The sequence below is a fragment of the Streptoalloteichus hindustanus genome, assembly GCF_900129375.1.
GTDB classification, from domain to species: domain Bacteria; phylum Actinomycetota; class Actinomycetes; order Mycobacteriales; family Pseudonocardiaceae; genus Streptoalloteichus; species Streptoalloteichus hindustanus.
In genome coordinates, this window is sequence record NZ_FQVN01000001.1 from 797,385 (window position 1) to 854,299 (window position 56,915).

At 72.7% G+C, this 56,915-nt stretch carries 50 protein-coding genes and 1 tRNA gene (2 of these 51 cut by a window edge); 28 read left to right on the top strand and 23 right to left on the bottom strand.

Annotated elements, in window-relative coordinates:
• Positions 1 to 711, top strand: the 3' portion of a protein-coding gene (locus BUE43_RS03795) for an HAD family hydrolase (protein ID WP_083959362.1). 108 nt of this gene lie to the left of the window's left edge; the window shows 711 of its 819 coding nt (coding positions 109-819); its start codon lies off the left edge, out of view; the stop codon is at positions 709 to 711.
• A 108-nt stretch (positions 712 to 819) separates the two neighbouring features.
• On the opposite strand, the gene BUE43_RS03800 is transcribed toward BUE43_RS03795, so the two are convergent.
• The 4 genes from BUE43_RS03800 to BUE43_RS03815 form a co-directional block, all read right to left on the bottom strand.
• On the bottom strand, positions 820 to 1,647 hold the full coding sequence (locus tag BUE43_RS03800; RefSeq protein WP_083959272.1) for a MerR family transcriptional regulator: 828 nt from the start codon (positions 1,645 to 1,647) through the stop codon (positions 820 to 822).
• Positions 1,631 to 2,890, bottom strand: a complete 1,260-nt coding sequence (locus BUE43_RS03805; RefSeq protein WP_083959273.1) for an MFS transporter — start codon at positions 2,888 to 2,890, stop codon at positions 1,631 to 1,633. Before BUE43_RS03805 ends, BUE43_RS03800 begins: the two co-directional genes overlap by 17 nt.
• 167 nt (positions 2,891 to 3,057) lie before the next feature.
• Complete coding sequence (locus BUE43_RS03810; protein WP_073479865.1) at positions 3,058 to 4,191, bottom strand: N-acetylmuramoyl-L-alanine amidase; 1,134 nt, start codon at positions 4,189 to 4,191, stop codon at positions 3,058 to 3,060.
• A gap of 183 nt (positions 4,192 to 4,374) precedes the next feature.
• Positions 4,375 to 5,091: an acyl-ACP--UDP-N-acetylglucosamine O-acyltransferase family protein gene (locus tag BUE43_RS03815; RefSeq protein WP_073479866.1), complete on the bottom strand. Its 717-nt coding sequence runs from the start codon at positions 5,089 to 5,091 to the stop codon at positions 4,375 to 4,377.
• Between the two features lie 159 nt (positions 5,092 to 5,250).
• Between BUE43_RS03815 and BUE43_RS03820 the strand changes: the two genes are divergently transcribed.
• Positions 5,251 to 7,287 (top strand): N,N-dimethylformamidase beta subunit family domain-containing protein, encoded by a 2,037-nt coding sequence (locus tag BUE43_RS03820; RefSeq protein WP_083959274.1) that lies wholly within the window; start codon positions 5,251 to 5,253, stop codon positions 7,285 to 7,287.
• A gap of 205 nt (positions 7,288 to 7,492) precedes the next feature.
• Entirely contained in the window at positions 7,493 to 8,524 is a 1,032-nt protein-coding gene (locus BUE43_RS03825; protein ID WP_073479868.1) for a glycosyltransferase family 2 protein, read from the top strand.
• Between the two features lie 406 nt (positions 8,525 to 8,930).
• Here BUE43_RS03825 and BUE43_RS03830 read toward each other — a convergent pair whose 3' ends face one another.
• The gene (locus tag BUE43_RS03830) at positions 8,931 to 9,938 is read right to left on the bottom strand and encodes a lysylphosphatidylglycerol synthase domain-containing protein (protein ID WP_083959275.1); all 1,008 of its coding nucleotides are present in this window, start codon (positions 9,936 to 9,938) and stop codon (positions 8,931 to 8,933) included.
• A gap of 334 nt (positions 9,939 to 10,272) precedes the next feature.
• Here BUE43_RS03830 and BUE43_RS03835 point away from each other — a divergent pair, with 334 nt between their 5' ends.
• Entirely contained in the window at positions 10,273 to 11,370 is a 1,098-nt protein-coding gene (locus BUE43_RS03835; RefSeq protein WP_073479869.1) for a DegT/DnrJ/EryC1/StrS family aminotransferase, read from the top strand.
• Positions 11,367 to 12,368, top strand: coding sequence for a Gfo/Idh/MocA family protein (locus BUE43_RS03840; RefSeq protein ID WP_073479870.1), 1,002 nt, complete (start codon positions 11,367 to 11,369; stop codon positions 12,366 to 12,368). The genes BUE43_RS03835 and BUE43_RS03840 overlap by 4 nt, the downstream gene beginning before the upstream one ends.
• A 101-nt stretch (positions 12,369 to 12,469) precedes the next feature.
• Here BUE43_RS03840 and BUE43_RS03845 read toward each other — a convergent pair whose 3' ends face one another.
• The 6 genes from BUE43_RS03845 to BUE43_RS03870 form a co-directional block, all read right to left on the bottom strand.
• Positions 12,470 to 13,276: a polysaccharide deacetylase WbmS family protein gene (locus BUE43_RS03845; RefSeq protein ID WP_073479871.1), complete on the bottom strand. Its 807-nt coding sequence runs from the start codon at positions 13,274 to 13,276 to the stop codon at positions 12,470 to 12,472.
• Between the two features lie 38 nt (positions 13,277 to 13,314).
• The gene (locus BUE43_RS03850) at positions 13,315 to 13,971 is read right to left on the bottom strand and encodes an HAD family hydrolase (RefSeq protein ID WP_073479872.1); all 657 of its coding nucleotides are present in this window, start codon (positions 13,969 to 13,971) and stop codon (positions 13,315 to 13,317) included.
• Entirely contained in the window at positions 13,968 to 15,029 is a 1,062-nt protein-coding gene (locus tag BUE43_RS03855) for an ATP-grasp domain-containing protein (RefSeq protein ID WP_073479873.1), read from the bottom strand. The genes BUE43_RS03850 and BUE43_RS03855 overlap by 4 nt, the downstream gene beginning before the upstream one ends.
• Positions 15,030 to 15,262: 233 nt before the next feature.
• Positions 15,263 to 15,754, bottom strand: coding sequence for an acyltransferase (locus BUE43_RS35755; protein WP_083959276.1), 492 nt, complete (start codon positions 15,752 to 15,754; stop codon positions 15,263 to 15,265).
• Positions 15,751 to 16,686: an NAD-dependent epimerase/dehydratase family protein gene (locus BUE43_RS03865; protein WP_073479874.1), complete on the bottom strand. Its 936-nt coding sequence runs from the start codon at positions 16,684 to 16,686 to the stop codon at positions 15,751 to 15,753. Before BUE43_RS03865 ends, BUE43_RS35755 begins: the two co-directional genes overlap by 4 nt.
• A 56-nt stretch (positions 16,687 to 16,742) precedes the next feature.
• Complete coding sequence (locus BUE43_RS03870; protein WP_073479875.1) at positions 16,743 to 17,888, bottom strand: DegT/DnrJ/EryC1/StrS family aminotransferase; 1,146 nt, start codon at positions 17,886 to 17,888, stop codon at positions 16,743 to 16,745.
• Positions 17,889 to 18,023: 135 nt separating this feature from the next.
• Here BUE43_RS03870 and lhgO point away from each other — a divergent pair, with 135 nt between their 5' ends.
• The 3 genes from lhgO (at position 18,024) to BUE43_RS03885 (ending at position 22,061) form a co-directional block, all read left to right on the top strand.
• Complete coding sequence (lhgO, locus tag BUE43_RS03875) at positions 18,024 to 19,211, top strand: L-2-hydroxyglutarate oxidase (RefSeq protein WP_073479876.1); 1,188 nt, start codon at positions 18,024 to 18,026, stop codon at positions 19,209 to 19,211.
• A gap of 319 nt (positions 19,212 to 19,530) precedes the next feature.
• On the top strand, positions 19,531 to 21,156 hold the full coding sequence (locus BUE43_RS03880) for a glycosyltransferase (RefSeq protein ID WP_234995512.1): 1,626 nt from the start codon (positions 19,531 to 19,533) through the stop codon (positions 21,154 to 21,156).
• Positions 21,153 to 22,061: a glycosyltransferase family 2 protein gene (locus tag BUE43_RS03885; protein WP_234995513.1), complete on the top strand. Its 909-nt coding sequence runs from the start codon at positions 21,153 to 21,155 to the stop codon at positions 22,059 to 22,061. Before BUE43_RS03880 ends, BUE43_RS03885 begins: the two co-directional genes overlap by 4 nt.
• Positions 22,062 to 22,732: 671 nt before the next feature.
• Here the strand turns inward: BUE43_RS03885 and BUE43_RS03890 are convergent.
• Positions 22,733 to 24,700, bottom strand: a complete 1,968-nt coding sequence (locus BUE43_RS03890; RefSeq protein WP_073479878.1) for a PIG-L family deacetylase — start codon at positions 24,698 to 24,700, stop codon at positions 22,733 to 22,735.
• Between the two features lie 231 nt (positions 24,701 to 24,931).
• Here BUE43_RS03890 and BUE43_RS03895 point away from each other — a divergent pair, with 231 nt between their 5' ends.
• The 5 genes from BUE43_RS03895 to BUE43_RS03915 all read left to right on the top strand — a co-directional run bounded on the left by BUE43_RS03895 (position 24,932) and on the right by BUE43_RS03915 (position 32,771).
• On the top strand, positions 24,932 to 26,242 hold the full coding sequence (locus BUE43_RS03895; RefSeq protein WP_143173924.1) for a glycosyltransferase family 2 protein: 1,311 nt from the start codon (positions 24,932 to 24,934) through the stop codon (positions 26,240 to 26,242).
• The gene (locus BUE43_RS32550) at positions 26,239 to 26,820 is read left to right on the top strand and encodes a GtrA family protein (protein ID WP_234995514.1); all 582 of its coding nucleotides are present in this window, start codon (positions 26,239 to 26,241) and stop codon (positions 26,818 to 26,820) included. Before BUE43_RS03895 ends, BUE43_RS32550 begins: the two co-directional genes overlap by 4 nt.
• Entirely contained in the window at positions 26,817 to 29,090 is a 2,274-nt protein-coding gene (locus tag BUE43_RS03905; protein ID WP_143173925.1) for a glycosyltransferase family protein, read from the top strand. Before BUE43_RS32550 ends, BUE43_RS03905 begins: the two co-directional genes overlap by 4 nt.
• Positions 29,087 to 30,301 (top strand): UDP-galactopyranose mutase, encoded by a 1,215-nt coding sequence (gene glf / locus BUE43_RS03910; RefSeq protein WP_200797349.1) that lies wholly within the window; start codon positions 29,087 to 29,089, stop codon positions 30,299 to 30,301. Before BUE43_RS03905 ends, glf begins: the two co-directional genes overlap by 4 nt.
• A gap of 193 nt (positions 30,302 to 30,494) precedes the next feature.
• Positions 30,495 to 32,771: a glycosyltransferase family protein gene (locus tag BUE43_RS03915; RefSeq protein ID WP_073479880.1), complete on the top strand. Its 2,277-nt coding sequence runs from the start codon at positions 30,495 to 30,497 to the stop codon at positions 32,769 to 32,771.
• 110 nt (positions 32,772 to 32,881) lie between these two features.
• Here BUE43_RS03915 and BUE43_RS03920 read toward each other — a convergent pair whose 3' ends face one another.
• The 6 genes from BUE43_RS03920 to BUE43_RS03945 form a co-directional block, all read right to left on the bottom strand.
• Complete coding sequence (locus BUE43_RS03920) at positions 32,882 to 33,127, bottom strand: hypothetical protein (protein WP_073479881.1); 246 nt, start codon at positions 33,125 to 33,127, stop codon at positions 32,882 to 32,884.
• A 214-nt stretch (positions 33,128 to 33,341) separates the two neighbouring features.
• Positions 33,342 to 34,271 carry a galactofuranosyltransferase GlfT1 gene (gene glfT1 / locus BUE43_RS03925; protein WP_073479882.1) on the bottom strand — a complete coding sequence of 310 codons (930 nt, stop codon included), beginning with the start codon at positions 34,269 to 34,271 and terminating at the stop codon, positions 33,342 to 33,344.
• Positions 34,268 to 35,068 (bottom strand): galactan export ABC transporter ATP-binding subunit Wzt/RfbE, encoded by an 801-nt coding sequence (gene wzt / locus BUE43_RS03930; protein ID WP_073479883.1) that lies wholly within the window; start codon positions 35,066 to 35,068, stop codon positions 34,268 to 34,270. Before wzt ends, glfT1 begins: the two co-directional genes overlap by 4 nt.
• 16 nt (positions 35,069 to 35,084) lie before the next feature.
• Positions 35,085 to 35,951, bottom strand: coding sequence for a galactan export ABC transporter permease subunit Wzm/RfbD (gene wzm, locus BUE43_RS03935; protein ID WP_073479884.1), 867 nt, complete (start codon positions 35,949 to 35,951; stop codon positions 35,085 to 35,087).
• A gap of 47 nt (positions 35,952 to 35,998) precedes the next feature.
• Positions 35,999 to 36,859, bottom strand: a complete 861-nt coding sequence (locus tag BUE43_RS03940; RefSeq protein WP_073479885.1) for a TylF/MycF/NovP-related O-methyltransferase — start codon at positions 36,857 to 36,859, stop codon at positions 35,999 to 36,001.
• Between the two features lie 579 nt (positions 36,860 to 37,438).
• A complete protein-coding gene (locus tag BUE43_RS03945; RefSeq protein ID WP_073479886.1) occupies positions 37,439 to 37,996 on the bottom strand; it encodes a bacterial proteasome activator family protein in 558 nt (185 codons plus the stop codon).
• Positions 37,997 to 38,113: 117 nt separating this feature from the next.
• Here BUE43_RS03945 and BUE43_RS03950 point away from each other — a divergent pair, with 117 nt between their 5' ends.
• Positions 38,114 to 39,313, top strand: coding sequence for a cysteine desulfurase-like protein (locus BUE43_RS03950; RefSeq protein ID WP_073479887.1), 1,200 nt, complete (start codon positions 38,114 to 38,116; stop codon positions 39,311 to 39,313).
• 117 nt (positions 39,314 to 39,430) lie between these two features.
• The gene (locus tag BUE43_RS03955; RefSeq protein WP_073479888.1) at positions 39,431 to 40,093 is read left to right on the top strand and encodes a class I SAM-dependent methyltransferase; all 663 of its coding nucleotides are present in this window, start codon (positions 39,431 to 39,433) and stop codon (positions 40,091 to 40,093) included.
• Between the two features lie 218 nt (positions 40,094 to 40,311).
• On the opposite strand, the gene BUE43_RS03960 is transcribed toward BUE43_RS03955, so the two are convergent.
• Positions 40,312 to 41,301 carry an NAD(P)H-quinone oxidoreductase gene (locus BUE43_RS03960; protein ID WP_073479889.1) on the bottom strand — a complete coding sequence of 330 codons (990 nt, stop codon included), beginning with the start codon at positions 41,299 to 41,301 and terminating at the stop codon, positions 40,312 to 40,314.
• 63 nt (positions 41,302 to 41,364) lie between these two features.
• Here BUE43_RS03960 and BUE43_RS03965 point away from each other — a divergent pair, with 63 nt between their 5' ends.
• Both BUE43_RS03965 and BUE43_RS03970 read left to right on the top strand, forming a co-directional pair.
• On the top strand, positions 41,365 to 42,051 hold the full coding sequence (locus tag BUE43_RS03965; protein WP_073479890.1) for a GNAT family N-acetyltransferase: 687 nt from the start codon (positions 41,365 to 41,367) through the stop codon (positions 42,049 to 42,051).
• Positions 42,052 to 42,142: 91 nt separating this feature from the next.
• The gene (locus tag BUE43_RS03970; RefSeq protein WP_073479891.1) at positions 42,143 to 43,675 is read left to right on the top strand and encodes a M28 family metallopeptidase; all 1,533 of its coding nucleotides are present in this window, start codon (positions 42,143 to 42,145) and stop codon (positions 43,673 to 43,675) included.
• 180 nt (positions 43,676 to 43,855) lie between these two features.
• Here the strand turns inward: BUE43_RS03970 and ypfJ are convergent, their stop codons facing one another.
• On the bottom strand, positions 43,856 to 44,779 hold the full coding sequence (gene ypfJ, locus BUE43_RS03975; protein ID WP_073479892.1) for a KPN_02809 family neutral zinc metallopeptidase: 924 nt from the start codon (positions 44,777 to 44,779) through the stop codon (positions 43,856 to 43,858).
• Positions 44,780 to 45,053: 274 nt separating this feature from the next.
• On the opposite strand from ypfJ, the gene BUE43_RS03980 reads away from it, so the two are divergent.
• Positions 45,054 to 46,229 (top strand): alpha-hydroxy-acid oxidizing protein, encoded by a 1,176-nt coding sequence (locus BUE43_RS03980; protein WP_073479893.1) that lies wholly within the window; start codon positions 45,054 to 45,056, stop codon positions 46,227 to 46,229.
• Between the two features lie 361 nt (positions 46,230 to 46,590).
• Positions 46,591 to 47,748, top strand: a complete 1,158-nt coding sequence (locus tag BUE43_RS03985; RefSeq protein ID WP_083959365.1) for an endonuclease/exonuclease/phosphatase family protein — start codon at positions 46,591 to 46,593, stop codon at positions 47,746 to 47,748.
• Here BUE43_RS03985 and BUE43_RS03990 read toward each other — a convergent pair.
• Positions 47,632 to 48,633, bottom strand: coding sequence for an EamA family transporter (locus BUE43_RS03990; protein ID WP_073479895.1), 1,002 nt, complete (start codon positions 48,631 to 48,633; stop codon positions 47,632 to 47,634). The genes BUE43_RS03985 and BUE43_RS03990 overlap by 117 nt on opposite strands.
• Before the next feature lie 93 nt (positions 48,634 to 48,726).
• Here BUE43_RS03990 and BUE43_RS03995 point away from each other — a divergent pair, with 93 nt between their 5' ends.
• From BUE43_RS03995 to BUE43_RS04010, 5 genes are all read left to right on the top strand, one after another.
• Positions 48,727 to 49,314: a MarR family winged helix-turn-helix transcriptional regulator gene (locus BUE43_RS03995; RefSeq protein ID WP_083959278.1), complete on the top strand. Its 588-nt coding sequence runs from the start codon at positions 48,727 to 48,729 to the stop codon at positions 49,312 to 49,314.
• Positions 49,315 to 49,451: 137 nt separating this feature from the next.
• A complete protein-coding gene (locus BUE43_RS04000) occupies positions 49,452 to 49,883 on the top strand; it encodes a MarR family winged helix-turn-helix transcriptional regulator (protein WP_073479896.1) in 432 nt (143 codons plus the stop codon).
• A 32-nt stretch (positions 49,884 to 49,915) separates the two neighbouring features.
• Positions 49,916 to 50,000 (top strand) — tRNA-Ser (locus BUE43_RS04005).
• Positions 50,001 to 50,236: 236 nt separating this feature from the next.
• Positions 50,237 to 50,362 carry a hypothetical protein gene (locus tag BUE43_RS35565; protein WP_268844406.1) on the top strand — a complete coding sequence of 42 codons (126 nt, stop codon included), beginning with the start codon at positions 50,237 to 50,239 and terminating at the stop codon, positions 50,360 to 50,362.
• A gap of 271 nt (positions 50,363 to 50,633) precedes the next feature.
• Positions 50,634 to 51,479 (top strand): putative protein N(5)-glutamine methyltransferase, encoded by an 846-nt coding sequence (locus BUE43_RS04010; protein WP_073479897.1) that lies wholly within the window; start codon positions 50,634 to 50,636, stop codon positions 51,477 to 51,479.
• Positions 51,480 to 51,611: 132 nt separating this feature from the next.
• Here BUE43_RS04010 and BUE43_RS04015 read toward each other — a convergent pair whose 3' ends face one another.
• The gene (locus tag BUE43_RS04015) at positions 51,612 to 52,817 is read right to left on the bottom strand and encodes a beta-ketoacyl-[acyl-carrier-protein] synthase family protein (protein ID WP_073479898.1); all 1,206 of its coding nucleotides are present in this window, start codon (positions 52,815 to 52,817) and stop codon (positions 51,612 to 51,614) included.
• Positions 52,818 to 53,102: 285 nt separating this feature from the next.
• Between BUE43_RS04015 and BUE43_RS04020 the strand changes: the two genes are divergently transcribed.
• Both BUE43_RS04020 and BUE43_RS04025 read left to right on the top strand, forming a co-directional pair.
• Complete coding sequence (locus BUE43_RS04020; RefSeq protein WP_073479899.1) at positions 53,103 to 53,363, top strand: hypothetical protein; 261 nt, start codon at positions 53,103 to 53,105, stop codon at positions 53,361 to 53,363.
• A complete protein-coding gene (locus BUE43_RS04025) occupies positions 53,360 to 53,827 on the top strand; it encodes a PIN domain-containing protein (RefSeq protein ID WP_083959279.1) in 468 nt (155 codons plus the stop codon). Before BUE43_RS04020 ends, BUE43_RS04025 begins: the two co-directional genes overlap by 4 nt.
• Positions 53,828 to 53,834: 7 nt before the next feature.
• Here BUE43_RS04025 and hisC read toward each other — a convergent pair whose 3' ends face one another.
• Positions 53,835 to 54,887, bottom strand: coding sequence for a histidinol-phosphate transaminase (gene hisC / locus BUE43_RS04030; protein WP_073479900.1), 1,053 nt, complete (start codon positions 54,885 to 54,887; stop codon positions 53,835 to 53,837).
• Positions 54,888 to 55,009: 122 nt separating this feature from the next.
• Between hisC and BUE43_RS04035 the strand changes: the two genes are divergently transcribed.
• Positions 55,010 to 55,714 (top strand): dienelactone hydrolase family protein, encoded by a 705-nt coding sequence (locus BUE43_RS04035; RefSeq protein ID WP_073479901.1) that lies wholly within the window; start codon positions 55,010 to 55,012, stop codon positions 55,712 to 55,714.
• Positions 55,715 to 55,888: 174 nt separating this feature from the next.
• On the top strand, positions 55,889 to 56,915 hold the 5' portion of the coding sequence (locus BUE43_RS04040) for an acetoacetate--CoA ligase (protein ID WP_073479902.1). It continues 998 nt past the right edge of the window; only the first 1,027 of its 2,025 coding nucleotides appear in the window; it begins with the start codon at positions 55,889 to 55,891; the stop codon falls past the right edge of the window.

Consider the following 56,915-nt stretch of genomic DNA (forward strand, 5'->3'; position numbering starts at 1 on the left):
CCCTTCGTGCTGGTCACCGGCCGGCCGCCGCGCTGGGTGGCGCCGGTCGTGGACGCGCTGGGCGTGGCCGGCCTCGCGGTGTGCGCCAACGGCGCGGTGCTCTACGACGCGGCCGAGCGCCGTGTCCTCCACGCGGAGGTGTTGGACCCGGTGCTGTTGCACGACGCCGCCTCGGCGCTGGACCGCGCGCTGCCCGGTTGCGCGGTCGCGGTGGAGCGGGTGAGCCACGGTCACGGCGAGTTCCTCGCCGAGAACCGCTACCGGCACTTCCTCGCCGAGCCCGACTACGAGCACGCGTGGCCGGACGCCGACTCCACCGAGGCGCAGCGGGCCGAGGTCCTCGGCCACCCGGCGATCAAGCTGCTCGTCCGGCACCGGGAGATGAGCAGCGCGGCGATGGCGGCCACGGCCGGGGAGGTGCTCGGCGGGGCGGTGGACATCACCTACTCGACGGGCGCGGGCCTGTTGGAGCTGTCCGCGCCCGGCGTCACGAAGGCCACCGGGCTGGCGGCGGTCGCCGAGCGACTCGACGTCGACCGGGCCGGGGTGGTGGCCTTCGGCGACATGCCCAACGACCTGCCGATGTTGCGGTGGGTGGGGCACGGGGTGGCGATGGCCAACGCGCACCCGGAGGTGCTCGCCGTCGCCGACGAGGTCGCCGCGCCCAACTCGGAGGACGGCGTCGCGCAGGTGCTGGAGCGCTGGTTCTGACCTCACCCGCCCGCCCGCGGTGGGCGGCCCCACCACGCCGGGTCGACTGACCCGGGACAGGACCGCGTTCCGGGACGAGACGGCCACGGGAACCGCGGGTGGTCGTGGTCAGGGGAGAAGGTCGCTCATCAGGTGGTTCAGGTCCCGCCAGATGTCCGCGGACCCGGGGAGCCGCGCGGACAGCAGCTCCCCGGTGATCGCGAGCACGCGGCGCTGGCTCGGGTTGAGGCCGCTGATCCAGTCCGTCAGCAGGGCGGTCTCGACGCCGGGCGGCGCATCGTCCCCCGCACGGTTCTCCGCCCTGACCTGGTCGATCTCCTCTCCGAGCTGGTCGTGGACGAAGTCGGCGAAGTCCGCGCCGAGGCGGCGGACCTCCGGGTCGTCCGGGTGGCGGCGGGCCAGCTCGACCATGCGGCGGCCCAGCTCGGCGCTCACCGCCAGCATCGGCCCGTCGGCCACCTGCCGGTACCAGTCCAGCAGCGCGGCGCCCACCTGCTCGTCGATCGCGAGCGCCAGCAACAGGGTCTCCTTCTCCTGCCGCAGGTGGTCCTGGTCGACCCCGAGGGCGGCCAGCCGGCCGAACACCTCGGCGAACCCGGGCGGCAGCTCCGGGTCGGTCGGCCGCCGCCGCAGCTCGGCCAGCCGTCGGCGGCGCTCGGCGATGTCGCGCTGCCGGTCGGCCAGCTCGGCGTCCAGCGCCGCCAACGCCTCGTCCAGCGAGCCGGGCTCGTCCAGCAGCTCGCGCACCCGCTCCAGCGGCAGGCCCACGTCGCGCAGCCGGCGGATGCGGATCAGCCGGACCAGGGCGTGCGCGCCGTAGCGGCGGTAGCCGGAGTGGTCGCGCGGCGGCTCCGCCAGCAGCCCCGTGGCGTGGTAGTGCCGGACCGCCCGCACGGTCGTGCCGGCGCGTCTGGCCAGCTCACCGATGGTCAGCAATCCCGACCTCCACCGCTTCCGACTGCTCGCCCGCCCCGGGCTCCGGCCGCTGGCGGAGCTGGCGCCGCAGGCCCGGCCAGCACACCGTCCCGACCGTGATCACGACCAGGGCCACCGCGATCAGTCTGCCGGTGTCGCGCACGCCCCAGTGCTCCAGGAGCAGCCCGGCGCCGAGCAGACCGAGGGGCATCGAGGCCAGCACGCCCGCGTTCTGCAACCCCATCACGCGGCCCCGCGCCTCGTCCGGCACCCGCTCGACCGACAACACCGACAGCAACGGCTGCATCGGCCCGGCCGCGGCGCCCGTGACGAAGCCGGCCGCCAGCATCCACCAGAAGCCCGGCAGCGCCGTCAGCCAGACCAGGCCGGCCAGGGTGAGCAGGTTGCAGCCGAGGAACCACCCCCACCGCGAGATCCGCTGGCCGACGGCGGCGTACAGGCCGTTGCCGAGCAGGCTGCCCAGCGTGATCGCGGTGACCACGACGCCGAACCGCTCCGGTTCGCCGACGGCCGTGAGGTGCACCGGGATCACCAAACCCTGGAACGGCCCCATGACCAGCACGAACAACAGGGAGAGCACGGTCAGCCCGCCGATCACCGAGTCCCGGCGGAGCACCGCGAACCCCTCCCGCAGCTCCCCGAGCACCCCCTGTCGCGCGGTGGCGGCCGGCTCCCCGGACAGGTCCCCGGGTTGGGCGAGGGTGAGCAGCGCCGCGAGCGCGGAGCAGCCGGCGGTCACCCACAGCACGCTCGCCTCGTCCACCAGCGTCACCAGCAGCGCACCCGCGCCGGGCCCGATGACGAGCACGAGCGCCGACAGCGCCTCCTTCAGGCCGGCCAGTCGCTCCAACGGCATCCCGGCCCGTGCGGCCACGGCGGGGAACAACGTCTCCCGCGCCGTCATCCCCGGGACGTCGAACAACGCGCCCACCAGCCCGAGCACCACGAACCAGCCCAGGTTCAGGCCGAACACGGCGTCCACCACCGGCAGCGCGGCCACCGACGCGGCCGAGGCGACGTCAGCGCCGATCGACAGCCGGCGCCGGTCGACCCGGTCGGCCACGACCCCGCCCAGCAGCGCGGCGAGCAGGGAGGGCAGCGCCGTCACGGCGGCGACGGTGCCGGCCGCCGTGGCATCACCTGTTCGAGCGAGTACGAGGAGTGGGGTCACCACCCCGGCGACCATGTTGCCGAGCAGCGAGAACGCGTCCGCTGCCAGATAGGGGACGACGGAGAGCTTCACACGAACGAGGGAACAGGGTTGACCCTGCGTCAGGGTCAAGCCGGGGCGTCCCACCGGGCTGAGCGGCGCTCCAGGGTCAGGTCGTCGTCGGTGGTGTTCCCACCGGAGTCCTCACAGCGGAGTCCTCACAGCGGAGTTCTCGCAGTGGAGTTCTCGCAGTGGAGTTCTCACTGCGACATCAGTTCGGCCACGCGCTGCCGCAGCCAGGGGAGTCGCGCGTACGCGGCGTCTCCCGGGCACTCGGTCACGCTGACGTCGCGGTGCGCGAACAGCGTCGGGAGCTGGACCTGCTGGCCCTGCGGGTACCTGTTGCTGGCGCCACCGCCCGAGACGAGGGTGGCGGAGCCCGCCGGGTCGATGCCGTGCACCCGGAACTTCCACGCCAGCCAGGTCGCGGCGGCCTCCACGACCGCGTCCGTCGGCTGGTCCGCGCTGTGGTGCCCGAGCATCGAGACGCTCGTCGTCCCGCTGTTGAAGCCGATCGCGTGCGCGCCGATCACCGGGCGGTCCATCCCGCCGTGCCGACCCTCGAACGTCTGGCCGTACCGGTCGACCAGCACGTGGTAGCCGATGTCGCACCACCCCAAGGTCCTGGCGTGGTACGCGTAGATCCCCCGCATGAGCTGTGCGGACTGCCCGGCCGTGTAGTCGTTGGGCCCCGCCGTGTGGTGCAGGGTGGCGGCCGACACGGCGTCGGCGTACGAGGGCTCCGCGCAGCGCAGGCCCTCGTCGGCGCCCCAGTCCGCGCGGGTCAGCACCCGCAGGATGCCGCGCCCGTCGGACTCGGGCGTGGGGGCGTGGCCGGGGTCGACCAGCGCGACCGACAGGGCGGTGGCGCGGGAGCGCACCTGCACCCGGTCCTGGAACCCGGTCCACAACGGCTCGCTGAACCACCTGGTCCGGCCGCCGCGCCGCTCGACGTGGAGCACCTCCGCGTGCGTCCACGGCGTCCACCCGCCGTCCCGGCCGGCGCGCACCTCGACCTCCCCGTCCGGCTCGCCGAAGCCGACCACGCCGACCACGGCGAACTCCCCGCCGTCGCCGGTCTCCCGCACGGCGTCCGGGTCGAGGTCATTCGGGTCGAGGTCGGGCGGGTCGGGCACGGGCACCGAGCGGACCGAGGTCTCCGTGCCGGGCGCGGCCCCGGACGACGACTCGGGCGGTGACCAGGGCGGAGGTCCGGGCAGTGCCTCGGACAGCGCCCCGGCGGGCGCGGGCGAGGCGGGTCTTCCGGTCAGGGGCGTGGTGACGAGCAGCGACAGGACCAGGACGAGACAGCTGACGGGCGTGGCGTGACGCATCGCCCACCTCCCGGACACGACGATGTGCCGTGGTGCGTGGGAATCCTTCTGGTGCTCGCGCGATCGGGTGTTGCATCTGGTGCCGGTGGGAACAGTGTGCGCGCCGTCAGCCCATCTCGCAGCCCGAACGGGTGCAGCGGTGCCGTTCGCGTCGTCCACCCTGCGCGGGGCGGAGCGAGCGGGTCAGACCGCGGCGGCCGCCGAGACCAGCGGCCGGGCCGGTTCCGCGGCCGCCCACCAGGCGAAGGCGTCGGCGAGCTCGGCCGGGATCTCCCCGGGAACCCGCCGCTCGGCGTAGGCCGCCGCCAGCACGTTCACCGCGTCCTCGCCCACGCCGGAACGGGTCATGCCGACCGAGTTCACGCCGTGCAGCCGCGCCGGGCTGCCGAACGCCTTGGAGAAAGGCGGGATGTCCCTGGTCACCGCGCTGCCCATGCCCACCATCGAGCCCTGGCCGATCACCCGGCGCTGGTGCACCACCGCGTTCATCCCGACGTTCACGCCGTCGCCGACCAGCACGTGCCCGCCCAGGCTCACCGCGGCCGACAACGTCACCCGGTCGCCGACCTGGCCGTCGTGCGCCACGTACACCCGGTTCAGCAGCCAGCAGTCGGCGCCGACCCTGGTCGGCCGGTAGCTGCCCTGGTGGATCGTGCTCAGCTCGCGGATCACCGTGCGCGGCCCGATCTCCACACCCGCGTGCGCCAGCTCGCCGTCCCACGCCCGGTTGTGCGGCTCGCTGGAGATCTCCGGCGGGGTGCCGATCACGCAGCCCGGCCCGATCCAGCAGCCGTCCGCGATCCGGCACGGGCCGAGGACCACCGCGTTCGGGCCGATCACCACGCGCTCGCCCAGCTCGACGCCGTCACCGACTACCGCCGTCGGGTGTACCTGAGCCAACGCCGCCCCCGTCCTCGCCCGCCGTCCGGCGCGAGTCTACGAGCGACCCCGCCATCCCCCGGACGGGGTGGGTCCGGCCCGCCGGCCCGCCACCCGAACGGCGCTGTCCGTCCCGTCGTCGCCCTGCCAGGGTCGGGGCTGGGCGAGGGAGGCGACACCATGCCAGTGGACCCGGAACAGACCCAGGTGCGGATGGTGCCCGGCGGCGACGGCGTCATCTACAGCGTCCGCTCCGACGGCAGCCTCCTCTGGTACCGGCACCGCGACTGGCTCAACGGGACCTTCGACTGGGCCAACAACGGCAACGGCGTCGCGATCGACGACGGGGGCTGGAACGAGTTCCGGACCGTGCTCGCCGCCGCCGACGGCCAGCTCTTCGGCCTGCGCGGCGACGGCACGTTGCGCTGGTTCCGGCACACCGCCGACAAGGCGACCGGGCAGGGCACGTGGCACCCGCGCAGCGGCAGCGTCATCGGCGCGGGGTTCGACCGCTACCCCCGCGTCTTCGGCGGGTGGAACGGGGTCCTCTACGCGATCGACCCCGACGGGCGGCTCTTCTGGTACCGCTACCTCGCCGGCGACGGGAGCGACGGCGCGGGCGCGTGGGCCAACGGGGGAGCGGGCGCCCGGATCAGCGACGGGAACTGGAAGCCGATCATCGGCTACGCGGCGGACCCGCAGGGCGTCATCTACGGCGTGCAGCGCGGGGCCGTGCTGCTGTGGTGGCGGTACCTGACCGGCGACGGCACCAACGGGCCCGGCGCGTGGGCCAACAACGGCAAGGCGGTGCAGATCGGCACCGGGTGGCAACGCGAGCAGACCCGGGAGTGGTTCAGCAACGACAACGGCTCCTTCTACGCCGTCTTCGTCGACCGCGACGCGCCCGCGAAGAACAACCGGGACCACGAGCTGTACTGGTTCCGCCTCACCAACTGGCTCGACCCCACGGCGGGCGCGCGCTGGGTGGACGACAACGGCCGCCGGGTCGGCACCGGCTGGACGCTGGAGCGGAGCGCGGCGCTCCAGGGCTACCCCTCCACGCGGTCGGTCCGGCAGGGCGCCCGCATCTCCTTCCCCGTCTCGACGAACTTCCCGCACTACACCGCCACCGTGCGCCGCATGACCGGGCCGGGCCTCGACGGCCCCGTGGTCTGGGGACCGCGAACCCTCACCGGGCGGTTCCAGTTCCTGCGGTCCGGCTACCGGGCGACCGGCTGCGGCTGGGAACCCGACTTCGCGCTCGACGTGCCGACGGACTGGCGGTCCGGCTTCTACAACGCCACGCTCACCGGTCCCGGAGAGCTGCGCCACCACATCCCGTTCGCGGTCCGCCCCGCCGAACCCACCGCCCCGCTGGCGTTCCTGTTACCCCTGCTGACCCACAACGCCTACGACCACTGGGGCGGGCACAACCAGTACAGCTGGGACGAGGGACCGTGGACCCGCCAGCTCACCCTGCTGCGGCCGTCCGCGCTCGTGCACGTCGACCCGCCGGGCCGGATCGACGACCACTACTTCAGCGACCTGCTGCTCGTCCGGTGGCTGGAGCGGCACGGCATCGCGTACGACTGCTACCAGGACGCCGACCTGCACACCTCCGGCGACTGGCTCGACGCCTACCGCGCCGTGCTGCTCGGCTCGCACCCCGAGTACTGGACCGAGACCATGCGCGCCCGCGTCCTCGACTTCATGGCGCGGGGCGGCCGCGTCGTCTGCGTCGGCGGCAACAGCTTCTACGAGCGCGTCAACCTCACCGAGGACGGCACCGCCGTCATCCACCGCGCCCGCGACGGCGCCCGCTCGCTGTTCCGCGAGGAGGGCCTGCCCGAGTACCAGGTCCTGGGCACGTGGTGGGACGGCTACACCTACATGACCTTCGCGCCGTACCGCGTGGTCAGCGACCACCCCTTCCTCGCCGGCACGGGACTGCGCGTGGGCGACCTGTTCGGCGCGGACGGCCACAACATGGGCGCCAGCGGGTGGGAGACCGACGCCGCCCCGGACAACCAGCCGGGGGTGCGGGTGATCGCCGAGGGCACCCAGGGCGACGGCGGCGCGGACATGGTCCTCGCGGACCGGGGCGCCGGCGGCTGGGCGTTCACGGTCTCGTCGCTGACCTACGCCGGCGTCCTGGACACCGACGCCGCCGCCTCGAAGATCCTGCTCAACGCCGTCACCGCCGCCGTCACCCGCTAGCGGGGGCCGTCACCCCTCCGTGTCGGGCCGGACGCTCCGCGTCGCGGGCCGGCCGGTAGTCTGCGCGTGGTCCGGGCGTCGCCGCCGGCCGTCACCCCCTCCTCGCCAGGACGGGTGACCGACGAGCTCGACCTCCGGCGCGCCCGGCCGCCCCCGAGGAACAGGACCGATCGGTCGGGGATCGCCCCGAGCGAGGAGACAGCCCATGAGCCTGGCAGGGACCGAGACGAACGGGACCGCGCCGCAGCGGCGGAAGCTGGTGTCGATCGTCGTGCCGGCCTTCAACGAGGCCGGCAACGCGGCGGGTCTCGTCGACTTCTACCGCCAGATCCGCGCCACCCACCAGGAGTTCGACTTCGAGCTGGTCCTCGTCGACGACGGCTCGACCGACGGCACGGCCGACCTGGTGGTCCAGGCCCTGCGGCCGGAGGACCAGGCCAGGGTGTGCTCGTTCTCCCGCAACTTCGGCTCGCACGAGGCGCTCACCGCCGGCTTCCGGCTGTGCCGGGGCGACTGCGCCCTGACCCTCAGCGCCGACCTGCAGGAGTCGCTGGAGACGGTCGGCCGGTTCCTCGACGAGTGGCGCGCCGGCAACGAGGTCGTCTGGGGCATCCGGCGCACCCGCGCGGTGCCCAAGGGCGTCGGGAACATGTTCTCGCAGCTGTTCTCCCAGCTCTTCCACCGGCTCTCGGAGATCCCGACGTACCCCAAGGAGGGGCCGTCGCAGATCCTGCTCGACCGGATCGTGCTGGACGCGCTCAACCGGATGGAGGAGCGCAACCGGAACATCTTCGGCATCATCGCCTGGATCGGATTCCGGCAGAGCCGCGTCGAGTTCGAGCAGCTCCCCCGCCCGTCGGGCAAGAGCAAGTGGACGAACAAGAAGAAGCTCAAACTGGTCGTCGACTCGTTCGTCGGGTTCGCCTACTCGCCGCTGCGGATGCCGGCGTGGGTGGGCACGGGTGTGGCCGCCGTGGGCGTGCTGTCCACCCTGACGACGCTGGTCGCCTCGCTGGTCACCTGGAGCACCCCGGTCGGCTGGGCCCTCGTCGCCTCGCTGGTGACCACCTTCGGCGGCCTCAACCTCATGGTGCTGGGCATCATGGGCGAGTACCTGTGGCGCGCCGGCGACGACGCCCGCCGCCGCCCCACCTACGTCGTGCGGTCGGTCCGGGAGATCAGCCCGAGCGGCAGCTCGCTCGACGAGCGGCACGCCGTCGAGGCCAGCCGCTCCTGACGTCTCGCGGTCCGCACGGGCGCCGGCGCGGCCTTCCCGCCGCCGGCGCCCGTACGGCCTCCTCCCGCGCCGCTGACCTCGCCGCGGCCTCTGCCGTTCCACCCGTCCGGTACGCCCGTCGCCCCCTCAGGACGTCAGTCCCCTCCGCGATACTGGAAATCGGGGGGACCCCCTGGGTAACGGTGTTTTGGACGGATTCGCCCCCTTACATGGCCGAATCCGCGGGCTGGTGGCGAAATCAGGGCAGTCCTAAGGGTTCGCGGGCGCGGGACGACACCCCCGGCCGGAGCCAACGCCCGCCCTCACCCCGTGCCGTCGAGGACCCGTCCGCCGCAGACGCAAGGCCGGGCACAAGAAGAAGGCCGCCGCCCCACGCGGGACGACGGCCTTCCCGGCGAGTCGGGAATCACGGCACCGGCGGCAGCTCCGCCGCCTGGGGCTCGCGGTCGGCCCGCCATCGGGCCAACAGCGCCGCCGCGCCGGCGGTGACGATGTCGGCCAGCATGAACATCACCCGGGACGCCGCGGCGAACGCCATCGCCTGACCCGTCGGCATCGCCGTGCCCAGCGCGGCCACCAACACCACCTCGCGCACCCCGGCGCCCGAGGGCAGGACGAACGCGAACAGACCGATGGTCAGGCCCAGCGACATCGCGCCGGTGGAGAGCACCAGCCCGGACAGGCCGGGCTCGCCGATCGCGTTGGCCAGCAGCCACAGGTGCAGGCCGTAGCAGAAGTAGGCGGCCAGCACCCAGCCGAGCGCCTTGCCGATGGTGCGCCAGCGCAGCGTGTGGTCCAGCGGCTGGCGCTTGAGGACCCGCAGCACCAGCGACGTGCCCCAGGTGAGCACCTTCGGGTGCAGCGCGGCGAGACCGAGCGGGAGCAGCGCGAACAGCCACAGCGCGCCCGGCGAGTCCCGGAGCATGACCGGCAGCGCGAACAGGCCGAGCACCAGCGAGCCGACCACGCTGAACCCGATGTTCAGCAGCGAGCCGGTGAAGATGCGGGCCCGGGGCAGGCCGGCCTTGCGGCCCAGCTCCATCTGCAGCAGGTAGGCCCACACCGAGCCGGGCACGTACTTGCCCAGCGAGCCGACCAGCATGATCTGCGCGCCGCGGAACGTGCCGATCGGCTTGCCCAGGTCGTTGACGATGACCTGCCAGGCCATCGTGCCCGCGACGATGCCGGCGACCACCGTGAGCTGGCTGAGCAGCAGCGAGTGCCACGGGATCGCGGTGAGCGTGCCGGACACCTCGCCCCAGTTGGCCACGAGCTGGTAGCCGGCGGCGACCACCACGACCAGCACCAGGAGTCGGCGCAGCCAGGCGACGAGGACGGCCTTCTTCTTCTCAGGCTGGGCGGGGGGCGTTGCCGGCGGCGCGGGATCCGCCACGGCAGCCTGGTCGGTGGTCACATGGCCTCCGGGGTTGTCGCCCGCTTCGCCGCTGTTCGGTTCGTCCACCAGCAGTGTGCTCCGAGGTACGCCGGTCGCGAAAACGGGGCGTGTGCGTCAGATCGCACATAGTAGGTGCGCGGTCATCCCATGGGGAGCCCGGCCACCCACGTTAGACGACGGCGACCCGGGGCACCCGACGAGCCGGAGGCCGCTCCACCCGGGGGTTCGGCGGTGCGTCGCGGATAGGTAACCTACCGTCGCCAGGCCCCCGTAGCCTGCCCGCATCCGGTCAAGCCGACCGGGTGGGCCGGTGCGCGGAACGGATCCGCCCCCTACCGAGAAGTCGTGGAGCATGATCCCCATCACCGTGGTCGACGTGCGGGACGCTGAGCCGTACGTGCTGGAAGTGTTGCGCTCGGGTGTCCTCGCCCAGGGCCCGATGGTGCGCCGGTTCGAGGAGTCCTTCGCCGCCGTGGTCGGCGCCCGGCACGCGGTCGCCGTCAACAACGGCACCACAGCGCTGGTGGCCGCGCTGCAGGTCCTGGACCTCCAGCCGGGCGACGAGGTCGTCACCTCGCCGTTCACCTTCGTCGCCACGCTGAACGCGATCCTGGAGGCGGGGGCCACCGCGCGGTTCGCCGACATCCGCGAGGACGACTTCTGCGTCGACCCGGACGCCGTGGCCGCCGCGATCGGACCGCGCACCAAGGTCCTCATGCCGGTGCACCTGTACGGCCAGGCCGCCGACCTGGGCAAGATCGCCCCGCTGGCCGAGGAGCACGGGCTGCACCTGGTCGAGGACGCCGCCCAGGCCCACGGCGCCACCTTCGACGGGCGCGGCGTCGGCAGCTTCGGCCTCGGCTGCTTCTCCTTCTACGCCACCAAGAACATCACCACCGGCGAGGGCGGCGCGATCACCACCGACGACGACGCCGTCGCCGACCGCCTGCGGGTGCTGCGCAACCAGGGGATGCGGCAGCGCTACCAGTACGAGATGGCCGGCCACAACTACCGGATGACGGACCTGCAGGCAGCGGTGGCGATCCCGCAGCTGGAGAAGGTCGAGCGGGTGACCGCCCGCCGGAAGTCCAACGCCGAGCGGCTCAACGCCGGCCTGGCCGGCCTGCCCGGGCTGCGCACGCCGGCCGAGCTGCCCGGCCGCTCCCACGTGTGGCACCAGTACACCGTGCTCGTGACCGACGAGGCCCCGGTGACCCGGGACGAGCTGGCCGAGCGGCTGGGGGAGAAGGGCGTCGGCCACGGCGTCTACTACCCCAAGGTCGTCTTCGACTACGACTGCTACCGCGAGCACCCCGGCGTGGTCGCCAGCGACGTGCCGGTCGCCTCGCGCGTCACCCGCCAGTGCCTGTCGCTGCCGGTGCACGCGGCGATGAGCGACGCCGACGTCGACGCCGTCGTCACGGCGGTCCGGGAGGTCTTCGGGGCATGAGCGTGACCACCAACGGGGCGCGGCCGCGCGTGGCTCTCGTCGGCACCGGCTCGATGGGGTCGCTGCACGCGCGCGTCATCGCCACCTCTGACCGCGCGGAACTGGCCCGCGTGATCGAACCGCGGGAGGACGTGGGTCGGGCGGTCGCCGAGCGGTTCGGGGCCGAGTGGGCGCCGGAGATCGGCGACCTGTCCGACGTGCACGCCGTCGTGCTGGCCGCCGCCACCGAAGCGCACCACGAGCTGGCGCTGCGGGTGCTGGAGCAGGACACCCCGCTGCTGGTCGAGAAGCCGGTGTGCGCCGGTCTCGCCCAGAGCGAGGAGGTCGTGCGCCTGTCCGAGCGCCGGGGCGTGCCGTTGATGTGCGGCCTGCTGGAGCGCTACAACCCCGCGGTGCTGACGGCGCTGTCGCTCGTGGACCGCCCGGTGCACGTGACCGCGACGCGGCACTCGCCGTACGCGCCGCGCATCCGCACCGGGGTGGCCTGGGACCTCCTGGTGCACGACGTCGACCTGGCCATCCAGGTCTTCGGCGGGATCGAGCCGGCCAGGGTGCAGGGCACCTTCGGCTACTTCCACCCGCAGTCGCTGTCGCACGCGGAGGACGTGGCGGAGGCCGTGCTGTCCTTCCCCGAGGGCGGCCTGGGCACCATCTCGGCGAGTCGGATCGGCCAGCGCAAGGTGCGCTCGCTGATGATCTACGAGGTGGACCGGCTGATCGAGGCCGACCTGCTGCGGCGGGACGTCACGATCTACCGGCACGTCTCCAACGAGGCGGCCACCCCGGACGGGCGCGGCTACCGGCAGCAGACCGTCATCGAGATCCCGGAGCTGGTCTCGGCCCGCGAGCCGCTCGCCACCCAGCTCGACCGGTTCGTCGACCTCGTCGCCGGCCTCGGGGACGCCGACGAGGAGCGCCGGCGCATCCTGCCGGCGCACCGCGTCGTCGACGAGGTCCAGCAGCAGGCCGCCCGCACCGCCTCCGTAGTCACGGCCTGAGCGTTCCCGCTCGGGCTGCGCCCCGTGTCGGTCGTCCCGAAACGTCGTTCGTTGCGTTCGGTTGTGGGGGCCGCCTGTTCGGTCGGTCCCCACAACCGTCGTCAGGGTAGGACGGCGAGGTCCGCGCTGTCCGACAGCAGGTCGGCCGACTCGTCGCACAGGTCCTCGAAGGAGCGCCACTTCTCGCCGTCGGCGCGCACCGCGAGCAGGATCGCCTCGAGCACGTCGCGCACCCCGGGACCGGGGTGGACGAGCGCGTCCGGATCCGAGTCCGGCCGGTAGATCTCGGCGCGCCGCCGGTCGTAGTAGTCCATGCTCGGGCAGTTGAGGGCGAGGTGCACCGGGTGGACGTTGAGGATCTTCAACCCCGGGGCGCCCAGGGCCGGACGCAGTCGACTGACGTCGGTGGCGTGGGGGAACAGGCGGAGCCAGAGGTCGTCCTCGAACCAGACCGGCAACCGGATGATGCCGGTGGCGTGCACGGCGGGCACCAGGTGGCCGGCGAAGGCCGAGGGGAACTGGGAGTCGAAGCGGATGCCGGCCCCGGCGAGCTCCCGCCACGCGAGGTAGCTCTCGCGGAACCCGTGGCTGCGCACCGTCCGCACGCCGGGCAGGAAGCCGGCCATGTGGCGGACGACGGCGCTCTCGTCCTCGCCGTGGGTGGACCCGGGGAAGAAGTTCGGGTGCCAGCCCCTGGTCACCGTCCCGCTGCCGGCCGCCCCGTCGAGGCTCGGCGAGGGGTTGGTCTGGAAGACGTGCAGCGGCACGTCCCACTCCCACGCCCACTGCAGGAGCGCCTCGGTGGCCCACTCCGGGGCCCAGTCCTGGTCCGCGGTGACGGCGAAGCGGCGCTGGGCGGCCAGGGGACCCCAGGGGGCGTCCTGGCTGGATCTCGTCGGGTTCGTCACGCGAGCGTGATCGGTTCCCCGCCGCACCCGGTCAACGCTCAGCCAACCGACCCGGTGGCGACATCCACTGGATCAGGTGAGCCGTCGGCCGGGGACACCCGGAGGAACCGGAGGAGAGGCGCGTCCCGTGTCCGGCGGTACGCGTCGACCGCCAGCCGGTCCGCGTCGCTGTCGCCCACGAACAGCACCAAGTCGTCGGCGGTGAGGGCGCCGGACGGCGCGGCCTCGTCCAGAACGGCCACAGCCCGCCGTACCGGTTCGGGGTGGGGTTTCAGGTGAGCGCAGTCGTCCCGGGTGACCTCGACCAGGAAGCCGTCGGGCAGCAGGCCCCCGTCCCGCAGGGCGGCGACGCAGGCGCGGCCGTTGCTCGTGACGAGCGCGGCGGACGAGGAGGACAGGAAGCCGGCGAGGCGGTAAGGGGAGACCAGGGGACGGGCGCTGGTCCTCGCCCAGCGAACCTCGTACTGGTCGAGCAGTTCTCTCGCCTCGTCGGCGCCGCGCCCGGCGACGCACAGGGCCCGGTACATCGGAAAGATCCCGAAGTGGTCGAGAGCGACCCGCTCCCGTTCGGCGAGCGCGCGCACCTCGGCGCGGAGCTCCGCCAGTTCCGACGGCGGAGCGGCCAGGTCGACGAGCGTGCCGTCCATGTCGAACATCACCGGGACGTGGGAGGTCCCCGCTGGCCGCGTGCTCACCACCGCTCGACCCGCCGGGTGGGCAGCACGGTGCGCCAGGTCCGCACCAGCTCGGTGCCGATCTTCGGCTGCGGGGCCGCGAACTCCTCGCCCAGTGCCTGCTTGACGGCGAGGTAGGGGAGGTTGACCCCGGCCGCCACCGACAGGCCGACGGTTCCCGGGATCCGCGGGTTGACCTCCAGCAGGCGGGGCACGCCCTCGGCGTCGCACCGGAACTGCACGTTCACGACGTGGCTCAGGCCCAGCAGGGCAACCACCCGCTCCGCCGCCCGCGCCGCAGCGGGGAGATCGACGACCACGGAGTGGGTGGCCAGGCCGTAGAGCGTGGCCAGGCGTTCCCGCACCACGGCGACGAGCGTTCGGCCGCGCTCGCACAGCACGTCGACGCTGTACTCCTTGCCGGGCAGGTACTCCGCGAGGTGCGCCGGGGGCAGCACGTCGACGCCGGACAGGCCGGTCACCAGGTCCTCGTAGCGGATGCGGAGGTTGTCCCGGTCGAACAGGCGGGCCACGCGGTCGAGGGCGGGGTCGACGACCTTCACGCCCTGCGCGCCCGTTCCCCGGTTGAGCTTGAACACGAACCCGCGCTCCGGCCAGCCCAGCTCGCGGGCCGCGGCCTCCACCTCCGGGACGGTGCGGACGGGCACGTGCCTCGGGCACGGGACGCCGCCGGGCGCGCACACCGACAGCAGCGCCAGTTTGTCGTTGGCGGTGGCGAGGGCGTCCGCGGCGGACGCCACGACGGGAAGCCCCTGGGCGGCCAGGAAGTCCGCCCGTTCGGCGAAGAACGGCTGGTCCTCGGTGGACAGGGGGAGAAGCGCGTCCGCGCGGTGTTTCCGGGCGAGGGCGAGCACGGAGCGCACCAGCGCGTCCGGCTCGCCGCGCGGGGGAACCAGCGCGGCGTGGTCGGCGAGGTGCAGGCCGGGCGCGGACTCCCGGACGTCGACGCCGACGACGGTCACCCGCCGCTCACCGTTCTCCCGCAGCGCCTCCATGACGGACGGGAAGCCGTCGTTGCCGACACTGGTGGCGAGAACAGTGATCGGACGCAGTTCCACCGCGTGCCCTCCCTGATCGTGTGTGGAGCGCCCGTGCGCGCGGGCGCTCCACACACAATCGGCGCGCCGCCCGGACGACCTGAGCCCGACGGGCTCGTGGTTCTGGCCGGGACGGACAGGCCGGACGGACAGGCCGAGGGGACGGCTGGAGGGGTAGGCCGGGGACAGGCCGGAAGGTCGGGGCTGACGGCGCCGGGAGAACGCGCGAGCCGTGCGAAGCGGCGCCTGCCCGGCTACTCGCCCGCGGACTCCTCGCCCTCCGGGAGCGGGTCGAAGCGGAGGTCGGCGCCGTCGACGACGACGCGGGCGGTGGGGCGGGCGGGCACGCCGGTGACCAGGGTGCGCGGTGGCACGTCCCTGGTGACGACCGCGCCCGCGCCGACGACGGCCTGGTCGCCGATGGTCACACCCATCATGATCACGGCGTTGGCCCCGACGAACACCCGGTCACCGATGCGCACCGGCGCGCGGTCCACGGAGGGGTGGGCCCGGCCGGTGACGCACCGGCGCACGGTGTTGTGGGTGTAGATGTGCACGCCGCAGCTGATGTCGCAGCCGGAGCCGATGGTCAGCCCACCGGACCCGTCGATGACGGTGAAGGCCCCGATCCAGGTGCCGGAGCCGATCTCCGGCTCGCCGATGACCCAGGCGTGCGGGTTGTACGGGTTGGCCGGGATGCCGTGCCGGGCATCCCAGCCAACCGCGACGTCGTCGGGGGTCGTCACGACGCCATGGTCTGCTTGACCAGGTCGGTCATGCCGTCGCGCACCGAGATGGTGGGCTCCCAGCCCAGGACCTCCCTGGCCCGCGTGATGTCGGCGGCCCGCCGGGACACCAGCACCTCGCGCGGGTTGAACTGCGGCTCGACGTCCACGCCCACCGCGTCGATGAGGATCTTGGCCAGGTCGGCGACCGAGGTGTCGATGCCGGTGCCCAGGTTGACGGCGAGGTTGCTCCGCTCGGCCTCCAGCGCCGCCACGGTGCCGCGGGCGATGTCGTGGACGTGGATGAAGTCCATCGACTGCTCGCCCTTGCCGTCGATCACCGGCGGCAGCCCGTTGCGCAGCCGGTTCACGAAGTGGTTGATCACCGAGGTGTAGTACGCAGTGGTCTTCTGGCCGGGGCCGTAGACGTTGAAGAAGCGCAGGGCGACCCAGGACAGGTTGTCCCGCCGCTGGTAGAAGCCGAGCAGGTCCTCACCGGCCCGCTTGCTGATGCAGTACGGGGTCAGCGGGTCGAGCACGTCGTCCTCGTGCATCGGCAGCTTCTTCGGGTCGCCGTAGACCGAGGCGGACGAGGCGTACACCAGCCGCTCCACGCCGTGGTCCGCGGCGGCGGCGAACACGTTGTGGTTGCCGACCATGTTGATGTCGATCGACTCGTGCGGGTCGGCCTGACTCTTGTTGATCGAGACCGCGGCGAAGTGGATGACGTGGCTGCACCCCTTCATCGCGCTGTGCACCGCGCCGCCGTACCGCACGTCCTGGTCGACCAGCTCGACGTCGCCGGTGGCGACCAGCTCGGCCACCTTGTCCCGGTCGCCGCGGAACATGTTGTCGAAGATGCGGACCTTGTAGCCCTTCTCCAGCAGCATCGGCACGACGTGCATGCCGATGAAGCCGGCGCCACCGGTGAAGAAGACGGTGCGGGAAGACATCCGGGAACGCTCCTGTGGGTCGGGTGCGGTGCGGGTGGTGTTCCGGGCGGGATGGCTCAGGCGACCTCGGTGACGACCTCGCGCAGGGTCTTGGCGACCCGCTCCACCTGGTCGTCGGTGAGGTTGGCGTGCATCGGGATGGCCAGGTGCCGGCCGAACAGGTCCGCCGAGACCGGGCAGGGCGCCGTCGTCCCGTACAGGGGCTGGAGGTGCGAGGCGTACGTGCCGAAGTTGCACTGCACGCCGCGCTCGCGCAGCCGCAGCGCGACCTCGCCGCGGTCGAGGCCGGGGGCGAGCGTCACCACGTAGGACTGCCACGGGTGCACCCGGTCCGGCAGCTCCACCGGCAGGCCGACCAGCTCCAGGTCGCCGAGCAGCTCGGCGTAGCCCTCGGCCGCCCGGCGGCGGTTGGCGAGCAGGCTCGGCAGCCGGTCGAGCTGGGCCAGCATGATCGCGGCCGCCACGTCCGACATCCGGTAGTTGTAGCCGAGCTCGTCGAACGACGGCACCGGCAGCTCGCGGGAGCCCTCGCGGTTGATCGCCGGCTCGATGCCGTAGGTGTGCAGCTTGCGCGCCTTGGCGACCAGCTCGGCGTCGTCGCTGACGAGGGCGCCGCCCTCGCCGGCGGTGATGCCCTTGCGGCCGTGGAAGCTGAAGGTCGCCGCGTCGGCGAGCGAGCCGGCGGGGCGACCCCGGTAGCTGGCGCCCGCGGAGCAGGCCGCGTCCTCGACCAGGAACAGCCCGTGCCGGTCGGCGATGGCCCGGTACTCGTCGAAGTCGCCGGGCTGGCCGAACACGTCGACCGCGACGATGCCGACGGTGCGCGGCGTGATCGCCGCCTCGACCGCGGCCGGGTCGGCCGACCAGATGTCCGGGCGGATGTCGGCGAAGACCGGCCGGGCGCCGGTCCACAGCACGGAGTGGCCGGTGGCGGGGAAGGTGTAGTCGCCGACGACGACCTCGTCACCCGGCTTCACGCCCAGGGTCAGCAGCGCCAGGTGCAGCGCCGTCCCGCAGTTGCTCGTGGCCAGCGCGTTCCCGGTGCCGGCGACGGCGGCGAACCGCTCCTCGAACGCCCGGCAGGTGGGGCCGGCTCCGGACAGCCAGCCCGACTCGAACACCGACGCCACGGCGGCGAGCTCGGCCTCGCCCACGGTGGGCTGGCCGAGGGCGATCGGACCCTGGGCGTTGCTGTCGGACATACCTCTCCCCGGGTTGGTCGGCCGCGAGTATATGAAGCGGATGGGATCCGACTGGTCGCGGACCGTAGGCTGCGACGAGCACGGTACCGGGGTCGTGAACCGGGGTCATGAACCGCACTCAGGGGTGGTCGCTCAGTGCAGCACGTAGCTGTCGTCGGTGGTGGGATCGTCGGCCTCGCGGTCGCGCACGAGCTGGCCGCCGAGCGCGGTGTCTCGGTCACGGTCCTGGAGAAGGAGACCGGGTGGGCCGCCCACCAGACCGGGCACAACAGCGGCGTCGTGCACGCGGGCCTCTACTACAAGCCCGGCTCGCACAAGGCGTGGATGGCCGTGGCCGGCAGCCGGTCGATGGTGCGGTTCGCCAGGGACAACGGCGTGCCGGTCGAGGTCTGCGGCAAGCTCGTCGTCGCGACCGAGCCCGAGGAGCTGCCCCGGCTCCAGGTGCTCGCCGAGCGGGCCGAGGCCAACGGCGTGCCGGCGAAGCGGATCGACGCGGCCGAGGCCCGGGAGTACGAGCCCGAGGTGAACTGCCTGGCCGCGCTGCGGGTGGAGACGACCGGCATCGTCGACTACGGCGCGGTGTGCCGCGCGCTCGTGCGACGCCTCGGCGACCTGGGCGCCGAGCTGCGGGCCGGCACCGAGGTGCTCGGCATCCGCGGCCGCGACGGCCGGGTCGAGCTCGCCACCCCCGACGGCGTCGTCCGGGCGGACGCGCTGGTCAACTGCGCGGGTCTGCAGAGCGACCGGGTGGCGCGGCTGGCCGGGCTGAACCCGGCGGCGCGCATCGTCCCGTTCCGCGGCGAGTACTACGAGCTGCGCCCGGAGCGCCGGCACCTGGTGCGCGGCCTGATCTACCCGGTGCCGGACCCGTCGTTGCCGTTCCTCGGCGTCCACCTCACCCGCATGATCGACGGCAGCGTGCACGCCGGCCCGAACGCCGTGCTCGCGCTGCGCCGCGAGGGCTACCGCTGGCGCGACGTCTCCGCGCGGGACCTGGTCGAGGTGGCCCGGTTCCCCGGCTCGTGGCGGCTGGCGCGGAAGTACGCGCGCACCGGGGTGGACGAGGTGCTGCGTTCCTTCTCGAAGCAGCGGTTCGCCAACAGTCTGGCCCGGCTCGTGCCGGCGGTGCGCAGGGACGACCTGGTGCGCGCCGAGGCGGGTGTGCGGGCGCAGGCGATGCTGCCGGACGGCTCGCTCGTCGACGACTTCCTGTTCGAGATGGCGCCCCGGCAGGTGCACGTGCTCAACGCGCCCTCGCCGGCCGCCACCGCCAGCCTGGAGATCGCCAGGCACGTCGCCGACCGGGTGGTCGACCAGCTCTGACGGCGGGCCGCGCCCCGGCGTCCGCCAGCGCCTCGCGGCCGGCGTGCGCCGGGGGCTCGTCCGGGATGGGTGGCCGCCGGCACGCGGCCCCGTTCCGGTGCCCCGTTCCGCTGGTCGCCGGATCCCGGAGAGATCGCGGCCGAGGTGGTCCCGCGCCCTCCCGTCGCAGGTGGCGGCCCTGATCACCACCGGGCCGACGCGGGGTCGACCGACCCCCGGCGTCGCCCGGCTGTAGCATCGGTCTCGCTTCCGGCTCCCGCTCGCGGTGAGCGCCGAACCGACCACCCCTCGAAGAGACGTGACGGAAAAAGCTGACATCGTGAAGCTTCCCAAGACCTTCGAGCTGCTCGACGAGAGCGGTATCGGGCTTGATGGCGCGGACGGCCTGCTGAACGAGCGGGAACGCCGCCTGCTCGTCGGCGCCGCCAACTTCCACGCGCTGGCCGGCCCCGGTCGAACCTTCCGGTTCACCGTGCTGCGCGGCCCCAGCGGCACCCTCCCCTCGCTGACCGACGAGGCGTGCCACCAGATCGGCTGGGCCGACGACCGCGAGGTCGTCGGGTCCATGGTCGTGCGCAGCCTGGTGCACACCACGGCCAAGTTCTCGCCGGCCGACGGCCTGGTGGACCTGGTGGTCGACCTGGGCGGCGAGCCGCGGCTCGCCTCCGCCTACGACCAGCTCCCCGGCCTGCTCGGCAAGGCGCGGCGCACCGTGCGGTTCATGGCCCCGGTGCAGTTCGACGCGCTCCGCCAGTTCCGGACCGACGTGGTCGAGCGACGGCACCGCACCCGCCCGGTGCCCAGGAAGGCGCCGGTCCGGCTGGCCAGGGGCGCCGCCGCGCGCCGCCCGGCCACCAAGCCGGCGGTGCTGTTCGGCCTGCACTGGCTGGAGCTGGGCGGCGCCGAGCGCTGGGCGCTGGAGACGGTCCAGATGGCGCGCGAGGCCGGCATGGTGCCGATCGTGATCACCGACCGGCCGTCCAGCCACTCCTGGATCGAGCGGCCGGAGCTGGAGGGCGCGGTCATCGTGCCGCTGACCCACCCGACCAGCCCCGAGCAGGAGTCGGCGTTCCTCAACGGCGTGCTGTCGACCTACGACGTGCGGGGCGTGCACCTGCACCACTGCACCTGGCTCTACGAGCGGCTGCCGTGGCTGAAGTCCATCCGCCCGGACATCCCCGTGGTGGACTCGCTGCACATCCTGGAGTGGCGCACCGGCGGTTTCGTCGACATCTCGGTGCGCATGTCGAACATGATCGACAAGCACCACGTGATCTCGCCGCAGCTGCGGGACTACCTGGTCGGCCGGCAGGGCGTCGAGCCGGAGAAGGTCGAGCTGGCGACGCTGGCCACCCTGACCACCGCCGGGATCGAGCGCCCCGGGCGCGTCGAGGGGGCCGCCGACCCGTTCACCGTGTCCTTCGTCGGGCGGTTCACCCAGCAGAAGCGGCCCTACCTGTTCCTCCAGCTCGCCGCCGAGCTGCGGGCGACCGCCCCCGGCCGGGTGCGGTTCGTCATGCACGGCGACGGCGAGCTGGCCGGCGAGGTGATGGCCCGCCGGGACCGCCTCGGCCTGGCCGACGTGCTGGAGGTGCGCGGACCGGACCAGCCGGTGGCGCGCACGCTGGCGGAGACCGACGCGCTGGTGATCTCCTCGGACAACGAGGGCCTGACCCTGACCTCGTTCGAGGCCACCGCCGCCGGTGTGCCGGTGGTGTCGACCGACGTGGGCTCCCAGGCGTCGCTGATCGCCGACGACCTGCTCTGCCCCCGGCACCCCTTCCCGTTCGTGCGGCTGGCCGCCGAGCGGCTGCGCACGATGATGACCTCGCCGGACCAGCGCAAGACCTGGCTGGACGAGCAGGCGGTCAAGGCCGAGGCCTTCGCCAAGCTGCCGGATGCCCGTACCTGGACCCGCGACCTCTACGAAGGATGGCTCAAGTGAGCACCCCAGCCAGCGTCGCCGCTGTCGTCGTCACGTACAACCGCAAGGACAAGGTCACCAAGGTCCTCGACCACGTCCTGTCCCAGACGCGGAAGCCGGACTGGGTGCTGGTCGTGGACAACGCCTCGACCGACGGGACGCCCGAGGTGCTGGCGCGCTACACCGAGCACGAGCACGTGCGGCTGCTCCGGCTGGAGGAGAACACCGGCGGCGCCGGCGGCTTCGCGCACGGCATGTCCAAGGCGTACGAGCTGGGCGCCGACTTCGTCTGGATCATGGACGACGACTGCTACCCCAACGACGACGCGTTGGAGGAGCTGGTCAACGGCCACGCCAAGGCCGAGGAGGCCATGGGCATGCAGCTGCCCTACGCCTGCTCCGTCGTGAAGTGGACCGACGGCGACATCTGCGAGATGAACAACCCGGGCACCACCTGGGACTGGGGCCGCCTCCTCGCCAAGGGCGTCGACGGCGTGCTCACCACGTCCTGCTCGTTCGTCTCCGTGCTGGTGCCCCGCTGGGCGATGACCCGCTTCGGGCTGCCGCTCAAGGAGTACTTCATCTGGTTCGACGACGCGGAGTACACGCTGCGGCTCGGCAAGGCCGCGCCCGGCGTGCAGTGCCTGCGCAGCGTCGTCGTGCACGACCTGGGCGTCAACCGGGGCGTCAACTTCGGCGACATCAACCACAGCAACATCTGGAAGTTCGAGTACGGCGCCCGCAACGAGGCGTCCTACCGGCTGCACCACGAGGACTTCGGCGCGTTCCTGCGGCACGTGCAGCGCACGCTGCGCGGCATGCGGGAGGGCCGGGTGTCCTGGCCGCTGCGCCTGCGCGTGCTCAAGGCGCTCGCGCGGGGCATCCGGTTCAACCCGAAGCCGGAGTTCCCGCGCTCGGTGCTCTGAGTTCCGGGCCGCGTGCCCACTCGGCGGGCGGGTCGATGACACGGTCATCGGCCCGCCCGTTCCGTTGTGCCCGTGGAAACGAGCCCTCGGCCACGACCCGGCGCGCCCGGTGCCCGTCCCCATCCGACCACTCACGCGGACCAACAATCCCCTTCACGTCGTCGCCCCTACAACTCAGTAGTAGGGGGATCCCCCTTTTCTGATTCTGGCATCGAGGGCTGACATTTCCGGCGAGTTTTGCCGGGTGCGGCTGGGAGATGACTCGATCTGGTTCCCGTTTTCCCCGGATCGGATGAGTTGGGGGTGCGAGGTCGACGGCAGTGCCCGGGAAGCCAAGGGTCCAACCTGCTCAGGACCGCGTGCGACGGCCACGGGGCAGTGCTCCGGGAGCGAGGTGAGCGCCCGAGGTGCCGTAGGCTGAAATCGCGACCAGGGGCCGCTGTCTTTCCGCCCATCGCGAATGTGTCGCGGCGCCCCCCCGCTCGCCCATCACCCGATCGTGGCCTTCTGGGCTTTAGCCAGGGGGAACCCCCATTTCTTACTATTCCGGGTGGGTCTGACATTGCGGGCCCGGTTGCTCGGGTGTGGGGAGAAGATCAGTCGATCGGGTGGGTTCGGCGGCGTGAGCGTCGGTGCCCGGCGTCTGGTGGCCGGTGCCCCCGGGCTCGGCGTCAGGGGCCGGAGCGCTGCTCCGAGACGAGTTGGCCGTTGGGGCCGATGCCCAGCATGACCGGGCGGCCGTTCCGGTCGGTCGCCGCCGCGGGGCAGTCCGCGATGGTCCGGTCGATCGTCTCGGCCGCCTTCGGCGCCCCGTCCTGGGACAGCGTCGTCGTGTCGACGCGGCCGGAGCCCCCGCGCAGGTAGACGCGCAGCCCGTCGCGGCCGGAGGCGACGGCGGGGGAGCACCCGCTGCCGGCGGCTTTGGTCGTGCCGGGCGCCTTCTTCCAGTGCCGGCCGTCGGGCTGCTCGGTGTAGGTGACCAGCTCGGTGCTGTCCGCCGCCTGGTAGACGACGGCGAGCCGGCCGTCCGGGCGCCGGCCGACGCCGGGCGGGCCGGCGGGGACGGGCGTGGCCTGCCCCTCGCCGAGCTTCGGGCGCAGGGCCAGCCGCTCGCCCCGCCGGGGCTGCGCCCAGTGCGCGATCCCGCCCCGGGTGTGGCCGAACACCTGCGTGCGGCCGTCGCCGCCGACCGCGGCGGCCAGGCCGTCCTGCACGTCGTGGCCGCCCAGGTCGACCCACTCCTGCCAGCGGTCCCGGTCGTCCAGGACGCGCGAGCTGATCCCGCCGCCCCCGTTGCGCACGACCACGGTGATCCGGCCGTCGGCGTCGGTGACCGCCGTGGGCACGCCGATGTCGCGCTGCTGCTCCTGGCCAGCGCTGGTGTTCGGGTTGCCCAGGCTGGTCCAGGTCGGCGACCAGCCGCCGTTGGGCTCGGCCTGCGCCACGGTGACGATCTCGTGCGTGTCGAGCCGCCGGGCGAACACCCGCAGCCGGCCGTCCCGCCCGGTGGCGGTGGACAGCCAGGTCGCGAGCGGGCCGCCCACCTCGGGCAGCGGGGTCGGCGCGTCCCAGCGGCCGTCGTCCCGCTGCCGCCAGGTCAGCACCCCCGTGCCCAGCGCGGCGAACGCCTGGAGCCGGCCGTCGGCGTTCTGCCCGACCCACGAGTGGCCCCGCGCCCAGCGGTAGCGCATCCGGCCCTGCCAGGCGGCGTAGATGCCGTGGTTGAACGCCATCCGGTCGTGCCGGACGTACTCGGCGAACACCGACGCCTTGTCGGCGCGCTGGTCGGCGCCGAGGTTCACCGGGGTGTCGGCGACGTTGTAATCCCGGTAGTTGAGCTTCACGAACCGGGGCTGCTGCCCGCCAGCGCCGTGCCGGTGCACGGCCTCCTCGGCGAACCGCGCCGTCATCACGTGGTCGGGGTGGTCGTGGAAGGGCTTCCAGTTGGTGGTGTAACGCGGGTCGGGCTGCGGGTCCTGCACCCGCACCGTGGTTGGCCGGAACCGGTCGAGCAGGCCGGCGAGCACGTCCACCACGCCGGCCCGGTTGTAGCGGAACGGCTGGTGCACGACGGCGCGGGCGGGCACGACGGTCTCCACGTGCTGCTGGTTCGTGCGGTCCCGCCACAACCGCGTCAGCGTGGCGCGCCCGCCGTGCACGCGCGGGTCGGCGTCCTCGGGCAGGTTGACGAACACGAGCTGGACGTCGGGCCGGGCCTTCAACGTGTACAGCTCGACCTGGCGGTCGGCGACCGGCAGCGCCTCGGCCCGCCAGTCGTCGGCCACGCCGGCCATCCGGGCGTAGGCGGCCCGCGCGCCCGCCTGGCGGCTCGCCGCGTACTCGGCGCGGTCCGCCACGTCGGCCTCGCCCGCGGTGAGGAACACCGTGGTGGTCGGCCGGCCGGCCCGCACGTCCGTGCTCAGGTCCGGGTTCATGAACAGGATGTCGTCGTCCTGGTGCGCCACCACCTGCAGCGACCTGGCCGGGATCGGCGGCGGCTCCGGCTCGGGGCCGGGTGCGGGCGCCGGTTCGGGTGGCCCCGAGCAGGAGAGCGCCACCGCCACGACGACGAGACCGGAGAGGACGCCGAGGGCGCGCGGGGCCCCGGGTCCGACGAGCCGACGCCACGCCCCTCGCACCAAACGATCCTCCAGACGCGGCCCGAGTCGCTGCCTGCTTTTGGGCGAACCTTAGCCATCATGGGTCAATGACCGACATAGCCCTGCCGTTGGCGGACGCATCGGCGGCTGATAGACAACCATGCGGTTGCCGGGAGCGTCCTAAAACGACGTGGCGCGTTCGGTGGCGAGACGCCAGATGGTCGACGAATTCGTGGCGGTGCGGTCCATGCCTCACGTCAGGGGAGTGAGATGAGGCTCTCCGTGGTGATCCCGTGCTTCAACGAGGAGCACGGGATAGATCGCCTGCACGTCGTGCTGGCGGAGGTCCTGCCGGGGGTCAGCGAGGACTTCGAGGTCCTGCTGGTCGACGACGGCAGCCAGGACGGCACGTTGTCGGCCATGCGCCGCCTGGCCGCGGCCGACCCCCGGTTCAGGTACCTGGCGCTGAGCAGGAACTTCGGCAAGGAGGCGGCGATGCTGGCCGGCCTCAGCCAGGCGACCGGCGACGTCGTGGCGATCATGGACGCCGACCTGCAGCACCCCCCCCAGCTGCTGGCCGGCATGGTTGCCCTGCTCGGCCAGGGGCACGACCAGGTGGTGGCCCGGCGGACCCGGTCCGGCGAGCCGACCGTGCGCCGGCTGTTGTCCCGACTGTACTACCGCATGATCAACAAAGTCGTGGACGTCGAACTGGAGGACGGCGTCGGCGACTTCCGCGTGTTGTCGCGACGCGCCGTCCGCGCGTTGCTCTCGCTCGGCGAGTACAACCGGTTCTCCAAGGGTCTGTTCGCCTGGATCGGCTTCGACACGGCGGTCGTGGACTACGACAACGTCCAGCGCGCGGCCGGCAGCAGTAAGTTCACATTCCGGAAGCTGCTGAACTACGGTATCGACGGCGTTGTTTCTTTTAACAACAAACCGTTGCGCGCCGCCATCTACCTCGGCGGGCTCGTCACGGTGCTGTCCTTCACCTACGCGGCGTTCGTCCTCGTCGACTCGTTGACCAGGGGTGTCGACGTGCCCGGCTACGCCACGCTGATGGTCGGCGTCGCCGGTCTGGGCGGGTTGCAGCTGTTGTTCCTCGGCGTGCTGGGCGAGTACCTGGGCCGCATCTACTACGAGACCAAGCGCCGGCCGCACTTCCTGGTCAAGGAGGCCAGCGGGCCGGCCGACCCGCCGGTCAGCGTGCCGCTGGGCCCGCACGCCGAGCAGATCGCGGAGTTCGCCGACCAGCTGGAACTGCACGGCCACGCCCCGGTGGGCAGCACCGTCCCGCCCCCCGCGGCCAACGGCCCGCGGGAGGAGACTCACCCGGCGCCGCACCACCCGACAGTGGGCGCGTCGGCCCGCGGGGGGTTGGGGCCGGGAGGCTCCCCGGGGGAGGATCTGGCGCGGACCGGCCAGGGTCGCGGACCCGGCGTCGACGCCTCGTCCCCGGAAGGCGGCGCGGGCACGGGTCCGACGGCAGGGGACCCCGCGGAGAGGGACCCGGCGGGAAGGGACACAGTGGGAAGGGACCCAGCAGGAAGGGACACGGTGCAGGAAGGCACGCGGCGGTGAGCCGACCGGCCGGAGCGGGCGCCGACCGCCTGGCCCGCATGTTGCGCTTCGGCGCCGTCGGCGTCGTCAACACGGGCGTGTACTACGGGCTCTACCTGCTGACGCGGCTGGCCATCCCCTACCTCGCCGCGCACGTGCTGGCGTTCCTGCTGGCCATGGTCGGGTCGTACTTCCTGAACTGCTACTTCACCTTCCGCACCCGGCCAACGCTGCGGAAGTTCCTGCTCTTCCCGCTGTCCAACCTGACCAACTTCGTGGTGCAGACGACCGGTCTGTACCTGCTGGTGGACGTGCTGGGGACGAACGAGCGGATCGCGCCCCTGATCGCCGCCGCGGCGGCGATCCCGATCACCTTCCTCGTGGCCCAGTTCGTCCTCGCCGACCGTGGCGCCGACAAGCCCGCCGACCACGCCGTCGACAGGGTCGTTGACAGCTCCGTCGACCCCGCCGTCGACAGGGCCACCGCCCGCCCGGCCGCCGGGCCGGTCCCCTCGCCCGTCCGGGCCGCGGCCCAGGAGCCGGTCTCCGGGCCGGCGCGGCCGCGGCTGCCCGAAGGAGAAGTGGAGAAGTCCCCGTGACCGCTGTGTCCGACCCGCCCGAGGTCGAGCCGGCCGCCACCGACGGCGCCGGAGCCACCGACGCCGCAGACGCGCCGGCCGGCGACCGGTGGCGGTCGGTCGCCGTGCCGCTCGGGGTGTGCCTGCTCGTCGCGGCGCTGGCCCTGCTCCCGCTGCTGGGCAACCGGACCTTCTACTTCTGGGACGACAGCGCCGCGCAGTTCGTGCCCATGTGGCACGCCCTGGGCGAGCGCATCCTGGAGGGCAACTGGCCGCCCCTGCTCGACCTCGACGCCTGGATGGGCGGCAACCTCGCCGCCGAGGCCCTGTTCGGGGTGTGGAACCCGGTCAACGCGGCGAACTACGTGCTGGTGGCCGGGCTGGGCGACCTCGCGGTGGCCGCGGCCGTCGTCAAGGCCGAGTTCCTGGTGCTGCTGGCGCTCGGCGTCTACCTGCTGTGCCGGGAGTACGGGGCGGCGCGCTGGGCGTCCTCCGTGATCGCGGTGGCGCTGCCGTTCTCCGGCTTCACCCTGTACTTCGAGGCCAGCACCTGGGCCGCCGGCCTGATGTCGTTCACCTGGGTGCCCTACGTCTGGTGGTCGGTCCGCCGCTGCGCCCGCGGCCGGATGCTCGCCGTCTGGCCCTTCCTGTTCGGCGCGCTGGCCGTCACCGCCGGCAACCCCTACGGCCTGCTCGCGGTGTGCGTGGTGTTCCTCGGGCTGCTGGTCGAGTTCTGGCTGCGGCGGGAGCGCCGCGCCGTCCTGTGGGTGCTCCTGGTCGGGGTCGCGCTGGTCGGGGTCGCGCTGCTGGTGTTCCTCCCGCTCCTGGGCAACTCCTCGGTGTCCTGGCGCGCGGGCAACTCGCTGCGCAACGACCGGCAGCTGGTCCCCTCGCTGCCCGACGTGCTCAACATGAGCATGCCCAGCTTCGTCCCCGCGGTCACCTCGTTCGCGCCGGGCTCGATCCGGATGACCGTGCCGGCCACCTACTTCGCCTGGTTCGCCCTGCCGCTGGCGGCCTGGCTCGACTGGGGCGTGCTGCGCCGGAACTGGCGCCGGCTGGCCGGCGCGTTCGTCGTGGGCGGCTGCTACCTGGTCGCCGCGGTCGGCCCGTCCAACCTGTGGATGTTCCGCTGGCCGCTGCGGCTGGTGGAGTACGTCTTCCTCGGGCTGGGCGTCGTCCTGGCGGTGCTGCTCACGGCGGGCCTGCGGACCGACCACCTCCGGCGCCGGATCGCGGCGTCCGCCCTGGTGATCCTGGCCAGCGGCTACCTCGCGTTCGCGGCGTGGCCCAAGCTCTCCCCCCGGCACCTGGTGTCGATGGCGGCGCTGGCCGCGCTGACCGCGCTCGCGGTCCTGGTCGCCCGCCGGGCGCGGCGCTGGCTGGCCGTGGTGCTGCACGGCGGCACCGTGGCCGCGCTGGTGCTGATGGTGACCTGGTTCCCGGGGAACCGGGACGTCACCAACCACGACTTCCCGCACTCGGTGGCGGCGATCCGGCACGACTTCACCGAGCGCTACCACGGCACCACGTTCCAGATCGCCGACCCCTGGTTCATCACCAACCCGTCCACGCGCCCCGCCGAGCCGTGGCGGGACATGCTGTTCGGCAACATGTACCGGGCGGCCAGCGTGGCCAGCACGACCTCCTACACGGGCATGGGCAACCGGTACATGGCCGAGGAGCTGATGCTGACCTACCTGGGCGGCGTGCACGCCCAGGCCCGGCCGACCACCTACGAGCGGCTGCACCGGCCGACCCCGGTCGGCCCCTCCCTGGCCGATCTCATGCGGGTGAGCACGGTCGTGGTCCAACGCCCGCTGCTCGACGCCCCGGCGGTCCCGCCCGGGTGGCGGATCGCGGAGCGCAACGACGCCGTCACGGTGCTGCGCCGCGAGGCCGCCCTGCCGTGGCCGGACGGCCGGCTGTCGTTCGCCTCGCCCAACCTGCGGGTCACCGCGGACGCCAGGGACCACCAGCGCACCGAGAACGTCCGGTTCGAGCGCACCGGGAGCGGGGCGGGTCAGCTCGTCTTCGCCCGGCTCGCCTGGCCGGGGTACGTCGCCCAGGTGAACGGCGTGGAGGTGCCCGTGCGCACCGGCCCCGGCGGCCTGGTCGTGGTCGACATCCCGGACGGGACGCGCGGCGGGGAGTTGCGCCTGCACTGGAGCCCGCCCGGGCTGACGGTGGGCCTGGTCACGGTCGCGGCCGGTCTGCTGCTCGTGCTCGCGCTGTCCGGTTACCAGCTGCGCTCGCGTCGTCACCCGGCCCGGTTCGGGGTGTCCGAATGACGCCGGTACCCTGGCGCTCCGTGAGCTTCGCAGGCTACGACCTGATCATCGTCGGTTCCGGATTCTTCGGTCTCACCATCGCCGAGCGCGCCGCAACAGAGCTCGACAAGCGCGTGCTCGTGCTGGAGCGGCGGCACCACATCGGTGGCAACGCCTACTCGGAGCCCGAGCCGGAAACCGGCATCGAGGTGCACAAGTACGGCGCCCACCTGTTCCACACGTCCAACAAGCGGGTGTGGGACTACGTGAACAAGTTCACGGAGTTCACCAACTACCAGCACCGCGTCTACACGATCCACAAGGGCCAGGTCTACTCGATGCCGATGGGCCTGGGCATGATCTCCCAGTTCCTCGGCCGCTACCTGACCCCGGCCGAGGCCCGCGCGTGGGTGGCCGAGCACGCCGCCGAGGTCGACAGCGCCGACGTCAGCAACCTCGAGGAGAAGGCGATCAGCCTGATCGGGCGCCCCCTCTACGAGGCGTTCGTGCGGGACTACACCGCCAAGCAGTGGCAGACGGACCCGAAGGAGCTGCCGGCCGCCACCATCACCCGGTTGCCGGTCCGCTACACCTTCGACAACCGGTACTTCAACGACACGTGGGAGGGCCTGCCGGTCGACGGCTACACCGCGTGGCTGGAGCGGATGGCCGACCACCCCAACATCGAGGTGCGGCTGAACGTCGACTTCTTCGACGTGCGCGACCAGCTCCCGGCCGGCGTCCCGGTCGTCTACACCGGCCCGCTCGACCGGTACTTCGACTACCGCGAGGGCGAGCTGGGCTGGCGCACCCTGGACTTCGAGACCGAGGTGCTGCCGACCGGCGACTTCCAGGGGACGTCGGTGATGAACTACGCCGACGCCGACGTCCCCTACACCCGCATCCACGAGTTCCGGCACTTCCACCCGGAGCGGGCCGACCGCTACCCGACGGACAGGACGGTCGTGGTGCGGGAGTACTCGCGGTCCGCCGAGAAGGGCGACGAGCCGTACTACCCGATCAACACCGCCGAGGACCGCGCGAAGCTGGAGCGCTACCGCGAGCTCGCCCGGGCCGAGGCCAGGGAGAACAACGTCCTGTTCGGCGGTCGCCTCGGGACGTACAAGTACCTGGACATGCACATGGCGATCGGGTCGGCGCTGAGCGCGTTCGACAACAAGATCCGTCCGTACTTCACCGAGGGCGCCGCCCTCGACGGGGCGCTGGACTGACCGAGGATCGCCCGACGCCGACGCCGACGCCGTCGCCGTCCCGGGGTACCGGGCGCCGGTGACGACGAGCACCACCGGTTCGCCGGCACGACCTCCGGGTGGGAGGGTCGTGCCGGCGAACCGTCGGCGGCCCCCCACCGTGAGCGAGTCAGGGGAACCCAGATGAGCCTGGCCAGAGCATCAGGAGCGGTCCGTGGGTGACAACGTCCTTCTTCCCCCCGCTGACCGCGACCGGGTGCGGGCGGAACGCGAGACCGAGCCCGCCGCGGAGGCGGCCGAGCCCGAACCCGGGACCGCGGTGAGCCGGACGCGCGTCGCCGGCCGGCTGTTCGCCCCGCTGGCCATGCTGGTCCTGGTGGCGGTCGGCGCGGCGTTCCCGCTGATCCGCTACCGCATCTTCTACGCGATCGACGACACCGCGGCCGTCGGCATCCCGGTCTGGCGGCGGATGGGGCAGGCCCTGACCGAGGGGCGCGTGCCGTTCCTCGAACTCGACATGTGGCGGGGTGGGAACCTCGCCGCCGAGGCCGCGACCGGCCTCTGGAACCCGCTGGCCGACGTGCTCGCGGTGACCACCTACCAGATCGACAACATGGCGCTGGCCATGACCGTCGTGAAGGTCACCTTCTTCCTGGTCCTGGCCGGGGGCGTCTACCTGCTCAGCCGCTCCTACGGGGCCAACCCCTGGCTGGCCGCCGCCGTCGGCGCCGCCATGCCGTTCAGCGGCTACAACCTCTTCATGGACGCCGAGGCGTGGGTCAACGCCGTCATGGTCACGGCGTTCCTGCCCTGGGTCCTCTGGTCGGCGCGGCGCGCCCTCGCCGGCGGCGGGTCGCTGCTGCCGGTGGTCGTCTGCGGGTTCCTCTGCGCGGGCACCGGCAACCCCTACGGCCTGCTCGGCACCGCCGTGGCGATCTTCGCCGCGCTGGTCGAGGCGTGGGTGAGCCACCGGCGGAACCGGATCGGCGGCGTCGTGGTCGCCGGCGGCACGATCGTGCTGCTCAGCTTCGTGGTGTACCTGCCGTTCCTGCTCACCTCCAAGGTCGGCTTCCGGGCCGAGCACGGCACCCACAACAACGAGTTCCTCTCGCCCACGCTCAGCGACCTCCTGGGCATCAGCACCCCGAGCTTCGAGCCCTACGTCAACATCTGGGGCACCGGGTACATGACCTTCCCCGGCGTCTACCTGGCCTGGTTCGTGCTGCCGCTCGTGCCGTGGCTGCGGTGGCGGACGCTGCTGGAGCGCTGGCGCGACCTCGGCGGGCTGCTGACCTTCGGCGCGGTGTTCCTGCTGATGGTGCTCGGCCCCGAGCAGCTGTGGATGTTCCGCTGGCCGGCCCGGCTGCTGCCGTACCTGCTGATCGCCGTGGCCGCGTTGTTCGCCGTGCTGGCGAGCCGGGGACTGGAGCGCACACACGTCGCGCGCCGCACGGGCGCGTCGGTGGCGATCATCCTGCTCGGCGCCTACCTGGCCTGGTCGGACACGCCCCAGTTCTGGGGCCGGCACGCGGTGTCGGCCGTCGTGGTCGTCGCGCTGGTCCTGCTGCTGGTCCGCCTGGCCGACAACCACCGCGCCGGGTTCGCGGTGATGATGGTGGGCACCCTGGCGGTGCTCAACCTCCAGCTGTTCTGGACGCCGACCAACCGGAACGTCGACGCCTACCAGTTCCCGACCAGCCAGCAGCTCGTCCGGGACCGGTTCGACCAGCGCTACCCGGGCGTGACGGTGCAGATCGCGGACTTCGGGCACGTCCCGCTGGAGGACCGGCACCCCGGCGGCGCCTACCGCGACATGCTGTTCGGCTCGAACTACAGCGCGGCCAGCGTGGAGGCCCTCAACGCCTACAGCGGCGTCGGCTTCAACGCCATGGACAACACGCTGTGCATGATCTTCCAGGGCTCGACCTGCCCCGAGGCGTGGGACGCGCTGTGGAAGAAGCCGGAGGGCGCGGACCGGCCGCTGGCCGACCTGCTGCGCGCGCAGACCGTCGTGGTGCAGAACCTCCTCAACGACACCAGGAACGCGCCGGCCCCGCAGGGCTGGCGCCGGGCCGAGGTCACCGACCGGGTGACGGTGTGGCGCCGGGTCGCGCCGCTGCCCTGGCCCGACGCCCGGCTGTCGGCCGCGACCGGCGTCGAGGTCACCGCGGACCGGATGACCGACCACGTCGGGGAGAAGGTCAGCTTCCGGCGCGCGGGCCAGGGCAGGGCGTCGCTGACGTTCGCCCGGCTCGCCTGGCCCGGGTACGAGGTGAAGGTGAACGGCACGCCCGTCGAGTGGCGCACCGGCCCCGCCGGTCTGCTCACGGTGGACCTGCCGGACAACGCGAAGCAGGGCGACGTCGAGATCAGCTGGTCGCCGCCGGGCTTCGCCGCCGGCCTCGGGGTGTTCGGCGTGGGCGTGCTGAGCGCCCTGCTGCTGCACTTCGTGCCGGTGCTTCGCCGCCGACGGGCCGCCGCCCGCTCCTGAGCCCCGAGCCGCCGCCCGCTCCGGAAGTCGGCGCGAGAACGAGAGACGGCCTGTCCCACCAGCCCCCGGGGTCGTGGGACAGGCCGTCTCCTTCTCCGGGACGGAAACGTCTACTTCACGTACCCGTACATCCGGGAGTCGCCGTTCAGCGGGGCGACGTGCGCCGTCGCGACGTGCGCGAAGTTGACGACCAGCGTCGTGCCGTCCGCGGCGGGGATGTTCCAGGTCTGGCCGGTCTTCACCAGCTGGTGCAGTCGCTGGCCGAGGTCGGCGGCCGTGTCCTCGTCGAGGGCGACCCACACCGGCTCCCCACCGCCGACCAGGTGGAGGACGAGGGCTCGCTTGGCTGCGCTCATGACCCCACGGCACCACATCGGCCCGCCCCGGGGAACCCGGGTTCACTCCGGGCAGACACCTTCCCCTGCCGGCGAACGGCGCCAGGGTACCAACGGGCGCCGAGGAGCCAACCGGCGCCGGAGAGCCGATCCGCGCCCGGAACGCCGACCGCCGCCGGCCTGGCCCTCGCTGGGGCCGTGGACCGGCGGCGGTCGCCGAAGTCGCACGCGGCGCTCACTTGCGGAAGAAGCGCTCCTTCTGGCCGAGGCGCACGAGCCGCAACCACTCCAGGAACGCCTTCGGGTCGCGTCGGACGCCGAGGAAGTACAGGCCGAACCGGGCGACCTCCAGCATCCCCAGCTTGCGCATGCCCGGCTGGGAGAGCAGGTACCCGCGGTTGCGGTAGGTGTAGTAGCGCTTGACCTCGTTCTCCGGGTCCTGCGCGTGGAACCGGCCGCCGAGCATCGGCTTGAACTCGGCCGACCCGTTGGGGTGGGCGAACACCGCGCGCAGCGTGGTGCCGAACGGCAGCCCGCTGCGCAGCAGCCGCCGGTGGATCTCCACCTCGTCGCCGCGGAAGAACAGGCGGTAGTCCGGCACGCCCACCACGTCGAGCGTGGCCGCGCGGAACAGGGCGCCGTTGAACAGCGAGGCGATCCCGGGCAGGAAGTCCCCGTCCACGCCCTCCAGCTCGCGCGTCCCGCGCTTCCAGGTCAGACCCCGCCGCATGGGGAAGGCCAGCCGCTCCGGCCGCTCGATGTCGACCACGACCGGGGAGACTGCGGCCAGCTTCCGCCGCCGCGCCTCCTCCAGCAGGGTCGCCAGGACCCGCTCGTCCGCGGGGCGCCCGTCGTCGTCGCCGAGCCAGATCCACTCCGCGCCCATCGCGAGCGCGTGCAGCATCCCGAGCGCGAACCCGCCGGCCCCGCCCAGGTTGCGGTGCGAGGCCAGGTAGGTGCTGGGGACGGGGCAGTCCGCCACCACGTCGGCCGCCGACTGGTCGGGACCGTTGTCGACCACGACGAGGTGGTCGGGCTGCCGGGTCTGCGCGCCGACCACCTTCAGCGACTCGGCGAGCAGCTCCCTGCGGTGCCGGGTGACGATGACGGCGACCACCGCGCCCGGGGGCAGGGGCGACCGCGCGGGGGACGCCGACCCGCTCATGCGGAACCGCCGACCGCCGCGAGCCGGTCCAGCACGTGCTGCGGGACGTTCTGGAACGGGTCGTGGCCCTTGTAGGCGGTGAGCACCTCGCGCAGCCCGCCCTGCATCTTCATCCGGCCCTGGTCCATCCAGATCGCCGAGTTGCACAGCTCCATGAGGAACTCGTCCGAGTGCGAGGCGAAGACCAGCAGGCCGGAGCGGCGGACCAGGTCGTTGAGCCGGTCCCGCGCCCGTTCCAGGAACGCCGCGTCGACCGCGCCGATGCCCTCGTCGAGCAGCAGGATCTCCGGGTCGATCGAGGTCACCACGCCCAGCGCCAGCCGCACCCGCATACCCGTCGAGTACGTGCGCAGCGGCATGTTGAGGTAGTTGCCGAGCTCGGTGAAGTCGGCGATGTCGTCGACCCGCTTCTCCATCTGGGCGCGGGTCATGCCGAGGAACAGGCCCCGGATGATGATGTTCTCGTGGCCGGAGATCTCCGGGTCCATGCCGACCCCGAGGTCGAACACCGGGGCGACCTTGCCGACCACCCGGGAGTTGCCCCTGGTCGGCTCGTAGATCCCGGAGAGCAGCCGCAGCAGGGTGGACTTGCCGGCGCCGTTGTGGCCGACCAGGCCCACGCGGTCACCGTGGCGCAGCGAGATGTTGATGTCCTGCAGCGCCTCGATGACCGGCACCTTGGCGTCGCTGCTGATCTTGCCGCCGGCCTTGCCGAGCACGGCCTTCTTCAACGACCGCGTCTTGGCGTCGAAGATGGGGAACTCGACGGACGCGTTCCAGACGTCGATGCTGACCACTGTTGTTCGGCCTCACTCACACCCAGTAGGAGACGCGGGCACGGTAGTTCCGGAGGAAGATCGCCGCCAGCCCGGTCAGCACGACCGTGGCCACCAGCACGACGTACCAGTGCCGCCACACGATCGGCTGGCCCAGCATCGGCTGCCGGATCATCTCCACGTAGTGCAGGAACGGGTTCAGCTCCGCGTACTTCACCCGGGGGCTGTTGTGGAGCAGCTGGGAGTCGTAGATCCAGGCCACCGGCGTCATGAAGAAGAGCATCTGCACGACGCTGCCGGTGATCGGCGGGATGTCCCGGAACCGGGTGCTGACGATGCCGACGAACGTCGACACCGCCAGGCCGTTGACCATCAGCAGCAGGAGCGCCGGGACGGCGAGCAGCATGCTGAAGCTGATGTGACCGCCGTAGTTCCACGGCGGGAAGATCAGCAGCACGGCCACGTAGACGACCAGGTTGTGCAGGAACAACAGCGTCTGCCGCCACACCAGCCGGTACACGTGCACGCTGATCGGCGCGGGCAGGTGCTTGATCAGGCCCTCGTTGGCGATGAAGACGTTGGCGCCCTCGTTGACGCAGCCGCCGATGAAGTTCCAGACGATGAAGCCGACCGCCACGTAGGGGAGCTGGCGCTCCAGCGGCTGGCCCATCAGGCCCGAGTACAGGATGCCCAGCGCCGTCGCCGTCACGGCCATGCTGATCGTGATCCACAGGGGACCGATGACCGAGCGGCGGTACTGCTGCTTGATGTCCTGCCACCCGAGGTGGGCCCAGAGCTGGCGGTTCCGCCACCCCTGGGTCAGGTCCTGGCGAGCCCGAGCGAAACTGCGCGACGGGACGGGAGGTGCCTGGTCAGGCTGCTCGACGGTGCTGGGGGATTGCACAGTTAGTGAGGGTACCGGCGGGTTGGCGCTGGCCTGCCAGTGGTCCATCACATGCCCGTGACACGAGCGATCACCTGCTCGTTGTCGACCGTGTACCCCTCGTAGCGGAACTCGATCCCGGTCTCGGCCACGTACTCCTGCCAGGCGCGGTACTCGTGCTCCTGCCAGCCGGGGTAGTTGAAGAACTCGTCGAACACCACGACGCTGCCCACCCGCAGGCGCGGGCCCACATGGCGCAGGACAGTACGCGTTGAGGAGTAGAGGTCCGCGTCCAGGTGGAGGAACGCCACCGGCCCCTCGTGCTCGGCCACGAACGTCGGCAGGGTGTCCTCGAACCAGCCGACCACCAGCTCGGCGCCCGGCACGTCGGGCAGCTGCTCGGTGTCGAACGCGCCCGCGGGGAACCCGGTGCGCCAGTCCTCCGGCAACCCCTGGAAGGAGTCGAACCCGTAGACCGCCCTGCCCTCGCGCGCGGCCGCGATGACCTTCAGCGTCGAGCCGCTGAACACCCCGAACTCCAGCGCCATGCCCTCCACCTCGGCGGCGAGCGCCAGGCCGTGCTCCAGGGTGGCGACGGGGTCGGTGAAGGTGGGGACCGCGCCCATCACGGCCCTGGCGAACTCCGCGCTGGTCGCGGCGGCGGCGTACTCGTCGTGGTAGGCGAGGTCGCGGCGCGCCCGGTGCTCGAACCCCGCGATGGCCTGGACCAGCCGGTCGGCCTCGCCGCGCACCTCGGCCAGCTCCTGCCGGGTGGCGCGCAGCTCGTCGTGCAGCGCCGCGGTCTCCCTCCGCAGCTCGTCGACCTGCTCGACCTGGTGGCGGTGGTATCTGCCGACCACCTCGTCGACGGCGCGCATGGCCTTGGCGCGCAGGACGTGACGGAACTGGTCGAGCCTCCGGTAGCGCACGTCTGAGTCCTCCCGAACGTGGTGGGACGGTCGCGGCACGGCGCTCCGCGGGTAGTCGGCGCCCCGGTCCGCGTGCGCGGGTCCGCGGCAACGGCCGCGCCCGCGCTCACCCCTCTGAGTAGTCGGTCGTGCATCGTAAGTGACGGCCGCGTGAGCCCTGCCACAGGCCGGTCGCCGTGGCGGAAGCGCGGGTGACGCCCGTGGTCGCGGGCGGTCCCCGCCCCGCTCCGACGCCGTGGCTCGATCGCGGCACGTCCCTCCACCCTCCGACTACCCGTCGGAGGCGTCAACGTCGCGGCGGATCGTGTGGGACTTCTCCGAGATCAACGGCAGACCGGGTCTGTGGACAACCCCCCACGGTTGTCCACACAGTTGTCCACAGCGCTGTGGACAACTTGGGGATAACTCGGAGTTGTCCACAGGGAAGGAGTGTTTTCGCTGGTGGGGAGGGGCGTGGTTGGGGGTGTGGACGGCGCGGACATGCGACGAGCCGCCTCTCCGACGATGAGGCGGCTCGGTCGCGTCAGCCCGTGCGGCCGACCACGCGTGGCCCGGACCGGGCCGGCGGTCGGCATCCGGTCACAGGTACTGGCCCAAGCTGTGGCCGTGCCCGCCCTCCGGCTGGCCCTTGCCCGGGGGCAACGCGCCCCGGCGCATCTGCTCCAGCTGCACCCGCGCCGCCATCTGCTGCGCGAACAACGCGGTCTGGATGCCGTGGAACAGCCCCTCCAACCACCCCACGAGCTGGGCCTGCGCCACCCGCAGCTCCGACTCGGACGGCGTCGACTCCTCGTTGAACGGCAACGTCAGCCGTTCCAGCTCCTCCCGCAGCTCGGGCGCCAGGCCCTGCTCCAGCTCCCGGATGGACGAGCGGTGGATCTCCCGCAGCCGGTTGCGGCTGGCCTCGTCCAGGGGCGCGTGCCGCACCTCCTCCAGGAGCTGCTTGATCATCGTGCCGATGCGCATCACCTTCGCCGGCTGCTCGACCAGGTCGCTGACGTCCTGGCCGTCGCCCGACTCGGCGTTCGCGGCGGCCTGCGGCAGGCGGGCCGTGCCGATCGGCGTGCCGTCCTGGCCGATCACCACGACGCGGTGCTCCTGCTCGGCGGCGCCGATGCTCTCGTTGGGCTGGTTCATGCCCCCCATCCTGGCTCGCGACCGAGCGTGCCGGCGAGGGGGTCGGGGGGCGCCGACGGGGCGGGACTGCCAGCCCCGGGCGTCACGAGATTTGGCGTCCTCCGTACGGTGTCACGCATGGCGTTCGACGTCGCTCGGGTACGTGGGCTGTTCCCCGCGCTGGGCGACGGGTGGGTGCACCTCGACGCGCCCGCGGGCATGCAGGTCCCCGAACAGGTGGCGACCGCGGTGTCCACAGCGCTCCGCGCACCCGTCTCCGGGCCGGGCGGGATCTTCCCCGCCTCGCAACGGGCCGAGGCGATCGTGGAGGCGGCCCGCAGGGCCGTCGCCGACCTGGTGGGCGCGGAGCCGGCCGGCGTCGTGCTCGGGCCGAGCGCGGCCGTCCTGCTCCAGCGCCTGGCCGACGCCCTCGGCGACGGCTGGCTGCTGGGCGACGAGGTCGTGGTCTCGCGCCTGGACCACCCGGCGAACATCGCGCCGTGGCAGCGCGCCGCGCAGCGCTCGGGCGGCACCGTGCGCTGGGCCGAGATCGACATCGAGACCTGCGAGCTGCCCGCGTGGCAGTACGACGACCTGCTGTCGACCCGCACGAAGGTGGTCGCGCTGACCGCCGCCTCCGGCGTGGTGGGCACCCGACCGGACCTGCGGACCATCACCGAGGCCGCGCGCGGGGTCGGCGCCCTGGTCGTGGTGGACGCGTCGGGCGCGGCGCCGTTCGTCCCGCTGGACATGGCCACCATGGGCGCGGACGTCGTCGCGGTGTCCGCCTCCGCGTGGGGCGGGCCGCCGGTGGGCGCGCTGGTGTTCCGCGACGCCGGCATGCTGGACCGGCTGCCCTCGGTCGCGCTGGAGCCGGGCGCCCGCGGCCCCGAACGGCTGGAGCTGGGGCCGCACGCCTACCCGCTGCTGGCCGGGTTGGTCGCCTCCGTCGACTACCTCGCCGAGCTCGACGACGTCGCGGTCGGCCCCCGGCGCGAGCGGCTGCTCACCTCGCTGGGCTCGGTCAAGGCCTACCAGGCGGGGCTGCTGGCCAACCTGATCAGCGAACTGCGGGCCCAGCGGCACGTCATGGTCATCGGCGACGCCATGCGCCGCATCCCCGCGCTGGCGTTCACCGTCACCGGGGCCAAGGCCTCGGACGTCGTCGAGCACCTCGCGGGACGGGGTGTGTGCGCCTTCTCCGACCCCGGCCAGCACGGCGTGTTCGCCGCGTTGGGCGTGGGCGAGGTCGGCGGGGCGATCCGGGTGGGCCTGGCCCACTACACCAACGCCGTCGAGGTCGACCAGCTCGTGCGGGCGGTGGCCGAGCTGGGCTGACCGGTCCGGTCCGGTCGTCGGTGAGTGCGGGTCGGTGACTGCGGGTCGGTGGCCGGGCGTCGGCGGGTGTGCTCGGTGGTGCGTGCTCGGTGGGCGGAGAGCGACGCGGGAGGTCGCGTGGAGGGGGCGCTGGCGCGAGCGGTCGCCGACCTCGGCGCGTGGCTCCGGTTGGCCCCGCTGCTCACCGAGTACCTGCCGTTCCCCGACCGCGCGTTGCGGCCGGCGGCGCTGGCCGCGCTGCTCGACGAGGTGCTGGTGGGCAACCGGACGGTGTTGTTGGAGCTGGGGAGCGGCCCGTCCTCGGTGGTGCTCGCCCGGCTGCTGGCGCGGCGCGGCTTCGGCCGGCTGCTGTCGATCGAGCACGACGAGCGCTGGGCGGCGTTCGTCAACCTCCAGCTCCGCAGGGAGGGGCTGCACCACCTGGTCCGGGTCGTGCACGCGCCGCTGGCGCCCCACCCGGCCGGGCTCGACGGGCTGCCCTGGTACGCGCCGACGTTGGTGCGCGACGAGGTGACGGCCTACGTGGAGCGGTTCGGTCTGGTCGACCTGCTCCTGGTGGACGGACCCGACCGGGCGGAGGCGTCGACAGCGGACGCGGCCCTGCTGCGGTTTCCCGCGATGCCGGTGCTGCGGGGCGCGATGGCCCCGGGCGCCAGCGTGCTGGCGGACGATGCCGAGGCCAGCGCCGACGTGCTGAGCCGATGGGCCGAGGAGTACGGAACGACGTTCCGGCGGAACCCGGCCACCGGCCTCGCGCACTGCGTGCTGGCGCCGGGCTGACTTCCCCGCGACGCCTCGCGCGCCCGGCCCTCCGCCCGCCCTCTCCTGTTGACAGCCCCCACCCGCCCTGGGGGGCGAGCCCTGCTCCAGCCTATCGAGAACCAACCGCCCGGCGAAGGACGAACCGCCAGCCTGTGGACAACTGGGCGGCCTGTGGACAACCAGGCCGTTTCCGGCGGAAACGAGTTGCCCGAACGCGCGCGGGGGAGTAGAGGAACTCAGCTCCGCACCGTGAGGATGATCTTCCCGAGGACGCCGCCGTCCTCCATCATCTGGTGCGCCCGCGTGGCCTCCTGCACCGGCATCGTCGCGTGCACGATCGGGCGAACCCTGCCGTCGGCGACCAGCGGCCACAGGTGCTCGCGCACCTCGTTCACGATCTCGGCCTTGCCGCCCGGCCCCTCCACCGGCCGGCCGCGCAGCCCCGTCCCGGTGACGCTCGCCCGCTTCGTCAGCAGCTTGCCCAGGTCCAGCTCGGCCTTGCGCCCGCCCTGCATGCCGATCACCACGAGACGGCCGCCCGTGGCCAGCACGTCGACGTTGCGGCCCAGGTACGCGGCGCCCATGTTGTCCAGCACCACGTCCGCGCCGTGCCCGTCCGTCGCGGCCCGCAGCTCCGCCACGAAGTCCTGCTCGCGGTAATCGATCGCGATGTCGGCGCCCAGTTCGCGGCACTCGTCCAGCCGCGGCCCGGAGGCGGTCACCGCGACCCGCGCGCCCAGCGCCTTGCCGACCTGGATCGCGTGCGTGCCGATCCCGCCCGAGCCGCCGTGCACGAGGAGCACCTCGCCGGCCCGCAGCCGCGCGCCCATCACCACGTTCGACCACACGGTGCAGGCCACCTCGGGCAGGCCGGCGGCGTTGACGAGATCCACCCCGGAGGGGATCGGCATGAGCTGGGCCGCCGGCACGGCCACCCGTTCGGCGTACCCGCCGCCGGCGAGCAGCGCACACACCTCGTCGCCCACCCGCCAGCCGCTCACACCGGGCCCGATCGCCGCGACCGTGCCCGAGCACTCCAGGCCGAGCACCTTGGACGCGCCGGGTGGCGGCGGGTAGAAGCCCTGCCGTTGCAGCAGGTCAGCCCGGTTCACGGCGGTCGCGACGACGTCCACCAACACCTTGCCGGGGCCGGGCACCGGGTCGGGCAGCGCCGACCACCTCAGCACCTCCGGGCCACCGGGTTCGCGCACCGTGATCGCGTACATGCGACGACGCTAACGGAGGAAACTCCGTCGCCGCACGACGGGTGCGCGCGACAGCATCCCCGCATGGCCGAAAACCCCGACCCATGGCCCTTGCGCCACCTGGTGCTGCGGACCCCGCGGCTGGAACTGCGACCCGACGACGACTCCGGCCTGTTCGAGCTGGCCGAGGAGGCGCGCCTCGGTGTGCACCCACCCGAGGAGATGCCGTTCGCCGTGCCGTGGACCGACGCCCCCGCCGAGACGCTCGGGCGCGAGATGCTGCAGTTCTACTGGTCCCAACGTGCGGCGTGTCGCCCGAACGACTGGACGGTGCACTTCCTGGTGCGCCTGGACGGGCGGGTGATCGGGACGCAGGGGATCAGCGCGTCCGACTTCGCCGTGACGCGGGAGGTGCAGACCGGGTCCTGGCTGGGGATGCGGCACCAGGGCAGGGGATACGGCGTCGAGATGCGCGCCGCCGTGCTCGGGTTCGCGTTCGACCACCTGGACGCCCTGCAGGCGCGGTCGGACGCGTTCGTGGACAACGCGGCGTCGCTCGCGGTGAGCCGGAAGCTCGGGTACGTCGAGGACGGCACGACCCGGCGGGTGCGGCGGGGACGGCCGGTCGTCGACCAGCGACTGCTGCTGACCAGGGAACGCTTCGCCGAGCACCGTCCCGGATGGACGGTGGAGGTCGCCGGCCTCGCCGCGTGCCGGCCCCTGCTGGGCGCGGTGAACACCAACGGAGAACACCGACGATCGACCCCTTGACCCCCTGTGAGCCAGACGTCAGGCTTCGCCGGAATCGGGTACCGAGCCCACCCGGCTGGTCACCCTGCGTAGCTACTGAGGGGAGCTGTCCATGGCTTCTGCCAGACGCGTGCTGTGGAGCGCGCTCGGCGCGGTGTCCTGCGCCGCGATCACCCTGGCCGCCGCGCCAGCCCACGCCGAGCCGGCCGCCGCGGCTCCGGACGGGCCGGCCCTGGCCAGGCAGTTGGTGCGGAAGGTCAACGTGGACGGGGTGAACCGCCACCTCGTCGCCTTCCAGCGCATCGCGGACAGCAACGGCGGCCGCCGGGCGTCCAGCACCCCGGGGCACGAGGCGTCGGTCAACTACGTGGCGGGCAAGCTCCGGGACGCCGGGTTCGACGTCAGCGTGCAGGAGTTCCCGTTCACCTACACGCAGACGCTGGCCGAGCGGCTCACCGCGGGTGGGAAGGACCACCAGGTCCGGATCATGCGGTACTCGCCGTCCACCCAGAAGGACGGTGTCACCGCGCCGCTGGCCGTGGTGCCGGTCGACGCGACCCCGGGCTGCGAGGCCGAGGACTACGCGGGTGTCGACGCCAAGGGCAGGATCGCGCTCGTCCAGCGCGGCGGTTGCGGCTTCGCGCAGAAGCAGCAGGTCGCGGCGCAGGCCGGCGCGGTGGCCGCGCTGGTCTACAACAACGAGGACGGCGAGGTCAACGGCACCCTGGGTGAGCCCGACGCCGGGCGGATCCCGACCGGTGGCGTCACCAGGGCCGTGGGCGAGGCGTTGGCCAAGCAGCCGGCGCAGCCGGTCACCCTCGACCTGCGGGCCCTGCGGGAGCAGCGCACGTCGAAGAACGTGATCGCCCAGACCCGGACCGGTCGCACCGACAACGTCGTGATGGCCGGTGCGCACCTGGACAGCGTCACCGACGGGCCGGGCATCAACGACAACGGCACCGGCTCGGCCGCGCTGCTGGAGACCGCCCTGCAGCTGGGCAGCAGGCCCAAGGTGAACAACGCGGTGCGGTTCGCCTGGTGGGGCGCCGAGGAGTTCGGCCTGGTCGGCTCCACGCACTACGTGCGCAACCTCGGCTTCGAGCAGCAGCTCGACCTCGCGCTGTACCTGAACTTCGACATGTTGGGCTCGCCCAACGCCGCGTACCTCGTCTACGACGGCGACGACTCGGACAAGAAGGGCGCGGGCTCCGGCCCCTACGGCTCCGCGCAGATCGAGAAGGCGTTCATCGACTACTACAAGGCCAGGGGTATCGAGACCGAGGGCACCGACTTCGACGGTCGCTCGGACTACGGCGAGTTCATCGCCAAGGGCATCCCGGCGGGCGGCGTCTACTCCGGCGCCGAGGTCATCAAGACCGAGGCCCAGGCCGCGAAGTGGGGCGGCAAGGCCGGCGTGGCGTTCGACCCGTGCTACCACCACGCGTGCGACAACCTCGGCAACATCGACCGCAAGGCGTTGGACCGCAACGCGGACGCGGTGGCGTGGGTGGTCGCCTCCTACGCCGTGAGCACCGAGGACGTCAACGGCGTCCCGGCGCGGGAGAAGCGTGCCGACGCGCGTGCGAAGCAGCAGCGGGCCGCTGTCGCCAAGCCGCACGTCAGCAAGGGCGAGAACCTCGCCTGAGAACGGAACAAGGGAGGGGCAGGTCGCATCTGCGACCTGCCCCTCTCCGTTTCCACGCGGGTAGATAGCCCTCGGGGCCCCAGATATCCACATTGGACTGTCCGATGTGGACAGCTTTGACCTTGGGAGGTCAACGGGCGGTTGTCCTGAGTCCCTCGTGCACCGCCCGTTGTCGGTGGGTCAGCCCAGATCGTTGGTGTCGAAGGTGTTGCACCTCGTGGGCTCGCCCGTCTGAAGGCCCGTGGTGAACCACTTCTGGCGTTGCGCGGAGCTGCCGTGGCTGAACTGCCCCTCGTTCACCCGGCCGCTGCCCAGGTTCTTCTGGATGTAGTCGTCACCGATGCGGGCGGCAGCGTCGAGCGCGCGGTTCACGTCGTCCTTGGTGACCTCCGCGATGAGCGGCTTGCCGCTCGCCGTCGGCGTGCGGGTCGCGTGGTTCGCCCACACACCCGCGTAGCAGTCGGCCTGCAACTCCAGCCGAACCGAGCCCGAGGTCGGACCGGTTTCGCCGTGCCGCACCCGGCTCGACGTGCCGAGCAGGTTCTGCACGTGGTGGCCGTACTCGTGGGCGAGGACGTACGCCTCGACGAACGGCCCGCCCTCGGCCTTGAACCGCGTGCGCAGGTCCTTGAAGAAGGACAGGTCGATGTAGACCTTGGCGTCGGCGGGGCAGTAGAACGGGCCGACGGCGGAGCTCGCGCTGCCGCACCCGCCGGTGTTCACCCCTCCGGCGAAGAAGTTCGTCGGCGCTTGGCGGTAGGTGCGACCGGACCGGGCGAAGTAGTCCGTCCAGTAGCCCTGGATGGAGTTGATGGTGGCGACCAGGGCGCAGTCCTGGTCGCGGTTGGCGTCCGCGCCGCTCTTGCACTTCTCCTTGAGCTGGCTGTTGTCCGCCTGCTGGCCCGGCGCGAGCCGGTCCAGCGACAGTCCGGGCGGCGCCGTGCCACCCCCGCCGCCGAACTGGTTGAGCAGGAAGAAGAGCAGCAGGCCGACGACGCCCAGGCCTCCTCCGCCGAGCGCCACCCGGCCACCGATACCGCCACCTGACCCGCGCAGGTCCTCGACCTGCGACGTGTCGAGCTCGGCGTCTTCGTTGAACCGCACCGCATCCTCCCGGAGCGAGAGCTGCCCGCTGGGCGGGCCGTGGACGTCAGCGTGCCCCCGCCTCGGCGCCCGGCCGAGGCGCGGTGCACCACCGACGATAGGCCCGCGCGCGTGCGGGCGGGAGCGGCCCCCGGGTACGGGTCCGCGCGTCTCGCCGGCCCCGGCTACACCCTTCGGGCGACGTCCTGGATCACCCGCTGGGACCGTGCGAAGGTCGACACCTGTTCGGGCCCCACCGGTCCGGTGGGGCCGCACCACGGGAAGGGGAGTGAGCATGGCCGGTCACCTGGGCGACTTCCAACTGGAGATCTACCTCAGGGGCCTGGCCGGCGAACGACCCGAACTGCCGGTCACCTACGACGAGTTGGAGGTCGCCGCCCGGGGTGCGATGACCGCGGAGGCCTTCGCGTACGTGGCCGGCGGGGCCGGCAGCGAACGCACGCTGCGGGCCAACCGGGCCGCCTTCGACCGATGGCGGCTCGTGCCTCGGATGTTGCGGTCCGTGACCGATCGCGAGTTGTCCACCGAGGTGCTGGGCACCCCGATGGCCGCACCGGTGCTGCTCGCGCCGGTGGGCACCGCCAGCGTCATCCACCCAGACGCCGAGCGGGCGCAGGCTCGCGCGGCCGCCGACCTCGGACTGGCCAGCGTGTTGTCGACGGCCGCGTCCACCTCGATGGAGGAGGTGGCCGCCGCCGCTCCGGAGGCGAATCGCTGGTTCCAGCTCTACTGGCCGAACGACCCGGAACTCGCGGAGTCCCTGGTTCGTCGCGCCGAGCGCGCGGGTTACCGGGCGATCGTCGTCACCGTCGACACCTGGACCATGGCCTGGCGGCCCCGTGACCTCGCTCTGGGACACCTCCCCTTCCTGCACGGGCACGGGCTCGCCAACTACTTCTCCGACCCGGTGTTCCGGTCCCGCCTGGCCGCGCCGCCCGAGTCCGGACCGGAGGCACGGCGGGCCGCGATCCTGGCCTTCACCGGGCTGTTCGGCAACCCCTCGCTGTCCTGGTCAGATCTCGCCACCCTCCGCTCGTGGACCACGTTGCCCGTGTTGGTGAAGGGCGTGTGCCATCCCGACGACGCTCGCGCCGCCCTGGACGCCGGGGCCGACGGCGTGGTCGTGTCCAACCACGGCGGCCGGCAGGTGGACGGCGCCCGCGCCGCGCTCGACTGCCTCGTGGACGTCGCCGACGCCGTCGCGGCCCGGGGACCGGTGCTGTTCGACTCCGGAATCCGCTCCGGCGCGGACGTCCTGGTCGCGTTGGCGCTCGGGGCGGACGCCGTCCTGGTCGGGCGTCTCTGGGCCTTCGGGCTGGCGCTCGCCGGGCACCGTGGGGTGGTCCACGCGATGCGAGCCCTGCTCGCCGAGCTCGACCTGACCATGGCCCTGGCCGGGTACCGCTCGCCCGCCGATCTCGACCGGAGGGCCCTCGCCTTCGAGAGGTGAGTGCCTTGTTCCCCTCAGGGTGTTCGGGGACATCGTCAGCAGCCGTCCACCTGGGCGTTGCCACGGCGTCACCTGGATGAGTTTCTGTTCCCCGCGGGCTGCGTCGGGCTCTCGTCCGTGCTTCTCCCGGCGTCGTCGGGTGGCACCAGACGTTCATCCGGCGCTCGCCTCGGTGTTGGGAGCTTCTGTCACGCTGGGTTCGGGCCGACGCGGGGATCCGTGTTCTGGCCGGCCGAGCAGGGCGGTCGTCCAGCGCGATCCCCGGGTCGCGCCTTGGTGGGGAGGATGTGTCGTGGGGCGTCAGCGAGTCCTCGCGTGGGTGGCCGGCGCGGTGTCCGGTGTCCTCGCCTCGGCGTTGGCGATGCCGGCGGTCGCGGTGGCTGACGCGTCGCCCGCGCGTCTCGGGGGAGTTCGCTTCGCGACCTTCAACGCCTCGCTGAACCGGGACACCGAGGGCCAGCTCCTGAAGGATCTGTCCACACCGGACGATCCCCAGGCCAGGAAGGTGGCCGAGGTCCTGCAGCGGGTGCGGCCGGACGTGGTGCTGCTCAACGAGTTCGACTTCGTCGAGGGCGGCCGCGCGGTGGACGCCTTCCGCCGCAACTACCTTGAGATCGGCCAGGGCGGCGCCCAGCCGGTCCACTACCCCCACGTGTGGACCGCCCCGGTCAACACGGGTGTGCCCTCCGGCTTCGACCTGAACAAGGACGGTCGAGTTGGCGGTGGCGACGACGCCTGGGGCTTCGGCCTGTTTCCAGGCCAGTACGGCATGGTCGTGTTGTCGCGGCACCCGATCGACGCCGCGGCGGCGCGGACCTTCCAGAACTTTCGGTGGCGGGACATGCCGGGCGCGCTGCTGCCGGACGACGCGAGCACGCCCCGCCCGAACGACTGGTACTCCGACGAGGTGTTGGCCCGCTTCCCCCTCTCCTCGAAGTCGCACTGGGACCTGCCGGTGCGGGTCGGGGGGCGGAGCGTGCACTTCCTGGTCTCGCACCCGACCCCACCCACGTTCGACGGCCCCGAGGACCGGAACGGGCGGCGCAACCACGACGAGATCCGGTTCTGGGCGGACTACGTGCGTCCGGGTCGGGCGGACTACGTCTACGACGACGCCGGACGCCGGGGCGGCCTGCCGGTGGGCGCGCCGTTCGTGGTCGCCGGGGACCAGAACGCGGACCCGCTGGACGGCGACAGCGTGGACGGGGCCATCAACCAGCTCCGACACGCGCCCCGCGTGATCGACCTGTTCCCCGTCAGCACCGGCGCGGCCGAGGCCGCGGTCCTGCAGGGCGGTGCGAACGCCAGGCATCGTGGTCCCTCCTTCCTCGACACGGGTGACTTCGACGACCGCTCGGTGGGCAACCTGCGGGTGGACTGGGTGTTGCCGTCCCGTCCGCTGCTACCGCTGCGTTCCGGCGTGTTCTGGCCGCCCCGCGAGGACCCGCTGTCGCGACTCAACGACGCTTCCGACCACCACCTCGTCTGGGTCGACCTGCTGGTCCCCGGGGGCCGGTGAGGACGCGTGCCGTTGCCGTGCTGGCTGCGGGGCCTTGGCGGCCGCCCGCTGCCCCGCCACCACCGCGCCGAGCACCAGAGCCGCGCCGACGAGCTGCGGGGCCGTGAGCGCCTGGTCGAGCACCGCCCAGCCCAGCAGCGTCGCGACCAACGGGCTGACCAGCGCTAGCAGGGACGTCGCCGCCGCCGGAAGGCGACGGAGTCCGGCGAAGAACACGGCGTAGGCGAAGGCCCCGCCCAGCACCGACAGCCAGGCGAACCCGGCCACCGCGCGGAGGTCCACCGCCGGCGGCGCGCCCTCCACCAGGCCGGCCAGCAGGATCAGCGCCAGCGAGCCGCCGAGCAGCTGCCACGCCGTCGCGGTGAGGCTGTTCACGCCGGGCGGAAGGCCCCAGCGGCGGGTGAGCACCATCCCGAACGCCATGGTCAACGCGGTGCCGAGGCCGGCGACCACGCCCACCGGGTCCAGCGACGCCGAACTCTGCAGCACCAACAGGGCGACCCCGACCATGCCCACGAGGGCGGACACGACCTGAGCGGGACGCGCCCGCTCGCCGAGCAACGTCGCGGCGAGCACCACGACCAACAGGGTCTGCACCGAGCCCAGGATCGCCGCGACCCCGCCCGGGAGCCGTTCGGCGGACACGAACAGCAGGGCGAAGAAGGCGCCGATGTTGAGCGTGCCCAGCAGGAGCGAGCGCCACCACCAGGAGCCCCTGGGCAGCCCCGGTCTCAGTGCGATGAGCAGAAGTCCCGCGGGCAGCGCGCGCAGTGTCGCCGCCCAGAGCGGATGTCCTGGGGGCAACAGCGTCGCGGTGACCAGATAAGTCGTGCCCCAGAGGGCGGGAGCGAGCGCGGTCCGGAGCAGGAGGGCGGCGTGACCCATGGGGACTCCTCGGGTTCAAGTTTCTCGACTTCGAGAAGTCTGGGCCCCGGGTTGCCCGAAGTCAAGAAGCTTGACGTCGTGCAGAATGGGGAGATGCGCGAAGGTGTGAACGACGCCGCCGGCCCTGGCCGGGAGGGCGTGGAGCGGGCGAAGGCGCGGCCGCGGAGCCCGTTCGAGGACGCGGTGGCCGCGATCATCGATCAGTGGCGCCGGGAGCGGCCCGACCTGGACCCCTCCCCGATCGGGGTGGTCGGCCGGCTCGGCCGGCTGACCGTCCTGATCGACCGCGGGCTGGCGCAGAACTTCGCCCGCTACGACCTGACGGGGTGGGAGTTCGACGTGCTCGCAGCCCTGCGCAGGTCCGGCGATCCGTTCCGGCTGACGGTGGGTCGGCTGCAGAGCACGATGATGATCAGCTCCGGCACGATGACGCACCGGTTGGACCGGTTGGAGAAGCGCGGCCTGGTCGAGCGCGCCCCCGACCCAGCCGACCGGCGGGGAGTGCTCGTCCAGCTCACGCACGGCGGTCGGGAGCTGGTCGACGAGGTGGTGGGCGCGCACCTGGACCGGGAGCGGCAGCTCCTCGCCGGGCTGGACGGGCCGGGCCAGGACCAGCTCGCCGACCTGCTCCGCCAACTCCTGGTGCACCTCGGGGACACGCCGGACGCCGGACAGCGCTGAGTCGACCGGTTGGCGGATGCCGCCTTCCGCGTGGCGGTGAACACAACGATGGTCGAAGCCACACGCGGGGGAGGGCCTAGCCTGGTGAGGTGACCGCCGCTGCTGGAACGGAACCGCGCTGGCTCGACGATGACGAAATGCGCGCCTGGCGCGCGTACATCGTCGGTAGCCAGATGCTCGAGTACCGGTTGCACCGTGATCTCGCCGAGTCGCACGACGTGGCGTTGGCCGACTACGAGATCCTCGTCCGGCTGTCCGAGGAGCCGGACCACCGGATGCGGATGAGCCAGCTCGCCAGCACGGTCGCCTCGTCCAAGAGCCGGGTCTCGCACCAGATCGCCCGGATGGAGTCGGCGGGGCTGGTGCAGCGCACCGAGTGTCCCAGCGACGGACGCGGCGTCTTCGCGCACCTCACGAAGAAGGGCTGGGAGCTGCTCCAGGCCGCGGCGCCCACCCACGTGGAGGGGGTGCGGGACAACCTGATCGACCTGCTGGAGCCCGAGGAGCGGGCCACGCTGGCCAGGATCTTCGAGCGTGTGATCGGTCACCTCCGGGGTTCCGGCTGCTGATTGCCCGCGCAGGCAGTTACGCTCCCGAACCTGGAAGCGTGGCAGAGCGGCCGAATGCACCCGCCTTGAAAGCGGGAGACCCGCGAGGGTCCGGGGGTTCGAATCCCTCCGCTTCCGCAAACCGATGACCAGCGGGAACAGCTCGGGCCCGCTGGTCGCGACGACTTCGCCGGCGGTCGGGCGAGATCCGCGCGCGGCCCTCGCGGTCGCCCCGGCCCGTTGCCTCCGTCACTCCTGGCCCACCACGGGCGCGAGATGTGGCATCAACGAAGAAGCACCGTTGATCGACTGAGGGGGTCCGCGTGTCCGGTTGCCGCGACTGCTCGGCCTGCACCCGTTCCGCGCTCGTCAAGATGGCGCGCGTGGTCCTGGTCGTGTGGTGGGTGTGGATCTTCAAGCTCGCGATGCGCACCTGCCCCCAGTGCTCGCACGTGATGCTCAAGCACCAGCGCCGGGCGGACGGCTCCTTCCGCGACTGACCGAGGAGCGCCTCGTTGCCCGGCGGCGGAGCCGGCCGCTCCCTCGTCCGGTGGGGGAGGAGCGGGGCGCGCGTTCGCTCACGTGACGCGCCGTGTCGGAACGCCCTGCGGGGTACTCCGTTCGAGTATGGTTGCCGCTCCAGCAGCGGATCTCCTGAGGAGGTGGGACCCATCAACGCCCTGTCAGGCTGGGTGCTCTCATCTCACGAGTCCGCGGTCCCTTCGGCGTAGGTGACCGGGAGAGCGCCCTTCGGCTTCCCGAAAGGCTCTCATGTCACTTCCCCTGTCGCCCCGTGCCCTGTCCGCCGTCGTCTCCCGGCTCCGGGCCGCCGGTTGCGTCTTCGCGGAGGACGAGGCCGACGCGCTCGTCACGGCCGCGCGGACCTCGGCCGACCTCGCCGCGATGGTGGACCGGCGCGTCGCCGGCCTGCCCCTCGAACACGTCCTCGGCTGGGCGGAGTTCTGCGGTCTCCGCATCTCCGTGGATCCCCGGGTTTTCGTGCCACGCCCTCGCACCGAGTTCCTCGCCAGCCAGGCCGGCGCTCTGGCTGGCCCGGGAACTGTCGTCGTCGACCTGTGCTGTGGCTCGGGAGCGGTGGGCGCGGTGCTGGCCGCGACGCTGGACCGGATCGAACTGCACGCCGTTGACATCGATCCCGCCGCCGTGGGCAGCGCCCGCCGCAACATCGGGTCACGGGGGCAGGTGCACCAGGGGGATCTCTACGAGCCGCTGCCCCTGAGACTGCGGGGGCGGGTCAACGTCCTGGTCGCCAACGCGCCCTACGTTCCCAGCGAGGAAATCGGGCTGCTCCCCCCGGAGGCGCGCATCCACGAGCCACGGGTGGCGCTCGACGGCGGGGCGGACGGGCTCGACGTCCAGCGCCGTGTCGCCGAAGCCGCGCCGCGGTGGTTGGCGCCCGGGGGTCATCTGCTGGTGGAGACGAGCGAGCGGCAGGCGCGGAGGACGGCGGGGATCTTCGCCCGATGCGGCCTGGTTCCGCGGATCACCAGTTCCGAGGAGCTCGACGCCACCGTCGTCATCGGGACCAGACCGCGTCTGGGCATCCCTGGTGGCGTCAACACCGCAGAGCCGTCGGTGGTGTTGGTTTCCGGCTGACGCGTTGTCGGTCCGCGTGCGGCTGAAGGTGACGACCGGCTGCCGGAGCGCGAGCTCCTCCCTGGCCTGGAGAACGGCCAGGGAGGAGCAAAGCGCGGAGAGGGCCGTGCCGCGACGGCTTCCCGCGGTGAGTCAGGCGCGAGTGAACGCCAGGCAGACGTTGTGCCCACCGAATCCGAACGAGTTGGCCAGCGCGGCCTTCCAGTCGCCCCGACGGCCCTCGCCCCGCACGACGTCGAGCCGCACGCGCGGGTCCAGCTCGTCCAGGTTCCTCGTGGCCGGAACGATCCCGTCCCGCAGCGCCAGCAGCGCGCTGATCGCGCCCAACGCGCCGGAGGCGCCGAGCAGGTGTCCCGTCATCGACTTCGTGGCGGTCACGACGGGACGGGCGCCCACGGCGTCCGCGATGGCCTCGGCCTCGATCGGGTCGCCGTGCGGGGTGGAGGTCGCGTGCGCGTGCACGTGGTCCACGTCCTGCGGCTCCAACCCCGCGGATTCGAGCGCGAGCCGCATCGCACGGGCCTGGTCGGTGGGCTCCGAGGCGACGATGTCGTAGGCGTTGGAGGTCAGCCCGGCCCCGGCGAGCACGCCGTGCGGGCGCGCCGAGCGGGCGCGGGCGAAGTCGGCCCGTTCGAGCACGAGCACCGCGGCGCCCTCGCCCAGCACCAGGCCGTCCCGTCCGACGTCGAACGGGCGGGACGCGGCCGCCGGGTCGTCGTGCCGGCGGGACAGCGTGCGCGCCTGGGCGAACGCCGCCAGGGGCAGGGGGTGCAGGCACGCCTCGGCGCCGCCGGCCACCACCACGTCGGCGCGGCCCAGCCGGATCAGGTCCAGCCCCATCGCGATGGCCTCCGCCCCGGAGGCGCAGGCGCTGACCGGGGTGCGGGCGCCGCCGCGAGCGCCCAGGTCGAGGCTCACCCATGCGGCTGGCCCGTTGGGCATCAACATCGTCACCGCGTGCGGGGAGACCCGTCGCGGTCCCGACCGCTCCAGAACGTCGTCCTGCTCCAGCATGGTCAGGACCCCGCCGACGCCGGTGCCGATCACCACGGCCAGCCGCTCGGGCTCGACCTCGGGGCGTCCCGCGTCCGCCCACGCCTCGCGGGCGCTGACCATGGCGATCTGCTCGCAGCGGTCCATCCGGCGGGCGGTCACCCGGTCCAGCGCCGTTCCCGGCTCCACGCGCAGCGGAGCGGCCAGCCGTACCGGGAGGTCGTCGGGCAGGTCGTCGAGGGCGCGGACACCGGACTCGCCGGCCAACATCGCGGTCCAGGTGGTGGGCATGTCACCCCCCAGGGGTGTGGTCGCGCCGATGCCGGTTACCACCACGTCATGCACGTTGGTTCTCTTCCGTCAGGGGACAACGACAAGGCACGGCGAACCCGTGACGGCTCGCATGATCTTCCCGCGTCGACTCTGCCAGCGGGGTTCCCGGAATCCGAGATCGCTGGTGCACGGACTTGTCGGTGAGAATCTTGTCGGCCATCTACAAGATCTGTCGCTGAGTGAGGCGACCAAACGGTGGGAATCCCCCGAAAAGGGTGTTTTCACCCGTCGCCGTGACACCCGGCGGCCGTGCGCAGGAAAAGGCGCGATCCCCCAGGCCGGGCGTACCGTGACGGCGTGAGCACGTACCGGCTCGTGCTGGACAGCGAACGCCGGCCGGCGTTGCCGGCGCCGCTCCTCACCGAGGCCCGACTGGACGACGCGCGGGAACTCGTGGCGTACGCGGCCGGGCCCGGCCGGATCGTGCTGGAGGACCCCAGGGCCGCGCTCACCCGGCTCCAGTCCGCCGTGGCCGAGGGCAAGCGCCGGCGCCGCCGAGCGGACGACCTCGAGACCTTCCTGTTCGCCGGCCGGTCCGCGGACACGAGCCTGGAATGAACGCGCGTCACCGGCTGCCACCGGGACCGGTCCTGCTCGACGCGTCCTTCGTGTTGGCGCTGCTCGACGGCGACCAGCTCGCCACGCGGTTCGCGGACCTCCTGGCCCGCTCGGAGATCACCGCGGTCAACCTCGGCGAGGTGCTGCACGCCCTGGACGACCTGGTCGGGCTCGCACCCGACCAGGTGGTTCAGGAGCTCGCCGCCACGGGCCTTGGCGTCCACCCGACCGACGCCGCCGACGCCCGGCACTTCCCGGCGCTCCGCCGGCTGGACAGGGCCACGAGGCGGGCCGCCGGCCCTGGCGGTCCCGGCGGCCTGTCCCTCGGCGACATCTGCTGCCTGGCCAGGGCGTGGAGCGCGCGCCTACCGGTGCTGACCGGCGACCGGCACTGGCTCGCCCTGGTCAGAGCCGGTCTGCCGGTTCCGGTGTACGACTTCCGGGACCCGGCCCTGCGGGCCTGACGACGCCTCAGGCCGTGAACGAGCGGGCCGCGGAGAGGAAGGTGTCGTTCTCCTCACGGGTGCCGATGGTCACCCGCGCGCCCTCCCCGGCGAAGGCCCGCACGACGACCTTGTTCTCCAGGCAGTGCTCGTTGAACGCCTGCGTCCGCTCGCCCAGCGGCAGCCACACGAAGTTCGCCTGCGTCTCCGGCACCTCGAAGCCCACCGACAGCAGCTCCGCCCGCACCCGCTCGCGCTCGGCGACCACGTCGCGGCACCGCGCGAGCAGCTCGTCCTCGGCGTCGAGCGAGGCGATGGCCGCCGCCTGGGCCACCGAGTTCACGCTGAAGGGCATGTAGACCTTGCGCAGCGCCGCCGCCACGTCGGGCTCGGCGACGCAGTACCCGACGCGGAGCCCGGCGAGGCCGTACGCCTTGGAGAAGGTGCGCAGCACGGCGACGTTGTCCCGGCCTCGGGCCAGCTCCACGCCGTCGGGCACCTCGGCGTCGGTGACGAACTCGCGGTACGCCTCGTCCAACACCACCAGGACGTCCGACGGCACGCTGTCGAGGAAGCGCTCCAGCGCGGCGCGCCGCAGGGGCGTGCCCGTCGGGTTGTTGGGGTTGCAGACGAACACCAGGCGGGTGGCCGGGGTGATCGCCGCGGCCATCGCGTCCAGGTCGAGGCCGTGCCCGGGGGTCAGCGCGACGCGCGTCTGCCGCGCGCCGACGACCTGGACGATGATCGGGTACGCCTCGAACGAGCGCCAGGGGAACACGACCTCGTCGGCCTCGCCGCAGGTGGCCTGCACGAGCTGCTGGCACAGGGTCACCGACCCACAGCCCACCGCGATCTGGTCCGGGGTGACGTCGAGCCGGTCGGCCAGCCGGTCGACCAGCGCCGTGGCAGCGGAGTCCGGATAGCGGTTGACCTCGGCGCCGGCCCGGGCGATGGCCTCGACGACGCTGGGCAACGGCCCCAGGGAGACCTCGTTGCTGGCCAGCTTGACGGCGCCCGGGACGGTGCGCCCCGGCACGTAGCCGGGCAGCCGCTCGAGGTCGGCGCGGATCCGCACGATCATGTCAGCTCCTCGCTGTGTCACTCGCTCGGGCGCACGTTATCGGTCCTGCCCGCCCGTGCCCAGGGGTCGACGCGGGCGCGGGCGTTGACTGGAGTTCACCCCGGCGTGGTTGGGTGGGAGCCATGACGGAGATCCGGACCGAGACCTTCCCGCTCACCGACGGCAGCGAGCTCCGGCTGACCGTCGCCGAGCCGGAGACCGCCGTCCGCGGCGGACTCGTTGTGCTGCACGAGGCCCGCGGTGTCACGGACGCGGTGCGCGGCCTGGTGAGCAGCCTGGCCCAGGAGGGCTGGCTCGCCGTCGTGCCGCACCTCTACCACCGGGACGGCGCGGACGAACTGGACGCGGCGGACGGGGACGACCGGGTCCGCGACCAGGTGAACCGGCTGTCCGGCGAGTCGGTGCTCGCCGACACGGACGCCTCGTTCGTGTGGTTGGCCGAGCGGGGCGTGCGGGACGACCAGATGGGCGTCGTGGGCTACGGCCTCGGCGGTTCGGTCGCCATGGTGGTGGCGGCGAGCCGGTCGCTGGGGGCGGCGGTGACCATCGGCGGTGGCGGCATCCTGTCCCCGGTCTCCGAGGGGCTGCCGTCGCTGGTCGACGTCGCCGGCGAGCTGACCTGCCCGTGGCTGGGGATCTACACCGAGGCCGACCCGTCCATCCCGCACGAGGACGTGGAGAAGCTGCGGGAGGCCGCGGCCGCCGCGGGCGTCGCGACGGACGTGGTGCGCTACCCGGCGCCGGTCGACCCCGCAGAGGACGACGCCAAGGCCGCGGCGGACGCCTGGCAGCGCACCCTCAACTGGTTCGACTCGCACCTGCGCTGACCCCGGGGACGACGGGAGGTCCGGTGCGCCGGCCCGGCTGGCGCCCTCCCGTGCCCGGTTCGCCGGCTGAGGCGTCCGCCCAGCGAACACCCTGCTGACGGGACCGCCGGAAGCGGCCCGCGGGTGTGGGGCGAACCCCTTCTCCGGGCCGTCCGGATCGGCTAGGAACGGGGCATGACCGAGAACCCGGCCGACAACGGCGCTGGCGCACCGGAGTTGCTGTGGCAGCCCGACCCCGAACGGGTGGCGCGGAGCCGAGTCACGGCGTTCCGCCACTGGCTGCGCGCGCACCGCGACCTGGACCTGCCCGACTACACCTCGTTGTGGCAGTGGTCGGTCGACGACCTGTCCGGCTTCTGGTCGGCCTTCGCGGAGTTCGCCGGAGTGCGCTTCCACGACGAACCGCGGACGGTGCTCGACGGCGACACGATGCCGGGAGCCCGGTGGTTCCCCGGCGCGACGCTGAACTACGCCGAACACGCGCTGCGCCCCGGCGAGGGGCGCGCGGACGGCGACGAGGCTGTGGTGTTCCTCCGCGAGGACGGCCACACCGAGCGGCTCACCTACGGCGACCTGCGCACCAGGGTGGCCGCCGTGCGGGCCGGGCTGGTCGGGTTGGGCGTGGGCCGCGGCGACCGGGTGGTCGCCCTCGCGCCCAACTGCCCGGAGACGCTCATCGCGTTCCTGGCCGCGGCCAGCCTCGGCGCCACCTGGTCGTCGTGCTCGCCGGACTTCGGCGCGCGGGCGATCGCCGACCGCTTCGAGCAGATCGAGCCGACGGTGCTGGTCGCGGTGGCGGGGTACCGCTACGCGGGGCGCGGTTTCGACGTGCGCCCGACCATCGAGCGGCTGCGGGCGTCGATCCCGAGCCTGCGCGGCACGGTGCTGGTCGACTACCTCGGCGACGGCGCCACCCTGCCGGACGACCCGCACCCGGTCCTGCCCTGGGCGGACCTGCTCGCCCGGCACGCCGACGCGGAACTGGTCTTCGACCCGGTCCCGTTCGACCACCCCCTGTGGGTCCTCTACTCCTCCGGGACGACCGGCCTGCCCAAGGGCATCGTGCAGGGCCACGGTGGGATCGTCCTGGAGCACGTGAAGGCGTTGTCGCTGCACTGCGACCTGGGGCCGGGCGAGCGGTTCTTCTGGTTCACCACCACCGGCTGGATGATGTGGAACTTCCTGGTGTCCGGCCTCATGG

Coding starts and splice junctions, on each gene's coding strand:
- BUE43_RS03810 (WP_073479865.1), bottom strand. CDS start 4,191: ATGCGTCACGCCACGCCCGTCAGCTGTCTCGTCCTGGTCCTGTCGCTG.
- BUE43_RS03820 (WP_083959274.1), top strand. CDS start 5,251: ATGCCAGTGGACCCGGAACAGACCCAGGTGCGGATGGTGCCCGGCGGC.
- BUE43_RS03825 (WP_073479868.1), top strand. CDS start 7,493: ATGAGCCTGGCAGGGACCGAGACGAACGGGACCGCGCCGCAGCGGCGG.
- BUE43_RS03835 (WP_073479869.1), top strand. CDS start 10,273: ATGATCCCCATCACCGTGGTCGACGTGCGGGACGCTGAGCCGTACGTG.
- BUE43_RS03840 (WP_073479870.1), top strand. CDS start 11,367: ATGAGCGTGACCACCAACGGGGCGCGGCCGCGCGTGGCTCTCGTCGGC.
- BUE43_RS03865 (WP_073479874.1), bottom strand. CDS start 16,686: ATGTCTTCCCGCACCGTCTTCTTCACCGGTGGCGCCGGCTTCATCGGC.
- BUE43_RS03870 (WP_073479875.1), bottom strand. CDS start 17,888: ATGTCCGACAGCAACGCCCAGGGTCCGATCGCCCTCGGCCAGCCCACC.
- BUE43_RS03895 (WP_143173924.1), top strand. CDS start 24,932: ATGAGGCTCTCCGTGGTGATCCCGTGCTTCAACGAGGAGCACGGGATA.
- glf (WP_200797349.1), top strand. CDS start 29,087: ATGACGCCGGTACCCTGGCGCTCCGTGAGCTTCGCAGGCTACGACCTG.
- BUE43_RS03920 (WP_073479881.1), bottom strand. CDS start 33,127: ATGAGCGCAGCCAAGCGAGCCCTCGTCCTCCACCTGGTCGGCGGTGGG.
- glfT1 (WP_073479882.1), bottom strand. CDS start 34,271: ATGAGCGGGTCGGCGTCCCCCGCGCGGTCGCCCCTGCCCCCGGGCGCG.
- BUE43_RS03945 (WP_073479886.1), bottom strand. CDS start 37,996: ATGAACCAGCCCAACGAGAGCATCGGCGCCGCCGAGCAGGAGCACCGC.
- BUE43_RS03950 (WP_073479887.1), top strand. CDS start 38,114: ATGGCGTTCGACGTCGCTCGGGTACGTGGGCTGTTCCCCGCGCTGGGC.
- BUE43_RS03960 (WP_073479889.1), bottom strand. CDS start 41,301: ATGTACGCGATCACGGTGCGCGAACCCGGTGGCCCGGAGGTGCTGAGG.
- BUE43_RS03965 (WP_073479890.1), top strand. CDS start 41,365: ATGGCCGAAAACCCCGACCCATGGCCCTTGCGCCACCTGGTGCTGCGG.
- BUE43_RS03970 (WP_073479891.1), top strand. CDS start 42,143: ATGGCTTCTGCCAGACGCGTGCTGTGGAGCGCGCTCGGCGCGGTGTCC.
- BUE43_RS03980 (WP_073479893.1), top strand. CDS start 45,054: ATGGCCGGTCACCTGGGCGACTTCCAACTGGAGATCTACCTCAGGGGC.
- BUE43_RS03985 (WP_083959365.1), top strand. CDS start 46,591: ATGCCGGCGGTCGCGGTGGCTGACGCGTCGCCCGCGCGTCTCGGGGGA.
- BUE43_RS03990 (WP_073479895.1), bottom strand. CDS start 48,633: ATGGGTCACGCCGCCCTCCTGCTCCGGACCGCGCTCGCTCCCGCCCTC.
- BUE43_RS03995 (WP_083959278.1), top strand. CDS start 48,727: ATGCGCGAAGGTGTGAACGACGCCGCCGGCCCTGGCCGGGAGGGCGTG.
- BUE43_RS04000 (WP_073479896.1), top strand. CDS start 49,452: ATGCGCGCCTGGCGCGCGTACATCGTCGGTAGCCAGATGCTCGAGTAC.
- BUE43_RS35565 (WP_268844406.1), top strand. CDS start 50,237: ATGGCGCGCGTGGTCCTGGTCGTGTGGTGGGTGTGGATCTTCAAGCTC.
- BUE43_RS04010 (WP_073479897.1), top strand. CDS start 50,634: ATGTCACTTCCCCTGTCGCCCCGTGCCCTGTCCGCCGTCGTCTCCCGG.
- BUE43_RS04025 (WP_083959279.1), top strand. CDS start 53,360: ATGAACGCGCGTCACCGGCTGCCACCGGGACCGGTCCTGCTCGACGCG.
- hisC (WP_073479900.1), bottom strand. CDS start 54,887: ATGATCGTGCGGATCCGCGCCGACCTCGAGCGGCTGCCCGGCTACGTG.
- BUE43_RS04035 (WP_073479901.1), top strand. CDS start 55,010: ATGACGGAGATCCGGACCGAGACCTTCCCGCTCACCGACGGCAGCGAG.